The following is a 57,671-nucleotide window of genomic DNA, read 5'->3' as shown; positions in this document are numbered from 1 at the left end:
GATCACATCGGTCACATCATCATAGTTATTCTTCGTACAGACGACCAGAATCGCATTTAATGTATTAAACAGGAAATGGGGGTTCATCTGACTCTGAAGCAGATTCAGCTCAGCTCTTACGCGCTCCATCTCCAGGTTCTTCTTCTGAATCTCCAGCTTGTATACGTTATTAATCAATGAATTGATCCTTGACGTCATACTGTTGAAATTCTGTATCAACCCGCCGATTTCATCTCTTCCCTCTTCAATAGAGATCAGATCAAACTTCTCATTCGTGACCTTCTGCATATGTCTCGATAAGCGTTTGACCCGATAATTGTACGATCTCAGCATAATATAGATGAAAAGCATGGCCGCCAGGGTCACTGCAACTGCCAGCAGGCCCACGAATACACGCATTTCCACTAATGCCTTGTTGATTCTTGTTCCTTCCGGCAGACCAACCAGCTTCCAGCCCTTGACGTACTTTGCTGTCCCGATTGATAAGGTGTGTATATCCTCCTCGCTGTACTGCTCCGGCAATTCAAATATAGGATATTGGTCAGCAATCAGGCCTCTCCGATACCCGCTGCCCGCGGACATAATCACCTCATTGTTCTCGTTCAGCAAATACAAATTTAGATAATCCTTCTCACGCATAATAACGTCATAAATTTTATTAAGTGCAATATCGATGCGCAGCACCTTCTCATAGGTGTTGTATTTATCGTAGTAGTCCATTCGCTCCATCACACTGAGATAGGGCACGGTGGACGCTAAATTGTTAGCTTCTGTCGCTATATAAGCGGCGACATATACCGGATCGGAATTGGCCTTCCACAGGCCATACCAATCGCTCTTCTTCACCGTATCATTGATGTATTGGTAATTACCTCCGGATACAATCGTTGGATTGCCCGTGAAGATCGTGATCCGTTCGATCTGATTATTCACTGGTATGTAACTGGTCACCCGATTTCTCAGCTGTTCATCAAAGGTTTCATAAAAATCCAATTGCCCTTCGTATGTGTGGTCCAGCATTTCATTTAAGGTCTTATCCGTATTTAGCGCATGACTTACAGCCACGCCGCCATCGATATAATCATGGATATCCTTGCGGGCCCGCTCTAGCGAAATATCCAGGTTCTGCTCCTCTCTGGCCCGGATGAAGTCCGACATCCGATCCATAAACATGAGGTTGATGATAATAATAGGCAGCAGCACACCTATAACCAGAATCATTAGAAACTTATAGTTCAGCGGAATATCATTAATGATTCTTCTAAGCCTGAATTTACCGAGCTTCATATGCACACCTCCTGTATCATTGTTGCCTGTTCTCGCTTACACCTCGGTACACGGAGGGCAAAACGCCCGTATATTGCTTGAATTTATTGTTAAAGTAGTCTGCATTGGGATAGCCGACCTGTAGGGCAACCTTGGATATTTTGGTCTGTGTTCGCTTCAGCAGTTTCTTGGCTTCCTCAATTCGCTTCTCATTCAAATATTCATTGAACGGTTTACCCGTGTACTGCTTGAACAGCTGTCCCAAATAAGCGGAGTTCATATGGAATTTAGCGGCCAATTCGCGGAGCTGAAGCTTGTTCCTGAATTCCTGATCCACGTATTGAATGACCTGGAAAATCGTGTTGTGTTCATTTTCTTCCCTCAAGCCCTCCAATTTGGCGGCTCCTAACAGACATAAAGAATGTACGTATCCCTTGAGTGTCCTGATCTCATCCTGTTCATCCTGCCCTTCATAATCGACCTGAACCTGCCGCATGAATTCCGCGGGGTCCCCATTCATTTCCGTTAACAATTTGCATATTTTAAGCTCCAGATCGGATATACATACACGCACCATTTCCATATCCGGCAAGCTATTGAACCAAGGCTCGAAGATACAGGCGACACCGCTCTCGATTTCGCGGAAATTCCCGGATTCCACGGAATCTATAAGCTGTTTGAACTTCATTTTGGGGAAATTAGGCTGCTCTACTCTGTGGATGTCCCGATAATAAAATATGCCCTGCTTCTGCTGATTCCGTCGAATCCTTCTCACTTCAACGCTCTGCAAATAAATTCTGCGGACCGCCTCGATCCCCGTGTCCCGATTACTTACGGCAATGACACCGGACCCGCCCGTTCTGGCTCTTAGATCCGTTAGCATGGCTTGGGTAATCTCATAAAGCTGTCCATCGGATATCAGGTCCGTCAGCACAATAAGCCCGCATCTCCCCGCGCTATCCTGAAAAGGAAAGACAAGGCCCGAAGGGAACAAGCTCATGCTCCAAGGGCCAAAATCAACGAGATCATGAGCCGTCTCCATGATCATGCATAACAGCTGCGGTTCGCCAGTCAGGTTCATAGACAGACGCGCCTGCTCCTCAAGCTCTGAATTGTACTCGCCCAGGATCAGACGGTTGATGACATGATTAACTGCAAAAAGCTGCCTGTTCGCCCCAAGCTTCTTCGCCTCCGTCTCCTCCCGAATTTGCTCGGCGAGCTTCAGCAACAGGGTCTCAATCTCTTCGTCATCAATCGGTTTGAGCAAGTATTCTACAACTCTCTGCTGCATCGCAGTAATTGCATATTGAAAATCATCATACCCGCTTAATACTACAAACTTGGGAGGGTGCGGCAGGAGCCGATTCGACTTCTCAATCAGCTCAAGACCGCTGATCTCAGGCATATTAATATCAGTAATGACCAGCTCCGGCCGATGCTCCTGGATCTGCTGAAAGGCGTCGTTGCTGTTAATTGCTTCTCCACACACCTGAAATCCAAGCCTGTTCCAGTCAACCATTGTTTTTAATCCTTCCAGAACCCAAGGCTCATCGTCTACCAGAAGAACATTCATCATGGCTAATTAACCCCTTTAATCAGTCAAGTATTGAGAGCGCATTCAAATATTAGTATTCTGGAGATAGAAATTCATATCTGTCTAAATGACATTATACATGATGCCTAGGAAAAAAGGAGCAGTAGAGGTTTTATAAGGATATTACCCAATCAACTACAAAAGGAGATCTGAGAAATGTCAAATGCCGGATTGATTGCACAAGTAAGTACAAAGCAGAAGGTCATCGCCTTCACTTTTGATGATGGACCTAATGCTGCCTATACCCCACAGATTCTGGACATCTTCCAGCAAATCGGGGCTAAGGCCACCTTCTTCACGATCGGAGAGCAGATAGAACAACATCCCGATCTACTGCAAGAGATGTTCCGTCAAGGTCATGAGATTGGCAACCATACTTACACCCATCCACACTTAACGGAATTGGATGAGGTCGATTGCCGGAATGAGATCCTCCGAGCTGATAAGCTTATTACAACCATCTTAGGCCTGAAGCCGCAAGTATTCCGCCCCCCGTATTTTGATATCAATCAAGAGGTGTATCGCCTGCTCTCTACGGAACATTACTCAGCTATCGGGGCCGTGAATACCGATTCCCTGGACTGGGAACAACCTGGTGTCCAACATATCGTGGACACAACTAAGGCAGCAGCGCAGCCCGGAAGCATATTATTGTTCCATGACGGCTATGGGGATCGCTCACAGACCGTTGAAGCTGTTCGCCAACTTGTATCTGACTTTACCGCAGACGGTTATAAGCTGGTAACCGTAAGCAAATTGCTGCAGCATACCTCCCATTATAAATAAAGCGTTTCCATATCAAATATATGGAAATTATTGTTTTAAGTTAATATTAAAACTAAAGCTCTTACCGCAATAATTATAGGTCGTTTTACACTTTTTTGAATTTCTAGATAAAAAAGAATCGCTAACGTCTCTCGTTAGCGATTCTTTCTAGGATTGGGTCGATCCAATTATACAAAATGACGTTGGAACCATTTTGCGGCAGCACTCACTTCAGAAGGAGACAACTGATGTCCGAAATGCTCCCAATGCAGTTCAACCGAGGCGCCTGCAGCCGATAGCAATTGGTTCAATTCCTCGGTCTCCTGTGCAGGGGAGATCGGATCATTCTTCCCCGCCCCCATAAAGACCGGAATACCGGATAGTACCGGAAGTTCAATGCCACGGCGTGGTACCATCGGATGGTGCAGAACCGCTCCGCGCAAAGCGGCTTCATAGTGGAATAACAGTGATCCGGCGATGTTAGCTCCATTGGAGTAACCTACGGCCACAATATTATGGCGATCAAATGAATGCTCGGCCGCTGCCTGATCCAAAAAATCATTTAATTCCTTCGTACGAAAGATGAGATCCTCTTCATCGAATATGCCTTCCGCCAAACGGCGGAAGAAGCGCGGCATGCCATTCTCCAGCACATTTCCTCTTACGCTAAGAACTGACGAAGAGGGAGATATGATCTGCGCCAGTGGAAGCAAATCCCGTTCATTCCCCCCGGTACCGTGCAGGAGCAGCAGTACCGGAGCATTGGTATCAGGTCCCTGTTGAAATATATGCCTCATTCTTGATCCTCCTTCAGCACCCGAACTTCAAATTGCTCCAGATTGTTCTCAATCAATTCGCGATGATCTTCATACCAGGGTGGCAGCATAAGCTTCTCGCCCAATTGCTCTAAAGGCTCGTCACGAGTGAAGCCCGGAGGATCTGTAGCGATCTCGAACAGTATGCCGCCCGGCTCCCGGAAGTACAGGGCATTGAAGTATTGACGATCGACAACCGGCGTTGGATGAAGGCCGCTGGCCGATACCTTGGTGCGCCATTCAGCATGCTCTGAGTCATCCTTTGCCCGCCAGGCGATGTGGTGAACCGTACCTGAACCCGCTTTGCCGGCAGGTACCAAACCGATATTCAAATCGATGATGTTACCAATTTCACCAAATCCTTTATAACGGGCATATCCCCCTTCGACACCTATCTTCTCCAGACCTAACACACTCTCTAATACCATTTCTGTATCTTTCGGGACGGTGCTGTAAAGAACTGCGCCGCCGAAGCCCATAATCGCTTTATCCGCAGGGACTCCGCCAAAGCTCCATGTGCTCTTTGGCCCTTGGCGTTCCACTAGCTCCAATTGCAAGCCATCTTTATCCGCGAAGTGCAGCGATTTCTCGGAGAACCTTGTTCTCTCTGTATAGGAAACCTTAAATTTCTTCAACCGCTCTTCCCAGAAATCCATCGATCCTTCCGGAATCGCATAGGTCGTAATTCCAACCTGTCCGTTGCCAACGATGCCGCGACGGGATTCGGGCCACGGAAAGAAAGTAATGGCTGTTCCAGGGCTGCCCACCTCGTCGCCAAAATAGAGATGATATACTTCAGGAGCATCAAAGTTGATGGTCTTCTTCACCAGGCGAAGTCCCAATATGCCGGAATAGAAATCGGTTGTATCCTGCGCGCTTCTTACAAAAGCCGTAATATGATGAATGCCTGCTGTTGCTTTAACCATGTGTACCCACTCCTATGAGCAATTTTGAGTTATTTTTAGTTAATCCGCTTCAACTATTTCAACTTACAGAATCGCATCCAGCGAATATGCTCCTGCACCGATTAGGCTGACTCCCACAACCACTGCAATAATCAACAAATTCATCTCATAACCATTGGCCGTATTCCAGTACCCGTTCTTACCGTGTACACTGATAATCGCGAACAGCATTGTAATGGCAATCAGTCCCGCGCCAACCGGAGTAAGCAGCCCGGCTGCGAACAATAACCCACCTACGAACTCACCTAATCCGGCCATCAAAGCCATCAGAACACCTGGCTTCATACCGAGTGATTCCATCCAGCCTCCGGTCCCTTTTAGGCCATAGCCACCAAACCATCCAAACAACTTTTGCGCGCCATGCGCTATGAACGACAAACCTACTACCAAACGGATAATGAATAAACCTAATGCTATACTCACCTTGAAAACTCCTTTTTATTTAGATTTATTTAGATTGAGAATCTTTATATTAAGATATATGGTTAAAAAAAGGGATCTTACCGTCATTTTCACATGACCTATTTATATCCCTCTTGAGCATGCTTCCCTAACTTCTTCAACAAAGATGCCGTCAATTGCTGCTCTTCTACAGTCAAACCAGCTACCGATTGCTCGATAATATCCACATGATTCGGGAACACCTCTTCAACAAACTTAGCACCTTCATCTGTTATCTCTGCATAAATACAACGGCGATCCTCGGTGGAAGCGTTACGACGAACAAAACCTTTCTGAACAAGCTTATCTACTACATAAGTAATATTGCCGCTGCTCATCAGGACTTTATCGCCAATTCGTTGTATAGGTTGGGCGCCTTTATGATACAATAACTCAAGTACCCCAAATTCGGTGCGCGTTAGACCATGATCACGAATATTGCGGTCGCTTACAGCATTCACCCACTGGCTCGCCCGAGACAACGCAATAAATAAATTCAAGGCAATATCCTTCTTGTTCATATCCTTAACCTCCCTCCAGGTATCTCTATATCTAATATCTTGATATAAAGATAATACAAATGCTTGGATCTGTCAACAGCCGACCCGAACTTTTTTCACCTAGCTGGAAAAATAATAAAACAGGTGCCTCTGATCTGCCCTGGCACCTGCTTCATAACATAGATGGACTCTCATTTTATAGCATGATTTTTATTTGCTGCCCGCTTTCGTTCCCACATGAAGAAACACATTGATCGTAAAAATAATAACGCTTACAACAACTAAAGTAGAGCCAACGCCCATTAATACCTCGACTTGATCATTTCCTTTTAACAATAATGTAAGACAAATCATCATGACCGGAAGGCTAATCGTATGCACCCAGAACTGAATTTTGCTCAGAAGATGATTCCCCGCTTTAGGGAACAGACAATATATCACTCCGGCTAATGCGAATGAGGCCCATCCAAGTAAATTAATATGAACATGCACTCCAGTTAGTGTGTAATCGTGAACCATCGACATGTAAACACCGAGGCCCACGCCAATGACGAAATAAATCAAGGCGACCTTAATATAAGCAATTCCCATGCTTTGCCTCCATTCTTCATAGATTGAGACATTGTATTCTACTTTATTAAGAATAATGTTAAATAAGCCGAAAAAGGCCTTGGATTTATATCGATCTGAGGCTTAGCTTCTTTATGGCGTCGGCGCCTTCCTATTACTCTGTTTTCGCGTATAATATATAACTGTTCCTATCCGTATTCTAGTCCAATATTTATTCATAGAAAGGTTGATCTACTCAGCATGAACTCACCGCAAGTTGTTACTGCAGAAAAGACCGTCGCCAAGGAGCGTTTTCCCATCGCTTTGTTGTCGTTGACCGTCGGCGCTTTCGCAATCGGCATGACCGAATTTGTAATTATGGGCCTGCTGCCAAATGTTGCAGAAGACCTGAACGTATCTATCTCATCTGCAGGACAGCTGATTACAGCCTACGCAATGGGTGTAGCGATCGGTGCCCCAATCCTGACCATGGTAACGCATCGGCTTCCACAGAAGCTGCTGTTATGCCTGCTGATGATTTTATTTATTGTCGGCAACGGCATCTCGGCCTTTGCTCCCAACTATGCCTTCTTGATGACAGCAAGGATTATTACAGCATTAACGCATGGCACATTCTTTGGTGTCGGAGCCGTGATTGCAGCCGGTCTCGTTCACCCGGATAAGAAGGCTGGCGCAGTGTCGATTATGATGGCTGGACTGACCATCGCCAATATTATTGGTGTTCCATTTGGTACCTTTGTCGGCCAGCACATGGGCTGGCGCGCTTCCTTTGGTGCTATCGCTATTGCTGGAGTCATTGCTTTATTAGGAATCCTGTTGTTCATTCCCAAGCTCCAGTCCGAACGGGGCAGTAATATGGGAGCTCAGTTAAAAGCCTTAATACGGCCAAAATTGCTGTACTTCCTCCTGATCTGTGCACTGGGAAATTCCAGCTTGTTCGCCGTATTTACTTATATCGCTCCGATGCTGCAGCAGATCTCCGGCTTCGCCGAGCATAGCGTAACCTGGATTCTCGTGCTGTTCGGATGTGGGGTTACGATCGGCAATATAGTTGGCGGCCGACTGGCCGACTGGAAGCTGATGCCCTCCATCCTCGGCATTTATGTTGTAATCTGCGTGCTACTTACCATCTTTACCTTTACGGTCAAGCAGCCGATCCTCGCCGTGATTACCATCTTCCTGTGGGGGGCAGCGTCCTTCAGCATTATGCCAGGTCTGCAGATTAAGATCATGAGCCTGGCCGAAGCCGCTCCGGCGCTAGCTTCGACCTCAAGCCATTCCGCCGGTAATCTGGGCAATGCCTGCGGTGCTTTTATCGGCGGTCTCGTCATTACTCATCTGGGGCTATCCTCGCTCCCTTGGGTCGGCGCACTGCTCGCTGCTGCGGCCTTGATGCTCGGCTCAATCAGCTATATTCAAGACCGCAAGCATGGCGCAGCCTAGCCTATGACTTCAGCGGAGATCAATAAGGGGAGTTCTGTTGTACATAACAGAACTCCCCTTCTGTGTTATTCCGCTTCCCTTAACCTCGCTACTACAGTGTCCCTTGCCAGTATCCTATAGGCGACTGCTGTAATAACAATAGAGATGACAGCCAGGATCGGGATAGAGGCTGCGATCGGCAGTACATTCATATGAAATACAGTGAAAGCAATATTTTCAGTAATAGTCTTAACTAAACCATACGTTAACAGTATTCCAAGGGTCCCCAGAATTATCGCCGTAAACATGACAACGTACAGCCCTTCATAGATCAGCATCTTCCTTAACTGCCGCTTCGACATCCCGATGCTCTCCAGAATCGCGAATTCATGTCGCCGGGCAATGATTCCGGTAATCATCGTATTCATGAAATTCATCAGCCCAATCAGTCCTATAATGAAGCTAAGTCCATAACCCACCGTCTGAAAAACCGTAATGAACCCGTTCATCTCCGCCTTATAGTCGTCCCGGGATTTCATCAGCAGCCCCGGAACCGAATCGGTGAAGGCGCGGATAGCCGACTCCGCCTGACCCGACTGATTTGCTTCAACATGCAGGGTAGCCGATAGAATCATACTGTCCGGCTCCACTAGCTTAGACTCCCCTACCGGGAGGAAGACTCTAAAACCGGCACTGCTAAAATACTTAACCCCGGCCGCATAAAACCCATCTGATTTTAATACTGCCATTACTTCAAAGCTTTTGCCATCCGCACCCAACTGGATCTTATCCCCGGGTTGATAGTAGCTCCTATCTCCTCCCTCCAGCAGCGCTTCTGTGACCAGTGCATAGTTGCCCGTATTGAACTTGTCCCGGTCAAACTGACCGGCGACAATCTCACTTGGGTTAAGCACACCGTACCAGCCCTCATCCAGCCCATAGATCTGTAAAGGAATTCGTCCGGACGTCAAGAGCGATGAATACATCGGCATTTCACGCTTCTCCGTTGCAGCTAGAGGCTCCAGCAGAGCTCTAATTCCATCGCTGATCAGCAGCGTATCCTCCTGGAAATATACTTTGTCCAGACGCTCTACCCCGCCCAGACGCTCCAAAGCTTGGCTGACCTCCTCTGTCAAGGCATAGGACTCATGATCCGTCACCCATCTATTAGCTTCTGTAGCTTCATCCTTCACGACATAATCTCCGGAAATAAAAGCATTCAAATACTTATTCACATTTAAGGAAGAAATCAGCGTGTAGATCATACTGAACAAAATCAGACCCAAGGATAGGGAAGCCAGCATCAGAAATAGCTTCTTCTTGCTGCGCAGCAGATTGCCCAAAGCCATTTTATATATTTGGGGTCCCTGTCGCGTTCGCTTGAAATTTCGGCTGCTTCCTTCACTAACACCGGCGTATTTAACGGCCTCAACCGGGGAAACCCGCGCCGCTATCCTGCCGGGCTTACTGGCCGAGATTCGCAGCGTAATATAAGAGAATACCGCCGCACCGATGAAGATCCACGGGCTTATTGAATAGGAAATTTCTCCAGCCGCATCCGAGAATGAAGACAACATCGGCATCAAAAGACAACCCAGCCCATACCCTAGAGCAAGACCAAGCGGCAATGCGACGATAAACAATAAATGGGCCCCAGTCACAATAATCCGCTTGAGCTGCCGCGGCGTCGTTCCGATCGTCTTCAGCAGCCCGTAGAATTTAATATCCCTCACTACCGAAATATAGAAAATATTATAGATTAGCAAATAGCCGCTTAACATGATGACTAAAATCAATGCTACATACGGTAAAAGATTCATCGGATCATTAAACAGAGAAACGCTGGAATATGCCCAGTTCACACCTGTAGGAACATCAAGACCCGTATCCGCCAGCACCTTGTCCACCTTCTCCTGAATATTCCAGGAATTGTTGAACATAACGTTCAAGCTGGTCGTGTTGACATAGGTCCCGCTGAGCTTGGTCTGCTTCGGATCAATGAAGGCTACATATTTATCCACAAAATTTTGCGATACGAATGCTAATCCTGCCATCGCAACATGTTGATCCGTCTTATAATAGCCGGATAATTTAAAATCCTTGCCCAGCTTCTGGCCGTTAATATCGATTTCTAATGGAACATCAGCGCCAAGCCGGAGCGGGACGCCAAGCTTCTCAAGCGCCCATGTGTTCATGACGATTCCGTCCTCTTCAACAGGCAACCCGCCCTCGATTAACTGGACGAAGCTATGCTTGGCCATAAGATCATCGATCAAGTTAACTTCGATGGGGGAGGTCTTGAATAGTTCATTGGCCACCCACCCTACGACAAGAGAGGTCCCATATTCCTTAATCGAGGGATGCTGCTTCAATATATCAACCTGTTCCTTGGTCAAATATTTGAAGCTTCCGTGATAATCCCCTCCGGCCGTCTTCATCTGCGTTCGTTCCATCGACTGATTCAAGCTTAAAGTAATCGTGAAGATCGAGGTAATCATCAGCGTGGTCAGCACAATGGCTCCGATAATGATCCCGTTGCGCGATGGGCTGGAACGCAAGCTTCTCTTGGCCAACCCGAATACCGCTCGCCGATTATTCGTTCCGATCATGATCTCACCCCGGCATCGGTCCCATCCGTCCCGGCCATTCTTCCGTCCTCGATCCGTATAATCCGGTCTGCGGTCTGCGCGATCTCTTCGTTATGTGTGATCATCACGATGGTCTGATTAAATCTCTCGCTTAATTGCTTCAAGAGTATCAGTACTTCCTGGCTAGTCCTGCTATCCAGATTTCCCGTAGGTTCATCGGCCAGAACGATTGACGGCTTCGTCGCCAGCGCCCGGGCAATCGCCACCCGCTGCTGCTGTCCCCCGGACAAGCTGGACGGAAGCTGATGTATTTTCTCCTGCAAACCCAGCGTACTAACAAGCAAGTCCAGATATTCCCGGTCCACCGACGCCCCATCCAGTTCGATCGGCAATACGATATTTTCATATACATTCAGGATCGGAATCAAATTATAGCTTTGAAATACAAAGCCAACGGATCTGCGCCGAAATATCGTCAGATTCTCGTCATTCATGGCGAATATATCGTTGCCATCCACAATAACCTTTCCTTCGGTCGCGCGATCAAGGCCGCCCAGCATATGCAAGAGCGTACTCTTGCCACTGCCGCTGGTTCCGACAATCGCTACGAACTCCCCCTTCTCCACGGAGAGTGACACATCATCCAGCGCTTTTACACAAACCTGGCCTTTTCCGTAATATTTCTTCAAATGCTCTATCTGCAAGATCGGCATCTCATCATCCCCTAAACCATAGTCCGTACATAGTCATCCCGCGTACAAACTAAATGTAGCAAACGATTCTGTCATTCCCGTGACGTAAATATAACAGAAGTGACAGATTCACCGCTAACGATTAGCTGTCAGCAGGCAGGAATATAGAGAATGTTGTCCCTTGCTCCAGCTTTGAAGATACCTTGATATATCCGCCTTGTGCGCTTATGATCTCCCGGGTCAGAAACAGCCCAATACCCACGCCTTCAAACCCCGCAGTTCTCTGGCAGCGATAGAAACGTTTGAATATATGATTCAGTTCGCTCTCCATGATCCCCATACCGGAATCGGCGATATCGACCCGCACAAATAACTCATAGGCTGCCACTGTAATCCGGATCCTCCCGCCAGGCTTGCTATATTTCACCGCATTATCGAGGATGTTGAACAACGCCTCTCCCGTCCACTTGCGATCATGGTACGCATTTATGGAAGGGGCGCAGTCGATGGTCACATCAATTTCTTTCTGTTGCGCCCGCTTATAAACTTGCGACATCGCCTCCGTAATCGTCCCGATCACGAACCCATAGTCCGGATGTATGGTTATGATCCCCGTCTCCAATCTGGACATCTTGATCAAAGATTGAATCAACCAGTCCAATTTATGGGCCTGAATGCCGATCTGCTCCACCCACTGCTGCGTTTCGCCCTCGAATCCGGCTTGCTCCGCAAGCAGTTGGCTATAGAGCGTGATGTTGGATAACGGGGTCTTCGTCTGGTGTGAAATATCCGAGATAAGCTGTTTGATCGTATTCTTCTCCGCTGCCATCTCCTGCTCATGAGCAAATGAGAGATCAATATAGCGAATCAGCTTGTTCTCCAGCGATGATATGCTAGTCTCACTGTAGCCTGTGACCCGCCCTTCTCCACGGATCGCCCCTTCAATAATCTCATCCAATGTACCGATGATCCCGCCGAGCTTGCTTCGCAGTCCCCAAATCAACAGCCCACAAAGCACGGTGAAGATACAGATGAATAAAACAGACAGCCAGATGGCATGGGCCGTGAAGCCTGTCATGTACACCATGCATCCGGCATACCCCAATATAAGCAAGCCGGTCACTGCCGAAAAGCTGGAATAGAGTCTGTTAAAATGCCCGGCATTATCACCTCTGTTCATCTTAAGCCCCCGCCTTCTACGGCCCACACATAACCTAAACCATAGACCGTCTTAATATACTCCGGAGCTGAGGGCTCATCTTCCAACTTGGCTCGAAGCCGTTTGATCGTCACCGTCAGCGCATTCTCATCAACAAACTCGGCTTCGCCAGACCATACCTGATCCATTAGCTGTTCGCGGGTAAGAATCTGACCGGGATGACGGACCAGCGTTCGGAGCAGCTTACACTCCGTCCTGCTTAGGGCAAGCGCCTGCCCACGTCTATAAAACTCCAATCTCTCAAAATCAAGCTCCAAATCGCCATAGATCAGCTTCTCACGTTCCAGGGGTTCCAGCCTTCTTAATACCGCCATGACCCTAGCGCGCAGAACCATCAAGCTGAACGGCTTCGTAATATAATCGTCCGCACCCAGCTCTAGCCCGGTTACGATATCGATTTCCAAATCATTTGCTGTCAGAAAAATAATCGGTATGCGGGATTCCCGGCGTATCTGCTCACACAGGTCCAGTCCGCTCCCATCCGGAAGATGGATATCAAGCAATAGGAGATCTACCTTTTCCGCCTTCAGCAGCGTCTGCGCGCCGGCAACATCATAGACCTGCCTAATAGTCACGCCATCCTGGGCCAGCGTCAGCGCAATCCCTTTATTCAAACTCCTGTCATCTTCAACTACAAGTATCGTTGTCATATCAGGGCTCCCGTACATGAATTTGTTAATTCTATTCTACAATACCCTTGCAATGAACAGGTTGTACTTGGATGAAGATGAAGCGTTCCTGATGCTCCTTATGCTGATGCACTTTATGCCGATGTTCTTTATGCTGTTCCTTAAGCTCTTGCTCCCTGCTGAATACTAACTCTCCAATTGTAATTGCAGCTTGCCTGAATGACCTGATGCTCCATAATATAATCGCTGACCAGATCAGCCATATCGATCGTAATCTCCTTGACGACAGGTCTCCCCTGATACATTTCGTAATCTCCGCCCCCACCGGCGCGGTAGCTGTTCATAACGACATCCATCTCCGCTTCATCAGTCAGCGCTGCACCGTTGTAGTTCAGCTTGACTACCCGTTCTCCTGCCGGACGGGAGATATCCAATTCGTATTCAATGCCCTCCCACATATCATAGTTATAATGCTGGGCCTTCGGCTCCAGGAAGGACGGGTTAATCATTAGTTCTCCGTCAGAACCAAGCTGCCAATAGGTAGCCGTTTGCTCCAGCGCTGCGCGAATATCTTTGCCGGTTAACCTCAGGACGGTAAGCGTATTGGGATATATAAAGTTAGCCAGCACGTCCCGGCGCGTAATTCCCCCTTGAAAGCCAAGCGATTGCTCATTAAGCAGCGCGGTATTGGATGCCTCAGCACCGCTGACCTCCATCTGAACGCGGTTGACAAATTCAATAAAAGGGTGATCTTCCAGACGGCAATCCAGCGAGCTTAGTACGCTCATATCGCCATCAACAGCTCCGATCGGCTCATCCAGCCAGGCCTGTGTCTCTTGCTCAAGCTCACGGCATAAATGGAGCACTTCCTGATCGGGCTCTACCAACTCATCCGGTACAAGCAGATCTGCCCGCCGATCCGTAATCTCCCAATCCCCGCTTTCCCCTCTGCGGAAGTTGACGTTGATTCTTCCCAGCGCCTGGCCGAGGCAAGATGGCTGGACAATCGTTACTCCATTTACTTCTCCAAAAAGACTGCGATGTTGATGGCCTGTAATGAGAATATCGATCCCCTCCACCTCGGCACACATCGCATAGGCCTGATTTTCCCCGGTCAGGCGTTCCACGGGCTCGCCGGTCCACAGGTCGCGTTCAAACCCGCCGTGATAAGCTACAATCAACAGATCCGGTCGCTCCTCTCTCCGAATCATCGGTACCCAGAAGCGAACCGTCTCCAGCGCATCCGCGAATTCCAGCCCGGCGATATGCTGAGGGTTCTCCCAATACGGGATATAATGCGTTGTCACCCCCAACACAGCAAGCTTTAATCCGTTCTCCAGAACTTTCGTTATATACGGTTGCCCAAACGCAGGTTTGCCTGCTCCCTTCACCGTAATCCCTGCAGACAGCCATGGGAAATGCGAGTCCTCCACCACCTGGCTGAAAGTGCTTAGTCCATAATTGAATTCATGGTTCCCCGGAACCGCTGCATCATAGCCTAGCCGGTTAAGCACCTCGATCGTCGGGTGGATCCCCTGCTTATTTTTCACAAAATACGTCGATAGAGGTGTCCCTTGAATAAGGTCCCCATTATCAAGCAACAGCAGGTCTGGCTTTGCCTGCCTCTCTCTTTCGATCAACGTTGCCAGCTTTGCTAGCCCCAACTGGCACTCGCCGGTGGAACGGTAATCTGTCGGATAAATATGCCCATGTATATCGCTGGATACTAGAATCTCACAGGCTGCTTCTTGTCGGTGTTCCATCCTCCAACACTCCCTTTTTTGTAATTGTTTAAAAAGTCCGCTTTTGATAAGAACAGCGATCAAGCCAACTCAAGGCTGAACGTCCGCGATTCATAACCAGGTTTTCTGGCGATGCTCACATACCTGCTACAGGCTGCTGCAAGCAAGTGCTTAAGAAGTTATTTTTCAATAACGGGTAGCTCCACTTCTCAGACTCTAGCCTCCCCAAATTGAGGTATTTTTCAAAAACACAGGTGGTGGCGTACGCTTCGGTGCTGAAAATTGGACTTTTTCAACTTCCTTGTTAGTGTTTTTCTTGATTCTATCAAGTGAAATGCAGATTTATATTAAATTTACTTTAATTTACAAACATTTATCATTGCACTGACGATCCGTTAATAAATGAGCATTATATTTAAGCCAGCACCAAAAAAATAGATTCTATGGAGGTCATCTCGCTTGAAAAAATTAGCTATGCTTGCTCTTCCTTTATTCTTATCCATTGCCGTCCTTGGGGGCTGCGGACAGAACTCCGCCTCCGTTAATAATACCGATGGCAAAGCAGCAGCAAACTCCGGTCAAACCAATCAGACCAATCAGGCTGAAGAGAAGAAAGATACAGGTTATGTTCCAACTACCTTGACTGTCCAATTCGTACCTTCGCAAAATGCTGACACCTTGGAAGCAAAGGCCAAGCCGCTTGAGAAGCTGCTCTCCGACAAGATCGGCATTCCTGTCAAAGTCAGCGTATCCACTGACTACAATACAATCATCGAAGCTATGGCTTCCAAGAAAGTTGACGTAGGCTTCCTGCCTCCGACCGCTTATGTGTTGGCCAAAGAGAAAGGTGCAGCAGAGGTTATTCTGCAAGCTCAACGTTTCGGAGTACAAGATGATACAGGCGCTCCAACGACGGATCTGGTTGATTTCTACAAATCAATGATCATCGTGAAGAAAGATTCCAGCATTCAATCTGTTGCCGATCTGAAAGGCAAGAAGATTGCTTATCAGAATGTGACTTCCTCCGCTGGATTTGTATGGCCTGCCGCTAAATTGATGGAAGCCGGACTCGATCCGCTCAAGGACGTAGAAGCGATTACTGTGAAAGGTCATGACCAGGGCGTGCTTGCCGTACTGAACGGCGATGTAGACGCAGCTGCCATCTTCCAGGATGCTCGCAACACGGTAAAAAATGATTACCCTAGCGTCTTTGAAGATACGCGTGTCCTTGCTTATACAGAGCCTATCCCTAACGATACGATCAGCGTTCGTTCGGATATGAGCCCTGAATGGGTAGAGAAGCTGCAAAATGCCTTTATGGAACTTGGTAAAGACGAAGAAGGACATAAGATTATTTCCGAGATTTACACCCATGAAGGATATGTAACATCCGATGATAGTAAATTTGATATCGTTCGCGAATATGGGGAAAAGGTAAAAACGGAGTAGTCCCCAGTCTCTTATGCATGTTCACCATCTCGTAACAACGCCAGCCGGAGTGCTTCCGCACTGCAGCTGGCCTCTTCTATTTCACGATATTGATTTGTAAAAGGGGAAATCGCCAAGTGATTGAATTACGCAATGTAACAAAAACATACCCCAATGGCACCAAGGGACTGAATCAGATCAACCTGAAGGTTGAGAAAGGGGAATTCATCGCCATTGTCGGCTTATCCGGCGCGGGTAAATCCACACTGCTGCGTTCGATCAACCGACTGCATGACATTACAGATGGCGAGATTCTCATCGATGGGAAATCGATCACCACAGCAAAAGGCAAAGAACTGCGAATGATCCGCCGCGATATCGGCATGATCTTCCAAAGCTTCAACCTAGTGAAGCGTACGACTGTGCTGCGTAATGTACTGGCCGGACGAGTGGGCCATCATTCGGTTCTCCGCACCCTGCTGGGCTTATTCCCGAAGGAAGATATCGATCTTGCCTTCGAAGCGCTCGATCGCGTTAATATCGTCCAGAAAGCTTACGCGCGCGCCGACGAGTTGTCTGGCGGACAGCAGCAGCGCGTCGCTATTGCCCGTGTTCTCTCCCAGAAGGCCAAGATCATTCTTGCCGATGAACCGGTGGCTTCACTGGATCCCCTGACGACAAAGCAAGTCATGGACGACCTGAAACGTATCAACATGGATCTCGACATTACGACGATCGTCAATCTGCATTCCATCGATTTGGCGCGTCAGTACGCAACGCGCATTATCGGTCTGCAAGCCGGCGAGGTCGTCTTTGACGGTCCGGTATCAGAAGCGACGGATGAGCGCTTCGCCGAGATTTATGGCCGTCCGTTTCATGAGGAAAATCATTTATTGGGGGAAGCGGTTGTATGAAGGCGCAGACAGAATCGACACAGCTGCTTCGTCCCAAGGCGCCGAGGAAGATCAAACATTACTTCACGGCGACTATCGTGGTTCTCCTACTATGGGGGAGCTCGGTCCAGACTGAGGCAACCTTTGGCGAACTGATACAGGGCATGCCAAATATGCTCGACCTGCTCAAGGAAATGTTCCCACCGAAATGGACCTATCTCGACAATATATGGACCGCGATGCTGGAGACCATCCGCATGGCGCTGCTGGGTACTACGTTTGGGGCAATCCTCGCTATCCCAATCGCGCTGCTGAGTGCCTCCAATATCGCTAAGCATAAATGGATTTACTATCCGGTCCGCTTCATTCTGAATTTGATTCGTACTATTCCCGATCTATTGCTCGCCGCTCTTTTTGTAGCCATATTCGGTTTGGGCGCCCTGCCTGGTATACTCGCCCTGGCGTTCTTCTCACTAGGAGTAATCGCCAAGCTGACCTATGAGGCGCTGGAGACGATCGATCCCGGACCGCTCGAAGCCATGACGTCCGCCGGAGCGCATCCGCTGCAAATCATCAATTTTGGTGTCGTTCCGCAAATCAGGCCCCATTTCATCTCGTTCCTGCTCTATACGTTCGAGATCAATGTCCGTGCTGCAGCCGTGCTGGGCTTAGTCGGCGCTGGCGGTATCGGCCATTATTATGAAGTTACGTTAGGATTTCTGGAGTACGACAAGACCTGCATGATCATTATCGTTACTCTGGCTGTCGTATTGGTCATCGATTATATTAGCTCTAAGCTGCGGGAGAAATTGCTATGACAAAATCATGGAGTGAAATGATACCTAAGCCTAAGAAGAATCGTTATCGTCTGCTGATATATATCGCGCTCATTCTCATCTATGTCTGGGCTTTTGCCGGCATCCCTTATTCCGGTATCAAGGAGACTGCCGGCCAAGTGAGCAAATCGATCCTAGCCGGGCTGTTCTCACCGGATTGGGGCTATGTCTACCTGCCGGATGGAGAGGATTTGCTGCGAGGACTGTTAGATACGCTGGCGATCTCTATTCTGGGCACTTTCATATCTACGATCATCTGTATCCCGTTCGCCTTCTGGTCGGCGGTTAATATGAGCCGTGGCAAGGTTATATCCGGTTCCGGCAAAATACTGCTCAGCCTGATCCGTACCTTCCCGGAAGTGGTTATGGCAATCCTGTTCATCAAAGCGGTGGGCCCCGGATCTTTCGCCGGAGTACTGGCGCTGGGCCTTCATTCCGTAGGTATGCTTGGCAAGCTGTTCGCCGATGAAGTTGAGAATATCGACAACGGTCCGCTGGAGGCGCTGATGGCAGTGGGAGCAAGCCGTTTGCAAATCCTATGGTTCGCAGTCATCCCTCAGGTCCTGCCTGGCTTCTTATCCTATACGCTGTACCGCTTCGAGCTTAATCTTCGTTCCGCGACAATCCTTGGCATTATCGGTGCCGGAGGCATCGGCACACCATTGATCTTCGCTCTAAGCACGCGGAACTGGGATCGTGTAGGCATCATCCTGCTAGGTATTATCGTCATGATCACAACCATCGACCTGATCTCCGGAACACTCCGCAAGAAGCTGGTCTAATTTATTAAGAATCCATGGATGATGATCGTTATCAGCCTTACTCTTTTATACCGGGGTAAGGCTATTCGCTATTTATATTATTTGTAAAAAATCCATAAAAAAAGTGACGCCAATCACTCTTTGCTATTTGAATACTAGGTAACATAATTTAAAACATGTGATTTCATTCACAAAGATATTGGAGGAGCAAAGGATGAAAAGTCATTTGGTGATGATCGGCAATGGTATGGCTGGTGCACGATGCATTGAGGAAATCATAAAGAGAAGTCCCGATCTGTATGACATCACAATGATTGGGGACGAACCTTACCCGAACTACAATAGGATTATGCTCTCCAACGTACTGCAAGGCAAGACCACCTTTGAGGAAATAAACATTAATGATTGGAATTGGTACGAAGCCAATCAAATTCGCCTGGTCTCTAACGAGCATGTTACGCAAATTCGCCGTGAGGAACAACAGGTTATCACGGATAAAGGCACGATGATTTCGTACGATAAGCTCATTATTGCCACCGGCTCAAGCGCCTTTATTCTGCCTGTTCCCGGGCATGAATTGGAAGGCGTTGTTGGCTTCCGAACTATAGATGATACGCAGGCGATGATGGATGCTGCGAAACAATATAAAAAAGCCGTCGTGATCGGCGGCGGCCTGCTTGGATTAGAAGCCGCTCGCGGATTGCTGGATCGAGGCATGGAGGTTCATGTGGTTCATCTCTTGCCCGATCTGATGGAAATGCAGCTTGATCATGCCGCTGCAGCCCTATTGAAGCTCGATCTTGAGCAGCAAGGCATGAAGTTCCTGATGGAGAAAAAGACAACAGAGATTTATGGCGATAGGCGTGTGCAAGGCATACGCTTTGAAGACGGAACGAGCGTTGAATGCGATCTTGTGGTGATGGCTGTAGGAATACGTCCGAATGCGGCAATTGCAAAGGATGCAGGCCTGGAAGTCAATCGCGCTATTTGTGTTAATGATGTTCTGCAAACTTCAGATCCAGCTATTTATGCGGTAGGAGAATGTGCCGAGCATCGAGGGATTGCCTACGGTTTGGTTGCTCCTTTGTATGAGCAAGCCATTGTGCTGGCTGACTATTTGACTGATAACCCCACAACGGGCTACCAGGGAAGTATTCTATCGACACAATTGAAGGTCGCAGGCTGCGATCTGTTCTCTGGAGGCGAGATCCATCCCTCTGAGAATACAAAGGCGATCGTCGTGCAAGACGAATGCTCGGGCACTTATAAAAAAGTGCTCGTGCGCGACAACAAGGTCGTTGGCGTTGTGCTCTACGGTGATGCTTCAGACGGAACCCGCCTGTTCAGCATGTTGAAGAAGCAAGCCGATATCTCGGAGTTTACAAAGGCTTCAGTGCTTCATAAGGCAGGAGATGAGAGCGGGCTGGATGTAGCCTCCATGAGTTCCGATGAAACAGTATGCGGTTGTAACGGGGTAACCAAAGGGACGATTGTAGGAGCGATCCTCGAGCATGGGCTAACGACCTTTAACGAAGTGAAGACAATCACCAAGGCAGGTGGCTCCTGTGGCAAATGCCGCGGCATGGTTGAAGCGATCCTTGCCCATACGTTGGGTGATAAGTTTGACGCCGCAGCTGAAGTAAGCGGAATATGCGGGTGCACTTCGTTATCGAGAGATGAAGTCGTTGCTGCTATCAAAGAAAAGGGGCTGCATACTCCTAGAGAGGTTCGCAATGTGCTCGGCTTCCAGCATGAAGAGGGCTGCTCCAAATGCCGCCCTGCATTGAACTATTACCTGCGTATGATTCGACCTGATCAATATGAGGATGACAAGGCTTCGCGCTTCGTTAATGAACGGATGGAAGGCAATATTCAGAAGGATGGCACCTTCTCCGTCATTCCTCGGATGTATGGCGGGACAACCTCGCCAGACGACCTGATTCGGATCGGGGAAGTCGCCAAGAAATACAATGTCCCTCTCGTCAAAATCACAGGGGCCAGCCGGGTTGGACTCTATGGAGTGAAGAAAGAGGATGTGCCAAAAATATGGGCTGATCTCGAGATGCGTTCCGGCTATGCGTACTCCAAATCACTTCGCAATGTGAAATCTTGTGTGGGCTCTAGGTTCTGCCGCTTTGGCACCCAGGATTCACTCGGACTTGGCATTCGCCTGGAGCAGGAGATTGAAATGGTAGACACGCCTCACAAGATGAAAATGGGTGTATCCGGTTGCCCACGCAACTGTGCGGAGGTGCTGACCAAGGACTTTGGCGTGGTTTGTGTAGAGAATGGCTATCAGCTCTATATCGGCGGCAACGGAGGAACGGAAGTCCGCCAATGCGACAGTCTTACCACGGTAACGACAGAAGATGAAGTGCTCTTGATGGCGAAGGCCTACGTGCAGATATATCGCGAGACAGGCATTTATGGAGAGCGTACAGCACCATGGGTAGAGCGTATCGGTGTGGACACCGTTCGCAGAACACTCGCCGATCAAGAACAGGTCGCCTCGCTTGCGGCAAGATTCGAGCATGCGCGGGATACGTACACCGAGGCCTGGGGCAAAGCTTTGACAGACGATCAGCGCAAGCAGCTCTATACCGTTGAGAAGCGATAAGGAGGAGAACACAGTGAGCATGACGACAGATAAGATAAAAATAATGAAACTTGAGGATTTACCCGTACAGATCGGTAAAGAGGTGCAGCTGAACGGCCAGTCTATCGCGGTATTTCGTTTGTCTAATGGAGAGGTTCGCGCCGTAAGCAATCGCTGTCCTCATAAGAACGGGCCACTCGCTGAAGGAATCGTCTCCGGGGAATTTGTCTTCTGCCCGCTTCATGATTGGAAGATTTCCCTCGTAACTGGGGAGGTTCAAAAACCGGATGACGGCTGTATCCAAACCTACGAGATCGAGATCATCGACGGATTTGTTTATATAGGAGGGGTATAAGTCAGGTGAACGATATCATTCAGCAGATCAACCAGGCCGGGCTTGGCAAAGTCAACCTGCTTAAACAGAGTAAAGGCAAATATTTAGTCTCTTCCATGCTTGCCGGCTTGTTCGTGGGTCTTGGCATCATCCTTATCTTTACGATAGGCGGTCTTTTAACCCCTGCTCAAGTTCCAAGCACAAAGATTGTTATGGGCATCTCTTTTGGAATTGCCTTAAGTCTTGTCATCATGGCCGGAAGTGAACTATTTACGGGGAACAACTTTGTGATGACGGTGAGTACACTTGAAAAAAAGACATCCTGGCTCGAGACTTTGAAAATATGGCTTTATAGCTACGTTGGCAATTTTGCAGGTTCATTTCTGGTTGCCGCCATCTTTGTCCTGACAGGTCTTGCGACTGGCGGTGTGGCTGAATTTATTAATTCGGTGGCAAGTGTGAAGATGCATGCCCCTTTTATGGAGCTGTTCATGCGAGGAATTCTCTGTAATATTCTTGTTTGTCTGGCGGTATGGTGCTCCATGAAAATGAAAGAAGAAACCGCGAAGCTGATCATGATCTTCTGGTGTTTGTTTGCGTTCATTACCTCTGGCTTTGAGCATAGTGTTGCGAATATGACGCTCCTATCCATCTCGCTGCTGGTCCCCCATCCGGAAACGGTAACACTGGCAGGGCTTGCCGCTAACTTGATTCCCGTATCTCTGGGCAACATGGCAGGAGGAATCCTGTTTGTAGGGGTACCTTATTGGTATATCGGCAAGGCTAAGCGAATTTAATGTAAATGGACGATTCATTATGTTGTTAGTCAAGCTGTAACCATCCATGAAGCTTGGTCAAAGTCCCCCAACTACAAAATGACCCGAACGAAAGCACTGGTTAGAAGTGTCTCAACTCGGGTCATTTTTTAGTTCGTATACATCATACTCCGCTTGGGTCCGCGACCAACGGAAGACCCTTGCACTAGCGTTACATAAATCCGTTCATGCTCAACAGCCTCTCCGGATATAATCTTGATGAGCTGTTCGGCAGCGAGCGCGCCCCATTTACGCTTGGAGTAATCAATCGTGGCCAATCGCGGCTGCATATATCGGCTAAGCTCAATGTGATCAAAGCCGATCAAGTGCACATGCTCGCCGATGGTGAAATCCGTATCGGCCAGACGGTTGCACAGTCCGATCGCCATCTCATCATTCAGGCAAAAGACGGCAACCGGCTCGGTGTACTCCTGAATAATTCGGTCAGCCGCCCTCTCGCCACCGCTCTTCTTGAAATCTCCGGGCAGCTCAATCCATTCCACATCATCGGCCCGACTCGCAACCAGATTAACTGCCTTCATCCGTTGAATCGAGTCGAACGAATCGTCCGGGCCGGTTACGACATAAATCTTCTTATGCCCTTGTTCAACGAGGTATTCTGTGGCCAGAGTCGCCCCCGCTTTATTATCCAGCAGCACCTGATTAATGTTCGGATGCTCCAGCTCCCGGTCCAATACGACGATCTTGTGGTTGCGCTGTGCGTGCTTAAGCAGCTCCTCGCTGGAGAAGGTATGATCAAGAATGACTGCACCATCAATCATCCGTTCCGGAAGCATACGATGAGATTGCTCACCGCTGCATACGATCAGGTCATAGCCCTGCGAATTGCATACCTCCTTCATCCCATCAAGCAGTTCTCCATACACATCCCCCCTGAAGTCGGTCAGGAACACGCCGAGTATCCGCGACTCCTTCTTCTTCAACGTTCTTGCTGCTGCGTTGGGGATATAATTCAATTCGTTGGCGACATGAAGAATTCTGGACCGTGTCTCATCCGTCACTTTGCTGCTGCCATTAAGTGCATAGGATACTGTCGAGATGGAGACGCCAGCCTTTTTGGCAATATCTTTAATGCTTGTCAATTTACCCTCGCTCCTTCATCTTCTCAACCAAAGACATAAGGCTGAACTCATGGTCGTATGATTGAAGCCAAGCTCACTCCTGGAGTTGATGAAATTCTATATCGCAAGAAAACCTGCCTTTGAACCGCGGTCAACTCATCCTTAAATGAATTCGATCGGTTTTCTTATCAAAAGTAGACTTTTTGAACAACCTCTATAAAGATCGCCAAAAACTTACATGAAAATGTCGATAATATTATCCTCTTGATTCATCGCCTGTTCGAAGTCGGATTTGGATAACCGTATTCCGCCTTGACGATAAGGATTCGTCAGTCTCTCTGTATCTATATGTTTGCCGTTGAGAGCCACGGCGTTCACCGGTCCGCCGGTTATGTGATAGATGAAAGTAATCTTCATTCCGGCATATTGGAAATCGAAGTGCAATCCATCCAGCCCGGTCGGCAATACCGGGTCAAGCACAAGATCCCCCTGCTCCTGGCGAATTCCAAGCGCATTGGAAATCAGCTGATTCATATAGATCCCTGGGCCGCTGGAGTAGATTCTCCACCCACCTTTAACCTGAACCTCGCCGCTGCGCAGCTGTTCAAAGTCCGTCTGAGCAGCATATCTCGTATTGAACTTCCCGTCCGAACTGCTGAAGTAGGCATTGCTCTGGCGGATTTCTGCATTTGGAACCACATCCTGGATGCCTACAGGATTAATAGCCTGCAGTCCATGCCATACGTCCTCCGCATGTCCCAGCTTAGCCATAGCTTCTACAAAGCGGATATGAGCATGGACATATTGAAGTCCGACCTCACGGCCAAAGTTGGCCGCTTGCTCCGCCCGTTTGAAATGCGTGCTGACTCCACCGGCATACTGAGCGGGACGATTCATCAAGCGCACGCCGTCCGGGAAGTACAGCCTTTCCTTAATGAGCTGATAATGTGACGCCGCGCGCTGCGGGTCAAGCAGCTCGGCAATCATGCTGCGAGTCATTGGAAGCAGACGATATTGGATGCCTGTCTCCGTATCCGAAGGATGCAGCATCAGCTTCACGGATTCGGGATTTTCCAGGTAGAGGAAGCCCGGGATCACATCCGTCTGCAGCATATAATGATAATAATCTTGTCTGATCCGGTGGGTCATCTCCGCAAGCTCAGCAGCCAAATTGGGCTGAACAGACGTCAATGCCTTGGACAATTGATTCAGAGACTGGTATGTCAGAGCAACGGTCCAGCTGCTGACCATGTACTTCTTCAGCTGTGCATTTGCTGGCTGCAGCGTATCATCCCAATCCCCGTCCCCATATGAGGATAAATGCGTATCATGCAGGAAATGGCTGCGGATATAATCGAGTTCCCGATTCATATGATCCAGGATCGTATAGGTTTGATCAGTAAAGCGGAAGCTTCCCTTCACTGTATAGGGAACAGACTGCTCCAGAATGCCATAGTCCTGTGTAGCCGCTAAATAATCGCCAAGCACCTTCAACGGCCAGACAATAATATCGCCGTGACTCTCCTCCTGCTGTATCTGAGCATAACGGTCAAACATGAACCACTGCGGCCAGTTCCCGTCATCTTCAAATTGATGGCTGTATACCGTCAACAGAATATCGCGTACCTGTTCGAACTTCTGTGTGGCCATGAAATATTCCGTTGGACCTTGGCATACATCGCGTGTTCCCCAAGCTGCGCCCCCGTATTGCTCCAGTCCATGAGGCACAGAATAGTGGACCAGCATATTGTGCGTATACCACCAGGCCAGTGCATTGAACTTGAACAAATCATCCCGATCCTGCCCGTCCGCATCTCTAAGACGGAACCCGTTCATGACTTGATTCAGGAAGCTGCGGTAAGCCTCGATCTCTGCCTCTGCATTCGATATCGCGTCCATAGCGATCTCTTCACCTTCAAGCAGCCCTTGTATGGTAAGGCTCCATTCGCTTGTAGATGCCAGCTTCATATTCACCAGCGAGGCTGAGCCGGAAGGAACCCTGTCTATTAGCATAGCCTCATCGCCAATTTTGACGTCAGTTCCATGCACCTGCATCCGGTATTTCAGGTTCGGGTAAGCCTGGGCACGAATCTCATCCTGGCCGCCATAGAACGTCAGAACTCCCTGCTCCTTAGTCATACGAACCGAAGCCCCATATTCATTAACATCCATCGTAATTTGGTTAGTCACCAGGAATTTGTACTTCTTCCCATTCTGCGACTTCACATGCAACCGAACGACCGGCAATTCCGCAGCTGTATAATTGGTAATCACCAGCACATCATCGGATAACTTATAATGCCAACGTACATAATTGAAGCCGATCTCGAACATGGATGGCATTGTCAACAGACGATATTCGCCTCCGAGCTCTACATAGATCCGCTGTCCGGCTGCCTTCGGAACGTTCAACGCGTTGCGGGCGTTGCTCATCATTTTATTGATGTTCGTATTGCCCACAACAAGATGAGAATTGAAAATACCGTACATGTATGAGGTCGTTGTAACCACCTTAGCTCCCAGCTCTACATTGTTGCCGTTCATCAGGATATGCCCATGCGGACGTTCAACAAGCAGTTCTTTCTCCTTCAGGATCACATGCTCATAAGCTTCGGTGAAGAAAGCGAGCAGCTGTCCATCCTTGCGTTCTTCTTGATGTCTCAAGGAGCTTGGGAACATGGCATTTACTTCTTCTTCCGTCATAGCAAGAGTTTGAACGGGTTGACCGAATTCCGGCTTGAAACGCATAGGTTGTAAACGTCTCAGTTCGCTACTTCCCGCTTCCGAATTGTAAGCCTGCCATGCCTTGACAACTTCTTCTTTATATTCCAACTCCGTCACAGCGGCCGCATGATCTACCTTGAAAAGACCATAGAACACAAAGCGCGCTTCGCCATCTAGCGAGACCAACTCCGACTGGAGCGCTGTATATGCGAATTCATATTGATAGATCTCATTAGCCAATCCAGGTTCGCTCAAGCAGGATGGCACATTGGTCTCTTTATAAGAGAGCCCGAAAAATTGAAATCCATCCGTAGAGAACCCCGTTGCACGGGTTAGCGAGCCCTGCTGTAAATAAGGGAAGCCTCCGCTTTGCGGCATATTTTGCCTGGAGCAGACGACATAGCCATAGTCCTTATCTTCGAATACGGAATGATCTATATATTGCGATAAATATGCTTCATTACTACGTACAGCTCCGATATCAGCATTGCCGATATCCTGCCCATAAATCACGTCTACAGTAACGCCCTTGCCCTTAACCGTTACATCCCAGAACCAGATGCCCTGAGCCGACAATGCGAAGATGACGCGGTATTCTACCCCGGCGGCAGCTCCTTCCCACACAATACGATCCCTGCCAACGTTTACTGTACTTCCCGAGTGAATACCCAGCAACGGGTAAAAGGAAATACCTGATTGACTATGAACGCGCAAGTAGATATTGTTCAGGGACCCTTCCACAGGACTAGTCACAAGCTGATTGATCATGGTTGAACCACTAACAGCCTGATGCAAATCTCCGCTCTCCCAAAAAGTAAAGCTCAGATCTCCGGCCTGAATGTTATATTTCGAATCTGTAATGGTGGCTGCCATATCTCTATATTCCTCCTATCCTTCATGAAAAGAAACCCGGCTGCATCCTATCCTGCATGCCGGGTTCCATTGACTCGGACTGCGGACATTCGCCTCAGCCTGAATCGGATTGAAGCGGTATCCTATTTATTCAAATTGTTCAGCTCTTCCAGAACCGGTTGAACCAAAGATTGCTTGCTTTCAACCCATTTCTTCCAGTTAGCCTCCAAATCACCCGGCTGCAAAATCAAGTTGGCATATTCATTTTGATATTCGAACGACGCCTGGCTCTTCGCCTTGGAGTCATACAATTGCACATCCCAATCGTAGACCGCCAGCTTGCCGCCTTCTACGCCCAGCTTCGCCTTATCTTGATAAAGCTTCACAGCTCTATCCCGATATTCCTTCTTGATAGCTGGATTAATAATGCTGAAGTCATCGCCAAGAACATACAAGCCTTCAAAACGAGCTGGATATTTATCTTCCAGAGAAGTTCCTTCCGGCAGCAAGCTCACAAGTTCGTTGTTATCATCATATTTCCAGTCCGTGCCTTCGAAGCCCATATTCAGCAGCAATTGGCCTTCCTTACTTGTCGAGTAATCAATCAGATCCATGATACGCTCGAATTTCTCCTTGCTGATATCCGGGGAGAAGATCAACGAGGACCAGAAGTTAGGCTGTTCCAGGTTGCGGTACTTGCCGTCATCCCCAAGCACGATAGCTGTATGAACAAGCTCGTCGCTGTCTACACCGAGGTTCTTCTTCATTTGCGTATCCATGTCTTTTCTGTAAGACGCCAGGCCGCCCAGACTTGTCATAGCCGCTACACCCTTCACTCTGAAGTTATCGCTGCCTTCGTTGTTCTTCCAAGTGTAGAATTCCGGATTCAAGAGGCCTTCCTTATAAGCTTGTTGCATTAATTTAAGACCTGTCAGCGTCTCTGGGTCAGCAGGACCCCAATGGAATTTGCTGTCCTCACCTTTGTAGAATGCAGACTCCACACGAGAGTGCTCACTGTTCGCCATAATGATATTTGTCAGCGCGTCATCCGCGTTGTAGGAGATCGGAACGAGCTTCGAGCCCACCTTGCCGGGGTCCTTCTCCTTGACCAATCTGGCATATTCCATCAATTCGCTAGTTGTATAAGCATCCTTCAGCTCAAAGCCAACGGCCTCTGCCCAATCCTTACGAAGTGCAATAACACCGATTTGGTTCGTTAGCGGATCCGCAGGTTTATTCTCGAAGTACACTGGTTTTGGCAGGATGTAAGTACCGCCTGTCAATTCTTCCAGCTTGTCTCCAAGTCCAGTCAGCTTGTATGCTGCCGCAACATTCGGCCAGCGTTCCTTCCAATCATCCGGGAATTTATATAGAAGGCCTTGATCTACATAGTTCATGAAATCGCCGTGTACATAATTCCAGCTAGCTACATCCGGAAGGTCACCGGAGTTGATCCAGAGGCGCAGCTTCTCAGCCCAGGAATCCCATTGTACATAGTTGTAATCCCACTCGATATTGAACTTGTCCGTCCAGAATTTGTGGAACTCATTATTCATCTGTCCGTCCTTCACTTCGGTCAACTGTGCGGTGGAGATTTTCAACTTATCTTTGTATCCACCGTTCTCATCCTTGGCATTGCCTGCACCATTAGACGCATTATCCTGCTTCGAGGAGCATGCCGTCAGCATCATCGTTAGTACAAGTACGACGGCCAGAAGAGGTTTTACTGACAACTTTTTGTTCGTTTTCATACTTTACCCCCGTGTTAATAAGATTTTGGTTACAAGTCTCGCTCCGGAAGTTCCGTTTTCAGCACCGAGAAGGCTGAATCAAGCCAGGGCTCGAAGAGCGGAGCTACGTGCGCTTCCGAAGAAAACAACTTCGTAAGCACTTGTTTGCAGTAAGTACGCAGCACCTGAGATGTTTCTGCAGCAAACACGACTTACAAGCATCTGCCTGGGCCCCGCTGAATTCTAGATTTCGATGCCAAATTCGCTTCCTGATTCACTTCGTGATCAAAAGCAGACTAAAAATCTATTGGTTATCAGGTCTTGATTGCCCCTGTTAACACCCCTTTGGCAAAGTGTTTCTGCAGCATCGGGAAGAAGCACATAATCGGCAGCATCGATACAAAGACCGAGGCCATCTTCATGCCTGTGGAGAAGCCTGATTTGGACAAGGCATCTACACTGGAAGCGTTGGATACATTCGTGGTGGATTCTACAATGATGGTTCGCAGTACGTTCTGCAGCGGGAGCTGCTCCGCCTTGCGCAGGAAGATCATCGCATCATACCATCCGTTCCAGAAGGCAACGCCGTAGAACAAAGTAATTGTCGCCATAATCGGAGCGGCAAGCGGCAGCACAATGGAGAAGAGGATCTTCCATTCCCCAGCGCCATCAAGTCTCGCCGATTCCATTAGCGATTCCGGCAGACCCTGGAAGTAGTTCATCATCAGTATCATATTGAAGGCGCTGAAGCTTCCTACCAAGATGACGGACCAGAGCGATCCGGTCAGGTGGAGCGACTTCATAACCAGGTATAGCGGAACAATCCCACCGTTAAATATCATCGTAAACAGGACGATGAAGAAAATGCCTTTCTTGCCCGGAAACTTATTTCGGCTTAGGCCATAGGCCATCGTGCTTGTCAGGAACAAGCTGAGCGGCAAGCCAACGAGCAAGATCTTGAACGTGTTCAGGAAGCCCCCGAGAAGTCTTCCATCTTGGAATAGCGCCCGATAAGCATCCAGCGTAGGGTGCTTCGGCCACATCAACATCGGATTATCCGCATATTCCTTCTGGGTCGCGAACGAGATCATAATCACGTTCCAGAACGGAATGATGATCATCAAGGACAATACCGTCAACAGAACCAGCAGAAAATAATCCAGAAGCGTCATTTTTCCGGCCCGAAATTTATGTCGTTTCGCAGCTTTCGTACTCATCTATCACTACACTCCTTTCCTAACGGAATAACCCGTCTCCGCCCATCATTTTTGCAACCCGGTCCGCAGACAGCAGCAGAATCATGTTGACCAGTGACCGGAACAAGCTGACCGCCGTTGAGAATGAGAAGTCCGTCGAAGACTGGAACGTAATCCGGTAAATATACACATCCAGCACTTGAGATACGTTCTGCGTCGCTGCGTTCGCCAGGTTGAAGATCTGATCAAAGCCGGCTGACATCAGACCACCCACATTCAGAATGAACATGACCGTAACGGTTGGCAGAATGTTCGGAAGCGTAATCTTGAATATTTGTTGCATTCGTGAGGCGCCGTCGATCTGCGCTGATTCATATTGATCCTGATCGATCCCGGAGATCGCGGCCAGAAAGATGATCGCTCCCCATCCTGTTGACTTCCAGATATCGGTTAGGATCAGCATCGGCAGGAACATTCTCTCCGAGCCGAGGAAATTGATCGTCGACAGCCCAAGCATCGAGAGCGCGCTGTTCAGCAGACCGTCATAAGACAGAACATTGATAACAATCCCGGATACGATAATCCATGACAAGAATTGCGGGAAAGTAAATACGGTCTGAAACGCTTTCTTCATCTTGCCCATCCGCAGCTCATTCAGTAGAAGAGCAAGCAAAATCGGGAACGGGAATGAAATCAAGAACTTGATGATGTTGACGTACAACGTTCTCCATATCGCATCAATAAAAGTAGGATCACGGAAGACATATTTAAAGTTCTCCCAGCCTACCCACGGGCTTCCCCAGATCCCCATGTTTGCTTTGTAATGCTTGAAGGCTAGCGACAGGCCGCCCATCGGCATATACGCAAATATAAATAACCAGATCAAGCCGGGCAGGAGCAGCGTATAGGTCATCCGGTGCTTCCAGATTTCCATGAACCAGGACCGTGGTTTAGAAGAAGTATTTATTTTTTTGTCTGGCCCTATGGCAGCAGGTTTCAAATTGCATCCCCTCACTCTACTTATTTCTTTTCATCAAACAGGAATTCAAACGCGGTCTTAAGATGCTTCTCCCAGAAGAGCCAGTCATGAGTTCCCGGGCCTTCCACATACTTGAAGTCAAACGGCGTGGACCGCATATGATCGGCGAACTCACGGTTCATCCCGATGAAGGGGTCCTCCGTTCCGCAGCAGCAGAGTAAAGCCGGAAGCTTCACACCATCTTTAATCCGTTGAGCAGCAAGAGCATATAAGTCCTGCTCCGGTCTGACGAGAAGCTCGGTTCCAAAGACAGCCTGCATCTCCCGGGCCATCCCCGGCTCCATCTTCGGATCGCGAAGACGCTGCTGCATGTCGGTTACCCCGGAGAGCGATACCGCTTTAGCATATCGATCCGGGTAAGTCAGGGCGGCCTTAAGCGCTCCATACCCGCCCATGGACAGACCTGCGACAAAGGTATGCTCCGGATCCTCATTTAGGTTAAACAGACGGGAGCAAAATGCCGGCAGCTCTTGCGTGATGTAATAGAAGTAATCCAGCCCATACTCCATATCGGTGTAATAGCTGCGATTTACCTCCGGCATGATAACCGTGCAGCCATATTGGGCTGCATACAGCTCAACGGTCGTCAGGCGATGCCAGGTGCTCGCATTGTCACCTGCGCCATGCAGCAGATACAAGGTATAGTCTGAGAGAGCTCCACTATCAACGGGGGAGATCACATGGATACTAGTTGTCATTCGCAATGTCGGCGATCCTGTATCAATCGTGATGTGCGCCATATGTAACCCCTTTCATTAACACATGATTTAAGCGGCTCCTTTACAAGCAGCCACAATGATCTATTCACGTAACCCAGTGCTATTGGACTACAAGATCGAAACGGAAACGAAACGTTTCTCACTTCACATGAAATATTAAGAAAATAGCTGAAATCCTTATACTCTCCTATACCATTAGGGTACAAGCCTATGATACTCATGTTGACCAGACCTGAATACAGGAAATTTAAGGATGATGTAAGCGATTAACTCGAATCGTTTCGATAACATCATATTCCTGTTCTTAAATCGTGTCAACCCTATTTTTCATAAAACATTTTTGAGCCTCCTATGGTGGAGAAATCGCCATAAATCGATGTCCTATCCTATGTTCGCAGCCCTGATCGGTTCTGAATCACGCCTCGGCTTTGACTCCCGCTGCCGCGGTTGACACCCTGCTGAAAATGTAATAAATTCTTTTTTGATAGCGTTTATATGAAACGTTTCTATTTTATTAAACAAGAAAGAAGGCTCCCTAAACATGACTCTGTCACTCACAGGTTTTGTCGATCGTGTTACTGAGCAAGGATTAAACGTATTGTCCACACGTGTACTTCAGCATGGAGAGTTAGCTGCACAGTGGGATCTGACTATAGATGAGCGACGTGTTCAGCACTCTATCAGCAAATCCTTCACTTGTATGGCGGCGGGGCTGGCAATCGCTGAAGGGAAGCTGTCTTTACATACGAAGTTGAAACAATTTTTCCCGCAATATGTCGTTGAAGACGCGAATATAGAACCCGCCATGCGGCCTGGTGATCTCACTCTGTATGATCTGCTCCGCATGACCTCCGGACATGACAATCCTCCGCTTACCGCACCGGAGCGGGCTAGTCTTGAGGAGAAGGATTGGGTGAAATACTATCTGTCCCTGCCTCTGGACAGGGCTCCAGGGGAGCGGTTTACTTACAGCAGCGGAGATACCTTTATCATCTCGGCGCTCATCCAAGCTGCTACTGGACAGACCGTTCAGGATTATCTGACCCCTCGCTTGTTCGAGCCGTTGGGAATTCATAATGTATTCTGGGAGACCTCCCCGCTAGGCATTACGCTCGGATGCGCTGGATTGGTCATTAGTAATGAGGAGCTTAGCCGCTTTGGGCAATTTTTATTGCAGAGGGGCATGTGGGAGGGCAAGCAATTGGTGCCTGCGGAGTGGATTGACTTTGCAACCCGCAAACAGATCGACAACGAAGGCAGTGTGGATTGGAGCCAGGGCTACGGATGCCAATTCTGGATGTGTACCCATGACGCCTATCGTGGCGATGGTGCCTATGGTCAGTTCTGCATCATCCTGTCCGATAAGGACGCTGTCATTGCCATCAACAGTCAGGAAGAGCATATGCAAGAGATTCTGGATATCGTATGGACTGAAATCCTCCCGCAATTATAAGAGGAGTCCGCTTGGGGACAAGAAGTATAAGATAACAGCACTTTGCTGAATAACTTCACACCGAAAACTGCCATAATATGCGTGTTAAGGACTGTACTGGCGTCTACAAAATCATGCGAGTCCCATCGCGATATTATGGAGGGTATGAGGTTATGCTGAAGGATCTGAATAGCGATTATGACTGCTCTCAATCGGGAGATGATCTTCATCAACTGATACAAGAGCTTGAATCCCTGCGCGGACAAGGTGCTGCGAGTAAGGATATTCAAGAACAGATTCATCGTCTTGAGAACCAGATCTCATTTATCAGGAACAAATGTGATATTCCATGACACATCATTAAGTACCTCGGGAGCTCCCGAGGTACTTTGTATATTTCCCCAGGCTCCCCTGGCTTGAATGTATATATTTGACCATCAAAGCGCACTTTTCAACTAGCTCGATCGCTAGAACTGTGATATTCTCTCTCTTATTCATACATCATTTATCATTTATGGATAGGGAGGGCATTTTGATCACGTCATCAAAAGCTTCAAAGCGCAATTACATATTTCAGGTGTTAACCGTATTTATCGGTTTTCTTGTATTCGGTTTCTCCGAGAACGTTAAAGGCCCGGCCATTCCGCGAATTCAGACTAATTTCGGTCTCGATGAGATGCAGATTGGAACGCTCCTGTCGCTGAATTCCCTCGGCTACTTGCTTGCCTGTTCATTTACCGCCATCCTGGTCCGTAAATGGGGCATCAAATGCGTAACATTAATTGCCTTTGGCTCAATGGTTGCCTCGGGAATTTTTATATTTCTGTCCCAAAGCTATCCTGCATTAACCGGCTCCTACTTCTTTATGTACCTCGGCAACGGGATGCTGGAGATCGCACTAGCCGTGTTGGGCGCACAAATCTTTGTCAAAAATACCGGTACGATGATGAACCTATCGCATTTCTTCTACGGATTGAGTTCAACGGTCGCCCCAATGCTGGCATCCGGCTTGATGACGGTCACTTTGTTCGGGCATATTCTGGACTGGAGAGGCATGTATCTGGTCGTGTTGTCCTTATGTTTTATCCCGATGATCCCGGCCTTGCTCGGACGATTTCCGGATCGAAATGATTCGGATGATGAACGCACGCCGTTCAAGGCTTTTCTGCGCGACCCGGTCATGTGGCTGATCGTCATCATCCTGTCCTTCGGCGTGGTATCCGAATTGGCCGTCGGCGGATGGCTCGTTAATTTTCTGGAGAAGGCCTATCACTGGGACACGACCGCAGCTGCCGGGATGCTGTCCGGCTTCTTCCTATGCTTTACCTTGGCGCGGCTATTCGTAGGTCCCATTGTAGACCGGATCGGCTTCACACTATCCTTAATTATTCTTGCAGCCTTCACAGGAGTATGCACCTTCGCGGCCATTCTGATCGGTGAGCCGGGAGCGGTTCTGTTTGCGATTGCCGGAATCGGTATTGCCCCGGTATATCCGACCCTCATGGCGCTGATCGCCAAGCGGTACCGCGGCAACAGCGACACCGCTATTACATTTATCGTCACGCTGATGGGCGTCGGCAGTGTCATTGGCAACTATCTGATCGGTGCGATTACCGACGGGATCAAACGGCTGTTCATGACCAGCCAAGGCCCGGAGCTCGGCTTGCTGCGCGGACTGCAGGCGGGATACAGCTTTATTGCTTTGTGTGCGATCATCTGCTCATTGGCCAGCCTCGTTCTTTATCACCACTTGAAGCGAAGAAACGAGTTGCTGTAACCATAGCTATCGAGATCGCTGATAGGCGGAAATGGCATGTGAACATAGAAAATAGCTGCATTTCTGCAGCTATTTTTTTCTTTTGAGCTCGCTTTGCATTTTGATCTATCTACTTTGTAATTTACAAACGCCTACTTGAGTGCTTGCTTGACCTGTTGTCCTGGCTCCAGTCTTACTTCCTCGCCATAAAGTTTAATCGCAATGGCCTCTCCTTCGACGAGTTCAAGCACTACATGATCTCTGCCAATCGATACCCCGATGAGGCGACCACGGAAATTAAGGCGGAAAGCATACTTCTGCCAATCCTGCGGAATCGCTGGCGCGAGTGAAAGACCGCTTTCCTTCAAACGCATACCGGCAAAGCCGTATACAATCGACATCCATGTGCCGCCCATATTTGCCATATGCAGGCCGTCCTTCGTATTGCCATGCGTATTGTCCAGATCCAGGCGCGCGGTTTCGATGAAGTACTCATACGCCTTCTCCACATTGCCGATTTTTGCAGCCATAATACTGAAGATACACGAGGACAAGGAAGAATCATGCGTTGTGATTCCTTCATAGTAGTCGTATGAACGCTTGATAGTCTCTTCGCTCTGTTCATCCTCAAGCAGGAAGTGAGCCAGCACCGTATCTGCCTGTTTACACACTTGATAGCGGTAAATGGTCAACGGATGATAGTGCAGCAACAACGGATACTTCTCCTTTGGCGTGTTGTCGAAGTCCCATACCGCCTTGCGGAGGAAGGTATCATCCTGCGGATTTATGCCCAATGCTTCATCATATGGCAGCAGCATTGCATTAGCGGCTTTCTCCCACGCCACAATCTCCTCTTCGGTAATTCCGAGGCGGACACAAAGCGTCTTAAAGCCGGCCGCATTATAATCCTTCAGAATCGCACAGCTCTTGGCTGCCCACTTCAGGTTATGCTTGGCCATTACATTTGTATAATAATTGTTGTTCACGCAGCAGGTGTATTCGTCCGGTCCGGTCACCTCGTCGATATGGAAGGCGCCGTTATAGTAATGGCCAATCTCGGCCCATAGACGGGCTGTCTCAATCAATACCTCTGCGCCATAGGATAGAAGGAAACCTTTGTCCTGCTCCGCAACATAATACTGGATATAGCTGTAGGCGATATCCGCACTAATATGATATTGCGCCGTCCCCGACGGGAAGAACGAGGAGCACTCCGTGCCCGCAATCGTGCGCCATGGGAATAAAGCACCCTGCTTATGCCCCATCTCACGTGCTCTGGCTCTGGCCTGACCGAGTGCAGAATAACGGTACAGCAGAAGCTGGCGGGCAATCTCCGGTTGGGTCATCAGGAATACCGGGAACATGTAAATTTCCGTATCCCAGAAGTAATGGCCCTCATAACCTTCACCGCTTAGGCCTTTGGCGGAAATATTGCTGTGCTCATCCCGGCCCGCTGATTGCAGCAGCTGGAACAGGTTGAAGCGAATTCCTTCCTGCAGCTGCGCATCATTCTCGATCACCACATCAGCGGATTTCCAATAATCCTGCAAATATGCCGTCTGTTCAGCCAGCAGTTGCTCGAAGGATAGATCCTTCAGGCCTTCCTGCAGCTGGGTCCCTTGCTCAACTATCGCTTCGCCATGACGAAGGCTGTCTGTGTACAGGTTGTACTTCGTCAGAGTTGCCGCTTCATCCAAAGTGAAGGAAGCTGTATAGGTCACTTGGCCCTCATCAGCCTGCAATTGAACATCCGCCTTGGCGCTCAGAGCATGACGGGTCACGCAAGCCGCGCGCAGCTTGGATACAAACGTCTCATCCACGACATAGCCCATATCGCCTTGAACGCCGGTATCGATAACCTTCATCCTTTCGGCATGTCCGGCACCAACACGGGGATCATTGGCATTGGTATAATTCGTCACTTTCCCGTTCACGGTCGAGACGATTCTCACCATGCCGTTGTAATTTACCGGTTCGATGTGTAATTGAATTGCGAACAATTCCCGGTGTGTAAAGGATACGAGACGGCGGAAAGTCAGCTTAAGCTCTTTGCCACCAGGCGATCTCCATTGCACCATTCTCTCCGCATAACCTTTATCCATATGAAGACTGCGTTCATGGGCCGTAATCGTGCCTTGATCAAGACGGAATGGCTCCTCTTCATCACCCAGATAGATCAGAATCGTCTGAGCATCGATATTGTTGACAAGCTTCTGTTGTGTATCAGGAAAGGCGAACAGTTTCTCGCCGTAAGGAATTTCGATGACATCGTGAAAAGCATTCAGATAAGTCCCGCGAATCGTGGACATGTCCTCTCCATAACCTTCTTCAAAGTTGCCGCGCACTCCCAAGTAACCGTTACCAAGTGCAAAAATACTTTCCATGTTGAGCAAAACTTGCTGTGACAGTTCAGCGTTTGATATTTTCCAGGTCATGATCTGCCTTCCTCCCTAACAGGTTATGCTTGAATTTTAGTGCAAAAAGAGGTTATGTTATACTAAAATATCAAGTTTTTTATCAATATTTTTAGGTGGTGGGAAATAATGAACAAACCCTCTCGTCCGGAAAATCCTTCGTACTATGTATCGTCCCGGATGCAGTATTTGCGCGACAATTTCATCCATCCCCCCTTCGATTATGAGCATGAGCTACTGGAGGCCATCGGCTTTGGCGATGAGCACAGAGCTATGGAGATGCTGCACCAAATCAATGAGCTGGAGGCCGCGGTACTTGCCACCTACCCGCTTCGCTCCAAGAAGAACGCCCTGATCGCTTCCTGCACTTTATTTACTCGCGCGATTATTAAGGGCGGTGTTGACCCGGAGGTCGCCTTCCATTTAAGCGATACGGTGATATTGGAAATCGAGAAGATTGGGGAGGTCGAGCGGCTCATTCATTTCGAATATGAAATGCTGGTGCAGTTCGTGGCGATGATCCGCTCTGAGAGAGCTGAGCTGCCTTATTCGCATATCGTGAATCTGGCGATTCGCTATATCCGTGAGCATATCTTCGAGGAACTGACCCTGCAGAAGATTGCCGATGTTCTTAGGGTCCATCCCAGCTATTTGTCAGACCGCTTCAAGCGGGAAACTGGCTCACCGCTCACCACGTTCATTAACCAACGGAAAATCGAAGAATCCAAGCACCTGCTGATCCATACGAATCAATCGATCTCTGAAATTGCCTTTACATTCAAATTTTGCAATCAGAGTTATTATACGCAGTTATTCAAAAATTTCACCGGCATAACCCCAAGAAAATTTCGGACCAGCAGCGCAGAAAGATTTTAATTAGTATAGAAGAAATGGAAATGAGTGCAGTGGAATTAGGTGCCGAGGAGATAGAGATGAGTGCAGTGAGCCTGATTAGCGCAGAGAAATAGATATAAGTACAGTAGGGTTTATGTGGCTGAGATGAAGTAAATGTAGCGCTGCGGGACTTGTGGGGCTCTGATGAAGTAGATATAGTACTGCGGGACTTGTGGGGCTCAGATGAAATAGATAAGCATAAGCAAGGAAAGTCTAATTAGCTCAGAAGAGTTAAGCGCAACGTATACAATGGAGCATAATGAGGCGTAATGGAGTGCGGATGGACGATCGACCTTTCCTGCGAATCTCTAACGAAACTACGAATTGTTATTTCCGTTAAAATGAAGGGATTTAAAATCTAACGAAACACCATATCGTTATTTAGGGGAAATACTGATTATTTGCCCCTTATTTGCACAAATAGCGATACCCTGTTTCGTTAAAATTTCCAGCGGCCCTTTTTAGCGCAAATAGCGATACCCTGTTTCTTTATAATTCCGGGGAGTCAGGAATAGCAGAAAAGCAGCCCTTCCTCTTTAGGAATGAGCTGCTTTTTGTTCGGTTTTGGACTCAATTGTAGACCAGGCTTTAGGCCTGCCGCCTCATCTGCTTGCTTCTGAGCTGTCCGCAGGCGGCATCAATGTCGCTGCCATGCTCCATACGAACGCTGCAGCTGATACCTTGCTTCTTCAGCTCGTCATAGAACTCAAGCACGGCATCCTTGTCACTACGCTGATACTGGCTGTGCTCATCGACCGGATTGTAGGGAATCAAGTTCACATTAACATAGGACCTGCGACTGTCCAATAGCTCAGCCAATTCTACAGCCTGCTCCCGGCCATCGTTTACATCTCGAAGCAAAATATACTCGATTGTGATCCTCTGATTCGTGCGTTGCAGATAATAATCAATCGCCTCCATCAGCTTCTCGATTGGAATACCGCGATTAATCTTCATGATCCGGGTCCGCAGCTCATTGTTCGGGGCATGCAAAGAGATTGCCAGATTGACACGGAGGTTGAGATCGGCAAATTCCTTAATTTTATCCGCCAGACCGCTGGTTGAAACCGTAATATGTCTCGGGCCAATCGCCAGTCCCTTATGATCGGTCATCACCTTCAAGAAATTAACGACATTGTTGAAATTATCGAACGGCTCGCCAATCCCCATAACTACAATATGGCTAACCAAATCTCCGTGCTGCACCTCATCCAGATAGAGTTGAACCTTCATAATCTGTTCGACAATCTCGCCCGTGGACAAGTCCCGGCTTTTCTTCAGCAATCCACTCGCACAGAAGCTGCAGCCGATATTGCAGCCCACCTGGGTTGTTACACAGACGGACAGGCCGAATTTATGTCTCATCAGCACCGTCTCGATCAGATTGCCGTCCTGTAACTTGAACAGAAATTTAACCGTGCCGTCCTTGGACTCCTGCCGAGTATGCTCGGTCATTGTCTGCATCGTCATATGGTCGTTTAGCATTTCTACACACGAGGCCGAAACATCCGCCATTTGCGAAATGCTCTTAACACGTTTGCGATATAAGTTGTCCCAGACGAACTGAGCTCTTGATCTCTTCTCGCCATGTTCCTCGAGCCAATCTCCAAGTTGTTCTAATGTAAATCCATAAATGGAAGTATTGTTCATTCCAGTTCCTCTTTTCAAAACCGTAAAATAGCCTCTCGTCTGTCACTCCGAAAAGGATGTAATCTGTACTATTGTCCCAAATTTTTAGTTTTAATACAAGAGCTAGACACCGCTTGCCAACACTTGCTTCCCCCCATCTTCCATAGTGATTCTTCACAACGTATATTCCGCTCGAATCCACGCCTTTTTTGGCAGAAAAGAGTTGACTATTCAATCTATTAGATTTATTTTTATTAGTAGATAGATTCATATTTTTTCCAATTCTATTAATTTATTAATCGATCAAGGCAAACCCTTCGAAAGACGGGGACGCAAAGCTATAGGGGCTTCGTGAGGATGAATCCTTCACATGCCAGCCAGTTGCCGATATAGAAGCTGTAGAGCGCGATCCTCGCTCGAACCGTCCTTCTTACTCGGTAAGAAGGATTTTTTGTTTTTGAAAAGTGGGTGTTTCAAGTTCCATAAGTTCAAAAAGGTCGGTTTTCAGGCAAAGTGCAAGACTTCCGATGAGCGTTTTTTCAAAATGCTTTCATTAAATGTGCTGGAGATTTTGAAGCGGAGCTATACGTGTTCGGAGAAAAATATCTTCGTAGGTGTTGGCTTGTGGTTTAAACGTTGAGCATCTGAGATGTTCCCATAGAAAAATATGACTTCGCAAATATATGCTTATGCTCGGCGGACTCGGCGAATTACTCAAAGCTCGCTGCTGAATCCATTTCCCGCTTCACTTCATGCTCGAAAGCGGACTTTTTGAACTACCTCGCGATTTTCATATTGCTCAGGGCAAACCCTTCGAAAGACGGGGGCGCAAAGCTACAGGGGCTACAGCGGATCTGCCGCCAAGCCAGCCAGCTGCCGATATGGAAGCGGATGAATACTTCATTCATTTCTTCCGACTCGGTGAATTATGCAAATTTTAAGAGATGAATGGAGGGATTATTATGAAGCTGGTCCGACGCATCCCGATCCTACTTCTTGCCTGTCTACTCATCGTTATGAGCTTCTCTGCCCCATTAAGCTATGCTCAAGGCGACACCAGCCTGCTTAAGGATATTGTTATATTGCCCCAGGGCAATTACGATAAGCTGGAAGCCGATAAAATGATGAATCATCTGGTACTGATCCCCGCTCCGCTATTGCAGGGTCTTAAGGATAAGCAAGTTCATATTAAGCTCGTTACCGGAAAAATTACCGATGAACCTGAATTTTCGCAATACAAGGGAGTCACCCCACGGGGATGGGAGAATACCGGCCTCACTTGGGACGACATTCCTGGCGTAAGCTCCAATATCGTTATTGCCAGAATCGGATACAGCGACAAAGGCAAAGGCCATAACGGGCAAAACCTGGAGCTGCACGAGACGTTCCACGCCATAGATCGCCTTGTACTGGGCAATATCAGCTCTTCCGCAAGTTTCACGGATATATGGAAAAAGGAAGCTGACATCGACTATAAGGGGGACGGCTATGTATCAGCGTACGCTACCGAATATTTTGCGGAAACCGCGACGCTGTATCTATATAGTGAGCAGACACAAGCCAGGCTTAAGCAGGACATGCCCTTAACCTATCAATTTATGAAGGACTTATTCTCCAAATATCAATAACCATGCCAAAGAGGCTCCCCAGCGGGAGCCTCTTCTTACGTTAATTCACTCATTTATTAGGGTTCAACTCTATGCGGTTTAAGCTGCTCCCAAGTCTCATAGCCGTCCGTATCCCGCGAATAATCATGGTTGTTCGTCGCTTCAATAACATCCTCGTAATACCAGCTCGAAGCCGGATTATCCGGCCACTTCTTGGCATTCTTATGGATTCCGGACTCCTTCACTTTACGATTCAATACACTATTGATGAAGGACATGGCCTCCGCTCTAGTAATATATTGGTTCGGTCTGAAGGTACCGTCCGTATATCCTTTAATCCAGCCTTTGTTGCCTGCCGAGAGGATGTATTTCTCTGCCCAATGTCCGCTAATATCCGTGAACAGTCCGCTCTCCCGCTCATCCAGCTTATCGAATCGGGCTGCAATCGCAGCAAATTCAGCTCTGGTAATGGCCTGACCCGGTCTGAAGGAGCCGTCCGGGTAACCCGTAATAATTCCGGCATTGGCCATCGTCGAGATATGCTTGTTAGACCAGCGTGTATCCTTCACATCGATATAGGAATTCGTTGTAGAGTAATAGTTCGCCCGGCTCTCGCCCTCCATCAGACGATAGAAGATCGCCGCCACTTCTTCGCGGCTGATATTGTTCTGCGGCTTCACCATACCGTCCGGATAGCCCTGGATATAATCGAAGTGATTCTCGGTGTCGAGCTTAGGCGGTACCGGTGGTAATGGAGGCACGGGTGGTGCTGGTGGCGGCGAAGGTGTTGTGTAGGAGCTGGACCCGCCTGGATTAGAACCGTTACCATCCGTAGAGTTTTTGGTATAGTAGAAAATATACTCTTGAGCATCGCCGTCTCCGATGTTATACGTATCGCTGTACTTAATCGGGGTATAACCAGATATGCTTACCGCCTTTAAGGTGAGTGTATCTCCTATCTTGCCCTTCTCTGTCGTCGGATTGGCAAGCTGACGATTGCTTCCCTTCTCAAGGTACTTCACGGTAACCGTGCGTTCAGCAGGCTCTGGGTCTACTTGTTTGTTATAGTAGAAAGTATACTCTTGCTCCAGATCCGCGTTAAACGTGTAAGCGGCGCTTTCTAGCTCGGGTACATACACCGCATCCGTTACAGTCGGAGCCTTGGGCAACAGAGTGATCTCCTTGCCTTCGCTGCCAAATACCGTATCCGCATCGGCTACTGGTGTTCCAGTCGCCCGATCAAGGTAATAAATCATAAGCTTCAAGTTCTCTTCAGGATCACTCTTTTTGTAATAAACCTCGTAGTCCTGAATTTCTGCATTTGTGATTGTATAGCTATGGTTAAGCTGAACCGGAACATACACCGCATCCGTTACCGTAATGTTCTCAGCCGTCCAAGTTAATGTATCTCCAACCTTGCCTGATTTGACCTCTGGGTCCTGCAATACAGCGTCCGTGCCTTCTTCAAGAAAGTGGATCGTTACTGCACGTTCCTCAATAGGTTGTTCATCTTGTGTATAGTAGAAAATGTACTCATTGGTTCCTGCCTGGAACGTATAAGTATCTTCCGTTTTCTCTGGAGTATAACCCGGAATGGTGGCCGCTGTTAATTTCACTGCTTCCCCTGTTTTTCCTGGTACGGAAGTGGATGGCGCTAACTCATTGCCGCTTCCCTTCTCCAGATACTTCACAGTTACGCTTTGCTCATCCGCTGTATAGTAGAAAATGTACTCATTGGTTCCTGCTTGGAACGTATAAGTGTCTTCCGTTTTCTCTGGAGTATAACCCGGAACGGTGGCCGCTGTTAAATTCACTGCTTCCCCTGTTTTTCCTGGTACGGAAGTGGATGGCGCTAACTCATTGCCGCTTCCCTTCTCCAGATACTTCACAGTTACGCTCTGCTCATCCGCTGTGTAATAGAAAATGTACTCATTGGTTCCTGCCTGGAACGTATAAGTGTCTTCCGTTTTCTCTGGAGTATAACCCGGAACGGTGGCCGCTGTTAATTTCACTGCTTCCCCTGTTTTTCCTGGTACGGAAGTGGATGGCGCTAACTCATTGCCGCTTCCCTTCTCCAGATACTTCACAGTTACGCTTTGCTCATCCGCTGTATAGTAGAAAATGTACTCATTGGTTCCTGCTTGGAACGTATAAGTGTCTTCCGTTTTCTCTGGAGTATAACCCGGAACGGTGACCGCTGTTAATTTCACTGCTTCCCCTGTTTTTCCTGGTACGGAAGTGGATGGCGCTAACTCATTGCCGCTTCCCTTCTCCAGATACTTCACAGTTACGCTTTGCTCATCCGCTGTGTAATAGAAAATATACTCATTATCATCCTTATTTTCTACCAAATAACTAAAGGTTGTCGGTTGCTCTGGTGTATAGCCTGGAATTTGCTTCGCTTCGAGATCAATATGCTCGCCGACGACAGCTTTTGGAATCACATCCGGATCGACGATCTCCGTGTTCGAATCGCGATCCACATATTTTACTGTCACCTGCTTCTCGATCACCTTCGCGTAACCGAACAGTACGATGTTCTCTGCGGTGGCTTTTACAGTCACGCTAGTCGGATTAACTCCAGCCTTGAGGCTATACCCGTCTACTTGTTTAGCCGGTACGGAAACCGGCTCACCTCCAACCGGGAATGTATCCTTGCCGCCTGCGGAATAGTGCTCAGAATACAACTGCTGCGCCAAGGCCGGACTCGCAACAACGTTGCCTGCTGCATCTACCGGCTTCCCATCCAGATTGACGGTGTAACCCTTAATGAGGATCTTCACCAGGCCAATTTTCACCTTAGGAACCTCAAATTCCTTCACAACATGCGTAGTACCATATACATTCGTGTAATCTATCGTCGTCTTTCCGTTTGTTGGATATAACGTATCTGTTACCGGGTTAGAAGATGGATCAATCACAACAACATAAGTTAATGTCGCCGGTTTGCCTTCAGAGACAGTGCCGATATTCCACTGGAATGTCTCTGTCGCCGGGTTCCAGACTACCTCTCCTTGGGAAGCAACGTAATCCGTACCGTTCAGCGCACCCGGCTGCAGATTGAACTTCTCCCCCATCGGATCTGTTACAACTGCATCTCTAGCTGCAAATTTAATATCGCTGGAGATGTCGGCGAAAACCTTCTGCAGATCATCACTGCTCGCAGAATAGTAGCCTCGGTTCTGACTGTTATTGAGTACATACTGAGCATTATTGTTGTTGCCTACTTCCAGGCCGATACTATAAATATCGATTCCTTGATTAAGAAGTAACTTAGCGTGGGAGATCGTCGGGAGCCCGTTGTCATTAACGCCGTATGAGCCGATGTTATAACTTGAGAACCAGGATAACCCGAAATCCTGTCCATTGCCTTTTACAGAGCTGAAATCAAATTTAGTAATGGCGAAATTATATTTGTTATTAGGCCAGTTGTATTTTTCGGCAGTCGTCCCCTTATAGCTAAAGGTAGGCTCGCCGTCGCTCAGCAGCACGATATACTTCTTATCCGCATGACTTTTCCCCAACAAATCTTCTGCTGCCTTTAGCCCTGCCTGAATATTTGTACCGTCCGATGCCTTGATCTTATCGATTTCCTTCTTGAAAGAATCTCTTCCAGAAGCATCTGTAAAATCAGACACCTGAGATGCCTTCCCCTCACTGAATGCGACCGCCGCCAAACGAATACCTGAATCATTCGTTAGCAGAGAATCTGCGAAGCTCTTGGCCGCTTCCTTGGCTTTCGTCAGACGTTGGCCGGTATTCATACTGCCCGATTTGTCGATGACGAGCACAATGTCTGTGCTGGTCTTCAACTGCTTGCCTTCCACGGTCAGTGTTACCTGCCATTCTCCAAAGTTGCCGGTAGGCGTCGCCGTCTTGTTTAAATGGATTGATCCCGGATTGGGCCAATTGGGATCATTGTTGCTACCATCGGCCCCCAACGCCATAGAGGGCATCCCTAATACAAGGGAGATCATACACAACCACGTAACAATTAATCGAATTCCGCTTTTCATAGCTCCTCCTCATTTTGTTATCTTCACTCCCAGGCTACTTTTCTGCATTAACCCCCCCCTCTTTTCAGGCACTAATACTTATCTTACGAAGGCTATCCACTGGGAATGCCTTCGCAACCAGGAAGAAAACAAAAAAAACCGGCTGCATCAACAATAAGCATTGTGAATGCAGCCGGACTGTCATTAGCCGGATCAGGTATTCTGATCAGAACCATTAGACTCCAAAGCTTTGCGACCTAACCTTTCGATTAGTGTGCCTAGATATGAAATATAAAAGAGGCCCTTGTTCTCTGGATGAAGAACAACGACCTCGGTGTGACATTAATATATTTCACATCTGGAACTGGAGTCAATCGCTAAAAAAGGTAAAAAAATACTAGTTTTGTCGAACGCGAATCACTAATTTTGTCTAATCACGGCTCCAAATCTTAGCGATCAGACGAAGCAACTCAAGATACAGCCAGACAAGCGTTACCATCAGACCAAAAGCTCCGTACCATTCCATGTACTTTGGAGCCCCATTTTGTGCACCGTTCTCGATAAAGTCAAAGTCCAGCACCAGATTCAGTGCCGCAATGATTACAATGACCACGGAAATTCCGATACCGATTGGCGTACTGTCATGCAAATAAGGAATTTGAATCCCGAACCACCGCAATACAATGCTCAGCAGGTAGAGCAGTGCGACGCCACCCGTTGCCGCAAATACACCGAGTTTGAAATTCTCTGTCGCTTTAATAATTCTTGTCTTGTACGCAAGCAGCAGAGCGAGGAAAACACCCATTGTCAGCAAGGCCGCCTGTAAAGTAATGCCGTAGTATAAAGTCTCGTATGTAGCTGAAATGGCTCCGAGGAAAAAGCCTTCACAAAGAGCGTAAATCGGTACTAAATAAGGAGAAATCGCTGGTTTAAAAGCAAGGATTATCGCAATAATAAGCCCGGCAACAGCCCCGCCGATAGCGAAAGGGACTACGTTCTTCCCGTCGAAGAACATCATCCACGTACTGAAGGCGCTGGCCAGCAAAATAATGAGCGTAATAAACGCCTTATTCACTGTGCCTCCAATTGTCATCCGATCTAAATCGCTAAATTGACCGGCTCTTTCAAAAGTCTTGTCATTTAGAGTAGGGTTACCGCTACGACCTATCAAGAATCAATCACCTCATCCATGAATTTGCTTATAGAAACGCACTTATATATTACCATAATACTCAAACTAGTCCCACAAAATCCCTACAATTTTGAAAAAAATAGCAGACACAAGCAAACCCTTTACCGGACTCCACTGATTCAAGCTAGGACGCTCTCGCCCCTGTTGCTCCATGGCTTTTCATCATCTTCTGCATGCCTTTTGTTGCCTTCACAGTGCCATCAGGCATCACCCAGAGCACCTCGACTCCATCCAGCGTCTTCACAAGAGCAGCGCTCTGTTCATATGGCAGCAGGAATACAACCGTCGACAAAAAATCAGCCAGACCGGAATCTTCGGTCATGACTGTTACCGCCCGATAATAATTTCCCGGCAGCAAGGTTTTCGGATCGATCAAATGGTGGTAGTTAACGCCATTCACCGTGTAATAACGCTGATAATCCCCGCTGCTGACGACAGAAGCGTCGCGGATAAATATCGTATCCAGCAGATTATCCTCTTCCATCGCGATGAATTTATTCGGATTCTGGATACCGACGCCCCAGCGCTGACGCACCCCATCCAGCGGTTTGCCTACGGAACGGATATTCCCACCGGCGCTGATCATGAAGGAGTTCATCCCCTGCGCTTTCATTTCCTGAGCCACCAATTCGGTTGCGAAGCCCTTAGCCACAGCACCGACATCCAGAGACATTTTCGCATCTGCCAAATAGACAGTGCTATTCGCCTCATCAATAATAACCTTACTGAAATCAATATGCTGCGCAGCCTGCTTCAGCTTCTCCATCGGCGGCAGCTTCGCCTGATCCGGGTTGGCAATCCCCGCTTCCCGATAGTCATGCCACAACTCCAGAACCGCCCCCATCGCAATATTGGTCTCCCCAACCTGGTCATACCACTGCTTGGAGAACTGAATCAAGTCGATGATCTCCTGGCTTACCTTAACAGGTTCACTCCCGGCCCGATCATTTATCGTCTTCACATTGTTCAGGCCTTCATAATTGTTGTAAATATCATATAACCGATGCAGCTCCAGGAACCGCTTATGGATTTGCTCCACGTATTGCTGGAATTGCTCCTCATTCTCTGTGTACGCAACAACCTGGGTCATCGTGTCAAAAGCATCGAAGAAACTGTCACTGTATTTGGGATATACTACTTCCAGTTGATCCGCCTTGGCTGTGCAGCCGGTCAATAACAAGGCCGCAAGCATAATCCCTACCCACCATTTTGTCTTTGCCACCACTCTGTACATAAATTCACCTCTTTAAGCGCCTCGTTGCCGAACTTCTCCAGTCATATCTCGGTTTTAAGCAAAACTCCCCCATAAGCATGGGGGAGTCCATATGGTTCGATGACTCATCAGGAACCTTATTATTTAGCGCTATCGAAGGATTCTACCAAGCCTGCGATATAGTCCTGAACACTGATCGTTACCGAAGAAGTCAGATCCGCTTCATCCGGCACTGCGGGATGAGCATCATCTTTTTGCTTCGTCTTCATGCCTTTGATCTCATCCACAGACTTGCCTACCATCCAATCGCCAAGCGCTCTCGCTTGCTCATACCATTCCTTGCCGATCGAGGAAGCCTTCTTCATGCCGTACTCATCATCAAGCTCTACCTTCGTCTTGATCTCCGCATTCTTATCAGATGTCACTTTACCGTTCTTGTCAAAGTTCACTTTGGTCTGTGCATTATCGATAATCGTACCCGCTACCTTGCCATCCTTATCGAAGGCTGTAGCTACCATGACCGTGTTCACCTCAGCTGCCGGAAGCACTTCTTGACCATCGCTCGTGGACAGCCCCTTGGACTTAGCCAGGGAAATGTTATGTCCAAGGCCAAATTTCTCGGCGCCGCCCTTCACATCAATCGCAGTATCGTATGCTTCAGCTACGGCCGCAATGAAATCAGATACGTTCATCGTTACAGTGGAAGCCAAATCCGCTTCATCCGGAACAGCCGGGTGATGATCGTCTTTTGCTTTGGTCTTCATAGCTTTAATCTCGTCAACACTCTTGCCTACCATCCAATCGCCAAGCGCTTTCGCTTGTTCGTACCACTCTTTGCCGATGGAGGATGCCTTTTTCATGCCATAATCTTCGCCAAGCTCTACCTTGGTCTTATTGTCGGCATTCAGATCAGTAGTCACTTGCAGATCTTTATCGTAGTCTACCTTCGATTGTGCATTATCGATCTCCACCTTAACTACCTTGCCGTCTTTATCAAATGCTGCTGCAACAATCGTTGTGTCCACTTGTGCAGTAGCCAGTGTATCGCCTTCCATATCCTTCGAGCTGCCAATAGATGTAATATGACCCAGACCAATCTTGGCAATTTGCCCTGAAGCTGCAGTATCTGCGTTATTTGTTGCTCCATTGTTCGTGGAAGCATTGTCGGTTGATTCATTAGATGCAGATTGGCCCGAATTAGCAGAATTTGAATTTGAGTTCTTGGAACCGCAGCCAGCCAGCATGGAGATAGCAACCATAGATACTAACAATGCATACATCATTTTCCTCATTTTCATGAAAGCCCCCTAAGATAGACATTTTTAAATTAAGTGAAATATTTCACTATATAGGTGAATTCTATCACAAACTTTTTTGGTATACAATACCTCTATTTCCTATTTGAAAAGTGAAAGCTCTGTGAACAACAAAAAACGACTATCTTCTGGATAGCCGTTGGATTGCAAGTATTTTAAATGGCCTGTTACAACAAAAACATAGCGACAATTGTAGTCACCCCAAGCCCGATCAAGACAGGCTTCAAATTGCGCCGTGCCAGCTCAAACGGGCTTACTCCGCAAATCGCTGCAGCCGGAATTAAGGCCCACGGAATCAGTGTCCCGCCTCCAACCCAGATCGCTGCAACTTGCCCTAATGCGGTCAAGGTGGCAGCCCCTGTATGGGTCGCTGCGGCAAATAATTGCGCCACGGAACCCGCCAGTGAGATTCCAGAGAATCCAGATCCATCCAGACCGGTAATGGCTCCGATGATCGTCAGCGTAATTGCACCTACAGCTCCGTTCAAAGGGACCACTCCTGCCAGCGCTACCCCGAGATCATTTACAATACCGTGGGAAGCCTCAGGCAACACCTGACCGAATAATTCCGTAAACGCCGAGTCGCCCAGATAGAAGAACGCTGCGATCGGGATCACCGGTCCAAATACCTTAAAGCCGAATACAAAGCCATCGATCAGATATGACGTTACCTTCTCCAATCCACGGTTGCGATGAGCCAGCAAAGTCACAACGATCAGGATGAATACAGCCGTACCGCCAACCAATGCTGTCGCATCTCCGCCCTGCAAATGGAGCAGGAACATTGCGAGAACGTCGATCAAGAACAGCAGTGGTATCGCAATCGCCAGTCCTTTCTTCACACCGGGAGAAACCACAGCTTGCTCCTCCTCTTCCTCCGCTGATACGCTAGGGGTCAGATTCTTGCCCGTCACCAGCCCGTCTCGCCACGTCCCACGCTTGAGATCTCTACGCATCATCCAGAATGCTGTAACGGTTGTGACCAGCCCCATCACGATAACAAGCGGGACACTCGCCTCCATCACGCTGGATACCGGCAGTCCGGCCGCGTCCGCCGTCAGCTTAGGCGCACCTTGAATAATATAGTCGCCTGACAGAGCAATACCGTGACCGAACAGATTCATGGCCATAGCGGCTCCAAGTGCTGGCAGACCGACCCGAACAGCTACCGGCAGCAGCACCGCACCGATGAGAGCGACCGCCGGAGAGGGCCAGAAGAACCAAGAGGTCACCATCATAATTAGACCGATCCCCCAGAAGGCTACCGCAGGCGTACGAATAAACCGGGTTAAAGGCGCTATCATCGTCTCATTAATCCCCGTCCGCATTAGCACCTGGCTCATCGCTACGATGATCGAGATAATCATGATCGTTCCAAGCAGTTCTCTCGTTGCGTATACAAATGAATTAAAGACTCCCGTTACTGAGCCGCTGAGAGTCTCTGTGGCGATTAAGCCTAATACAAAGATGCCCGCTACGCAGATCATCGTCGTATCACGGCGTCTGATCAACAGCGTCATAATGAATACAATAAAAGCCAGATACACATAATGGATTGCCGTTAAATGAATTCCCATTCCAGGCACACCCTTTCCCCCGATAAAAAGTGGTGCTATATGCTATGCATAAGCCTGGGCTTGTGTTCAGGCGGCTTGGGAACTCACTCTTTGGAACCCGTTATATGGAATGGCTGTCCATCATCATAAAATCAAGACAGGCGATAAGTGGCAAACGGTTCACTGTAGCGGCTTGTCCGGCTCAAATGGTCCAGTTTCTCTATGAGCTCCGGGTTTAGCTCAATCTCCAGACTGCGGAGATTTTCCCTAAGCTGCTCCTGACGGGTGGCGCCTACAATAGCCGTGCTTACAACGGGCTGGTCCATCAGCCAGGCTAGAGAAAGACCGCTAGCTGTATATCCGTATTCAACTGCCAGCTGGTTCACTTGATCGGCAAGTGTCAACGTTCGCTCATTAATGAAGCGATTGAAGCTTGGGTCTTTATCCGCACGGGAATCTGCCGGGACTTTGTCCGATAAGCTGTATTTCCCGCTAAGAATCCCGCCTGCAAGCGGGAAATATGGAATAATGCCAACGCCCTGATCCAGACATAGCGGTACCATCTCCTGCTCCGGAGTTCGATCAGCTAAGGAATAGCTCACCTGCAGGGATACGAAGCGGTTCAGCCCCTTCAGCTCACTGAGGCCAAGCGCCTTCATCAGCTCCCATGCGGCATAGTTGGAAGCCCCGATATAGCGAACCTTACCCGCACGCACCATATCGTCCAAAGTGCGCAGCGTCTCCTCAAGCGGCGTGTTCGGATCAAAAGTATGAATCTGATACAGATCGATATAATCGGTATTAAGGCGCTTCAGGCTGCCTTCCAGCTCCTGCTGCAAATGATACCGCGAGGAGCCGCGCTGATTCGGCCCTTCCCCTCTCACCAATCCGGCCTTCGTAGCCAGAACGACCCGCTGTCTTTTGCCGACCAGAGCTTGTCCAATAATCCGCTCCGACTTGGTTCCAGCGTAGATATTCGCCGTATCTATAAAGTTAATCCCGCTGTCCAGCGCCTCCTCCATAATGCGAATTGAGGTGGATTCGTCGGCCCTTTTACCAAACGAATTCGTCCCCAGCCCCATCGCTGATACTTCCAGCCCGCTATTTCCGAGTCTACGATACTTCATACTACGTCAGCTCCTTTGCCCTAGATTTAGCACTAATTAGCACTATAATATGATATGGCGATTTCGTCCGCCCTTATCCCCAGCATAACATATCCGATATATAGTTCCAGGCATGGCGAGCACCCGATCATATAAGGGTTCTTCCCCTTCATTTATAACCCTTCAACTTTTAAATAATTATTGACATCCATCACTCAGAACTATATGATTTATATCAATCCGCGAATGATAATCATTATCATTTAAAACAGTTAAAGGGAGTTTAATAAGATGAAAAAAATTTTCCTACCTATAATACTGCTCTGCGTTCTGCTGGTCAGCGCCTGTGGCAACCAACCTAGTCAAAGTGGCGCAGGAGAAAATGCAAATAAAACCGCTAACCAGACAGAGAACAGTTCCAAGGATACGATCACCTATCAATCGGAGGATGGCCCCATCGAAGTTCCAGCGAATCCGCAGCGCGTGATCGTGCTATCGTCTTATACCGGTGATGTGCTGGCCCTGGGTGTCAATCTGGTAGGGGTCGATTCCTGGTCCAAAATGAATCCAAACTTCAAGGATAAATTGGAGAACGCTGCCGAGGTGTCGGATGAGAATCTGGAGAAGATTATTGAGGTTAATCCGGACCTGATCATCGGCCTGTCCAACACTAAAAATCTGGATAAGCTGAAGGAGATTGCTCCCACAGTTACCTACACCTATGGCAAGCTGGACTACTTAACACAGATCCTGGAGATCGGCAAATTGCTTAACAAAGAGAAGGAAGCTGAGTCCTGGGTCAACGACTTCAAGCAGCGTGCGGAAAAAGCAGGCGACGAGATCAGAGTGAAGATCGGCGAGGATGCAACGGTCTCTGTATTCGAGAATTTTGACAAGCAAATTTATGTTTTTGGGGACAATTGGGCACGGGGCACAGAAATTCTGTACCAAGCCATGAAGCTGAAAATGCCGGAAAAAGTGAAGGAAGCCGCATTGAAAGACGGATATTACGCGTTATCGCTGGAAGTCTTGCCGGAATATGCCGGGGACTATATCATATTAAGTAAAAATAGCGAGACCGATAATTCCTTCTTGGACACGGATACGTACAAGAACATCCCGGCAGTCAAGAACAACCGTGTCTTCGTAGCCGATGCGCAAAACTTCTATTTCAACGATGCGCTCACCCTGGATTATCAGCTCGACTTCTTTATTAAGCATTTCCTTGGAAAATAAGCCAATTTATAAGAAAATGAGAGACTAACCACATGATCAGATCAAATTCTCGTTCCATATCATTTCTATTTAAATTGATAGCTGGATGCATATTATTAGTACTCATATTTGCTGTTGCTATGGCATTCGGAGCGGCCAACACACCGCTTCGGGATGTATGGCTGGCCTTGACTTCCCACGCAAGTGGGGAGTCTATTTCCATCATCCGTGAAATCCGTCTGCCACGGGAGATCGGAGCTATGGTTGTAGGCGCTGCCTTGGCGATATCCGGTGCGATGATGCAGGGCATTACAAGGAACCCGCTGGCCGATCCCGGTTTGCTTGGCCTGACGTCAGGGGCCAACGCCGCATTGGCCATCACATTGGCCTTTATTCCGGCGGCAAATTACTTCGGGATTATGATTGCCTGCTTCATCGGCGCCGCTCTGGGCGCTACGTTTGTGCTGGGCATCGGAGCCATCAAGAAAGGCGGTCTGTCGCCGCTGCGCCTCGTCCTAGCCGGCTCGGCCGTATCAGCTTTCCTATATGCAATCGCTGAAGGCGTGGGCATCTATTTCAAAATCTCCAAGGATGTCTCCATGTGGACCTCCGGTGGGGTGATCGGCACAACCTGGGGGCAGCTGCAGGTCATCGTCCCTTTCATTATCGTCGGCATTATTCTGTCCCTGCTCTTCTCCAAGCAGCTCACCGTGATGAGCCTTAGCGAAGAAGTTGCTGTTGGCTTGGGGCAACGCACAGCGCTAATCAAGGTGCTAATGATTGTTCTTATTATCATTCTCGCCGGTGCCTCGGTGGCACTGGTAGGGAACCTGGCTTTTATCGGATTGATGGTACCGCATTTGATCCGCGGCATTGTCGGAACCGATTACCGTTACATATTGCCGATGTCCGGTATAGGCGGCGCGGCGTTTATGCTGATCGCGGATACGCTCGGCCGCACGATCAACGCTCCCTATGAAACACCGGTAGCAGCGATCGTCGCCATGATAGGCCTGCCATTCTTCTTGTATATCGTACGCAAAGGGGGTAAAGGCTTATCATGAACCACCACATCGCAGTCAGAAGGCAGCGCCGGATCGTTGGCATCCTGGTTCTGCTCATTATCGCAACCATTGTTATCGGCATGGGGATGGGTTATTCCTCCTTGTCTTATAATCGGCTCCTGCCTACCTTATTCGGACAAGGAACGTTCAAGGAAGAATTCGTCTTATTCTCTGTACGTCTGCCGCGTATTGTCATTACCATGCTTTCCGGAATGGCACTGGCGCTGTCAGGAGCTATTTTGCAGAGCGTATCGCGCAATGATCTGGCAGACCCCGGAATCCTCGGCATTAACTCCGGAGCCGGCGTTGCCATTGCGGTCTTCTTCTTGTTCTTCCCGATTGATGCAGGCTCATTTATCTATTTACTGCCTGTGGTCGCCTTTTGCGGGGCTGTAATTACAGCCGTTTTGATCTATATCTTCTCTTATAGCCGGACGGAAGGACTCCAGCCGACCCGTCTTGTATTAACGGGGGTTGGGTTCGCCATGGCGCTATCCGGGATTATGATCGTACTGATCTCCTCGGCGGAACGTTCCAAGGTTGATTTTATCGCCAAATGGATCGCTGGGAATGTATGGGGCACCGACTGGCCCTTCATCTTAGCGATGCTGCCGTGGCTGATCATTCTCGTTCCGTTCGCCTTCTATAAGGCGAATCGCATGAACCTGCTGACGTTGGATGAGCACGTCACAATCGGTGTCGGGGTAGCCGTGGAGAGAGAAAGGCTTGGCCTGCTGCTGGCAGCTGTTGCCCTGGCCGCCTCGGCGGTCTCTGTAACCGGAGGTATCTCCTTCGTCGGCCTGATGGCGCCACATATCGCCAAAGCTCTTGTTGGGCCAAGGCATCAGCTATTCCTGCCTGTCGCCGTATTAACCGGAGGATGGATGCTGCTGCTGGCGGACACGATTGGCCGTAATCTCGCTGATCCGAGCGGCATTCCCGTCGGGATTGTCATCTCCTTCATCGGTGCACCTTACTTCGTATATCTGCTTTTAAAGAAATAAATCACGACACAGTCTATAATATAAAGCCTCATCACCCACACAAGTGGAGGATGAGGCTTTCCACTTATCGGCAGCAAAAAACCTGCAGGTTCCTAGGCCCTGCAGGCTGAACAGATAACGATTAGCGTTCTGAAAGTCTCTATTGCTGATTCAGTTTAGCAAGTCTACTCTTCTCATCAGCCAGCATCTCTTCGGCCATTTCGACCCCTTGGGGCCCTAGTGAACGGTTCACCTGCTGAATGGATTGCTCAGCATGATCAAAGCTGTTCTGCGCTTGTTCTACAGTTTGTTCATTGGGATGGCTTAGCGCTTGAGATACGGCATTGTGCAGCTTGTTAACGGAATTTTGCGCACGAGCTACAGTGCTGTCTGCTTGCAGACTGGAATCGTAACGTTTCATGAATGAGATACTCTCCCTTCTGAAATGTCTCTGTTCCCCATTAGCATGTTGTATCTCCATGCTTCTTATACCTCCCCTGCCCGGCCTATGGCGTCCGAAATTCAGCCTGACAGCTTCTATCTGAATCTGAATATATCCCGATGTGCCCTCGTAGGCTTGCAGAACAATGGGAAAATCAAAGAGATCGCAAGCGCTGCAATGACCATAATCGTGCCTGCCATCCCCAATGTCATCAAATAGTAGACAAGATAGCAGATCGGCGTTAGCAGCACGAACCCAGGTACAGCAAACAAAGTGGATAGCCAGTTCCTGGCCTCTTCCTCCATAAAGAAGAACAAATTAAGACCCATAAGGCTGAAAACCAGCGGCCACGTGAAGACATAGCTGCCTCCCGGTAGAGAAATACTCGTTCCTATACATAACAGGAGCCATAACGCCAACACACCTAACCATATATTTTCCGAGCGGATAAACCGGGAACCTGCTCTAACAATTAAAATAGCCAGCAACAGGGTAACCAGCAGCGATCCTGCCAAATAGTACACACTGACCTTTGGGTCCATTAAAATTCTCTCGTATCCTTCCTCTGAGATTCCGGAACGGAGCAATCGCCATAGCAAGGTATTAATGCCATATACGGCGACCATGGTAAGCAGACTGATGCCTAATCCGCCAAATAATCCCTTCCAGTGAATTCGCCGGGTATATAGGCCATGCCATAAGGTTGCCATGAACAGCAGCACGGCGAAGCCAGTGAACCAGGGGATCCAGGACTTCGAATAACTGATCATACTCCAGCCGATGGTATTAAAATAGACCCGATCCTGCTGTTGTACCTGATTCAGATCAAGATTACCAAAATGCCGGGCCAAACTTAACATATATTCGCCTTGGTGCTGCAAGCTGGACGGATCCAGATTAGCGGCTGTATCCAGCTCAGTGTGATAAGCGTTCAAACCGACCCCGAACGCAAAGTTCAAGCCAGGCATCCCGCCGTCCTTGAATATCGTTAAATCTGTATCATTCGGCATCAACTTATACAAGTTATAGATGAGCGAATAGGCTACCGGACTCGGAGCAGCTTGAGTAAACTCCCGAATGATCCAGCCGTTCTGATCGCTGGTCTCGAACATAAATGAAGGGCCTTTGTTGCCGCGCGCCTCGAAATTTAATACCAGGCCTATATCACGGGCCCATGAATGCTCGCTCACGAATGCCTTGGCTCCTAGCATCCCGTTCTCTTCACCATCTGTCATAAGCAGAATCAGATCATTCTTCAGAGGGCCAAATGCCTGGAGCGCTCTTGCTGTCTCAAGCATAGCGGCAACTCCTGAACCATCATCTGCCGCTCCTGGTGCTGTCGCAACGGAGTCATAATGAGCTGCCAGCATGAGCGGCTTGCTCGAATCGGTTCCAGGAATGCGGACGACGATATTCTCGAGCTTGCCTGAATATCGCTTGGACACGCCTGGTGCAACATCTGCCTCCTGAATTTCCGGATGCAGACCAAGGTTTTCCAGCTCCGCGATAATATAATCACGCACCTGAGCATGTGCAGAGGAACCCGAAGGGTGTGGTTCTCTGGCAATCATCTCTACCTTCTCCATCGCCCGTGCAGAGGAGAAAGATTCAGGCGGAGCATCGATCCCGGCCGGACGCGGGGAT

At 48.4% G+C, this 57,671-nt stretch carries 45 protein-coding genes and 3 riboswitches (1 of these 48 running past the window's edge); of the genes, 17 read left to right on the top strand and 28 right to left on the bottom strand.

Annotated features, from left to right (window positions below; translation table 11 throughout):
• Nucleotides 1-1,287, bottom strand: partial view of a sensor histidine kinase gene (locus BN1360_RS04995; protein ID WP_068778794.1) — the 5' portion only. The gene continues 522 nt to the left of window position 1, outside the view; the window shows 1,287 of its 1,809 coding nt (coding positions 1-1,287); the start codon lies at nucleotides 1,285-1,287; its stop codon lies beyond the left edge, outside the window.
• A 16-nt stretch (nucleotides 1,288-1,303) separates the two neighbouring features.
• Complete coding sequence (locus tag BN1360_RS04990) at nucleotides 1,304-2,842, bottom strand: response regulator transcription factor (RefSeq protein WP_068778793.1); 1,539 nt, start codon at nucleotides 2,840-2,842, stop codon at nucleotides 1,304-1,306.
• A gap of 174 nt (nucleotides 2,843-3,016) precedes the next feature.
• Between BN1360_RS04990 and BN1360_RS04985 the strand changes: the two genes are divergently transcribed.
• Complete coding sequence (locus BN1360_RS04985) at nucleotides 3,017-3,646, top strand: polysaccharide deacetylase family protein (RefSeq protein WP_068778792.1); 630 nt, start codon at nucleotides 3,017-3,019, stop codon at nucleotides 3,644-3,646.
• Between the two features lie 167 nt (nucleotides 3,647-3,813).
• On the opposite strand, the gene BN1360_RS04980 is transcribed toward BN1360_RS04985, so the two are convergent.
• The 5 genes from BN1360_RS04980 to BN1360_RS04960 form a co-directional block, all read right to left on the bottom strand.
• Nucleotides 3,814-4,422 (bottom strand): alpha/beta hydrolase, encoded by a 609-nt coding sequence (locus BN1360_RS04980; RefSeq protein ID WP_068778791.1) that lies wholly within the window; start codon nucleotides 4,420-4,422, stop codon nucleotides 3,814-3,816.
• Entirely contained in the window at nucleotides 4,419-5,366 is a 948-nt protein-coding gene (locus BN1360_RS04975; RefSeq protein ID WP_068778790.1) for a ring-cleaving dioxygenase, read from the bottom strand. Before BN1360_RS04975 ends, BN1360_RS04980 begins: the two co-directional genes overlap by 4 nt.
• A 63-nt stretch (nucleotides 5,367-5,429) precedes the next feature.
• Nucleotides 5,430-5,828, bottom strand: a complete 399-nt coding sequence (locus BN1360_RS04970; protein ID WP_068778789.1) for a DoxX family protein — start codon at nucleotides 5,826-5,828, stop codon at nucleotides 5,430-5,432.
• A 98-nt stretch (nucleotides 5,829-5,926) separates the two neighbouring features.
• On the bottom strand, nucleotides 5,927-6,367 hold the full coding sequence (locus tag BN1360_RS04965; protein WP_068778788.1) for a MarR family winged helix-turn-helix transcriptional regulator: 441 nt from the start codon (nucleotides 6,365-6,367) through the stop codon (nucleotides 5,927-5,929).
• Nucleotides 6,368-6,556: 189 nt separating this feature from the next.
• The gene (locus tag BN1360_RS04960; protein ID WP_068778787.1) at nucleotides 6,557-6,937 is read right to left on the bottom strand and encodes a cytochrome-c oxidase; all 381 of its coding nucleotides are present in this window, start codon (nucleotides 6,935-6,937) and stop codon (nucleotides 6,557-6,559) included.
• A 219-nt stretch (nucleotides 6,938-7,156) separates the two neighbouring features.
• Between BN1360_RS04960 and BN1360_RS04955 the strand changes: the two genes are divergently transcribed.
• A complete protein-coding gene (locus BN1360_RS04955) occupies nucleotides 7,157-8,359 on the top strand; it encodes an MFS transporter (RefSeq protein WP_068778786.1) in 1,203 nt (400 codons plus the stop codon).
• 65 nt (nucleotides 8,360-8,424) lie between these two features.
• Here BN1360_RS04955 and BN1360_RS04950 read toward each other — a convergent pair whose 3' ends face one another.
• The 5 genes from BN1360_RS04950 to BN1360_RS04930 form a co-directional block, all read right to left on the bottom strand.
• On the bottom strand, nucleotides 8,425-10,947 hold the full coding sequence (locus BN1360_RS04950) for an ABC transporter permease (protein WP_068778785.1): 2,523 nt from the start codon (nucleotides 10,945-10,947) through the stop codon (nucleotides 8,425-8,427).
• Nucleotides 10,944-11,639: an ABC transporter ATP-binding protein gene (locus BN1360_RS04945; RefSeq protein ID WP_068778784.1), complete on the bottom strand. Its 696-nt coding sequence runs from the start codon at nucleotides 11,637-11,639 to the stop codon at nucleotides 10,944-10,946. The genes BN1360_RS04950 and BN1360_RS04945 overlap by 4 nt, the downstream gene beginning before the upstream one ends.
• A 121-nt stretch (nucleotides 11,640-11,760) precedes the next feature.
• Nucleotides 11,761-12,798 carry a sensor histidine kinase gene (locus BN1360_RS04940; protein ID WP_068778783.1) on the bottom strand — a complete coding sequence of 346 codons (1,038 nt, stop codon included), beginning with the start codon at nucleotides 12,796-12,798 and terminating at the stop codon, nucleotides 11,761-11,763.
• On the bottom strand, nucleotides 12,795-13,487 hold the full coding sequence (locus tag BN1360_RS04935) for a response regulator transcription factor (protein ID WP_068778782.1): 693 nt from the start codon (nucleotides 13,485-13,487) through the stop codon (nucleotides 12,795-12,797). Before BN1360_RS04935 ends, BN1360_RS04940 begins: the two co-directional genes overlap by 4 nt.
• Nucleotides 13,488-13,627: 140 nt before the next feature.
• Nucleotides 13,628-15,229 (bottom strand): bifunctional metallophosphatase/5'-nucleotidase, encoded by a 1,602-nt coding sequence (locus BN1360_RS04930; protein WP_068778781.1) that lies wholly within the window; start codon nucleotides 15,227-15,229, stop codon nucleotides 13,628-13,630.
• Between the two features lie 453 nt (nucleotides 15,230-15,682).
• Here BN1360_RS04930 and BN1360_RS04925 point away from each other — a divergent pair, with 453 nt between their 5' ends.
• The 7 genes from BN1360_RS04925 to BN1360_RS04895 all read left to right on the top strand — a co-directional run bounded on the left by BN1360_RS04925 (nucleotide 15,683) and on the right by BN1360_RS04895 (nucleotide 22,853).
• Nucleotides 15,683-16,657 (top strand): phosphate/phosphite/phosphonate ABC transporter substrate-binding protein, encoded by a 975-nt coding sequence (locus BN1360_RS04925; RefSeq protein ID WP_068778897.1) that lies wholly within the window; start codon nucleotides 15,683-15,685, stop codon nucleotides 16,655-16,657.
• Between the two features lie 116 nt (nucleotides 16,658-16,773).
• Complete coding sequence (phnC, locus tag BN1360_RS04920; protein ID WP_068778780.1) at nucleotides 16,774-17,550, top strand: phosphonate ABC transporter ATP-binding protein; 777 nt, start codon at nucleotides 16,774-16,776, stop codon at nucleotides 17,548-17,550.
• On the top strand, nucleotides 17,547-18,347 hold the full coding sequence (phnE, locus tag BN1360_RS04915; RefSeq protein WP_068778779.1) for a phosphonate ABC transporter, permease protein PhnE: 801 nt from the start codon (nucleotides 17,547-17,549) through the stop codon (nucleotides 18,345-18,347). The genes phnC and phnE (BN1360_RS04915) overlap by 4 nt, the downstream gene beginning before the upstream one ends.
• Entirely contained in the window at nucleotides 18,344-19,147 is an 804-nt protein-coding gene (gene phnE / locus BN1360_RS04910; RefSeq protein ID WP_068778778.1) for a phosphonate ABC transporter, permease protein PhnE, read from the top strand. Before phnE (BN1360_RS04915) ends, phnE (BN1360_RS04910) begins: the two co-directional genes overlap by 4 nt.
• A 193-nt stretch (nucleotides 19,148-19,340) precedes the next feature.
• Nucleotides 19,341-21,743 carry a nitrite reductase large subunit NirB gene (nirB, locus tag BN1360_RS04905; RefSeq protein WP_068778777.1) on the top strand — a complete coding sequence of 801 codons (2,403 nt, stop codon included), beginning with the start codon at nucleotides 19,341-19,343 and terminating at the stop codon, nucleotides 21,741-21,743.
• A 13-nt stretch (nucleotides 21,744-21,756) separates the two neighbouring features.
• Nucleotides 21,757-22,077: a nitrite reductase small subunit NirD gene (gene nirD / locus BN1360_RS04900; RefSeq protein WP_148466514.1), complete on the top strand. Its 321-nt coding sequence runs from the start codon at nucleotides 21,757-21,759 to the stop codon at nucleotides 22,075-22,077.
• A 5-nt stretch (nucleotides 22,078-22,082) separates the two neighbouring features.
• Nucleotides 22,083-22,853, top strand: a complete 771-nt coding sequence (locus BN1360_RS04895; RefSeq protein ID WP_068778776.1) for a formate/nitrite transporter family protein — start codon at nucleotides 22,083-22,085, stop codon at nucleotides 22,851-22,853.
• A gap of 128 nt (nucleotides 22,854-22,981) precedes the next feature.
• Here the strand turns inward: BN1360_RS04895 and BN1360_RS04890 are convergent, their stop codons facing one another.
• The 6 genes from BN1360_RS04890 to BN1360_RS04865 all read right to left on the bottom strand — a co-directional run bounded on the left by BN1360_RS04890 (nucleotide 22,982) and on the right by BN1360_RS04865 (nucleotide 32,234).
• Nucleotides 22,982-23,974, bottom strand: coding sequence for a LacI family DNA-binding transcriptional regulator (locus BN1360_RS04890; RefSeq protein ID WP_068778775.1), 993 nt, complete (start codon nucleotides 23,972-23,974; stop codon nucleotides 22,982-22,984).
• A 213-nt stretch (nucleotides 23,975-24,187) separates the two neighbouring features.
• Nucleotides 24,188-27,550, bottom strand: coding sequence for a GH36-type glycosyl hydrolase domain-containing protein (locus BN1360_RS04885; RefSeq protein WP_068778774.1), 3,363 nt, complete (start codon nucleotides 27,548-27,550; stop codon nucleotides 24,188-24,190).
• Between the two features lie 122 nt (nucleotides 27,551-27,672).
• Complete coding sequence (locus tag BN1360_RS04880) at nucleotides 27,673-29,280, bottom strand: extracellular solute-binding protein (RefSeq protein ID WP_068778773.1); 1,608 nt, start codon at nucleotides 29,278-29,280, stop codon at nucleotides 27,673-27,675.
• A gap of 293 nt (nucleotides 29,281-29,573) precedes the next feature.
• Nucleotides 29,574-30,476: a carbohydrate ABC transporter permease gene (locus BN1360_RS04875; protein WP_068778772.1), complete on the bottom strand. Its 903-nt coding sequence runs from the start codon at nucleotides 30,474-30,476 to the stop codon at nucleotides 29,574-29,576.
• Between the two features lie 19 nt (nucleotides 30,477-30,495).
• Nucleotides 30,496-31,455: an ABC transporter permease gene (locus BN1360_RS04870; protein WP_068778771.1), complete on the bottom strand. Its 960-nt coding sequence runs from the start codon at nucleotides 31,453-31,455 to the stop codon at nucleotides 30,496-30,498.
• A 20-nt stretch (nucleotides 31,456-31,475) separates the two neighbouring features.
• Complete coding sequence (locus BN1360_RS04865) at nucleotides 31,476-32,234, bottom strand: alpha/beta hydrolase (protein ID WP_068778770.1); 759 nt, start codon at nucleotides 32,232-32,234, stop codon at nucleotides 31,476-31,478.
• A 520-nt stretch (nucleotides 32,235-32,754) separates the two neighbouring features.
• On the opposite strand from BN1360_RS04865, the gene BN1360_RS04860 reads away from it, so the two are divergent.
• The 3 genes from BN1360_RS04860 (at nucleotide 32,755) to BN1360_RS04850 (ending at nucleotide 35,422) form a co-directional block, all read left to right on the top strand.
• Nucleotides 32,755-33,666 (top strand): serine hydrolase domain-containing protein, encoded by a 912-nt coding sequence (locus tag BN1360_RS04860; protein WP_068778769.1) that lies wholly within the window; start codon nucleotides 32,755-32,757, stop codon nucleotides 33,664-33,666.
• A gap of 152 nt (nucleotides 33,667-33,818) precedes the next feature.
• Complete coding sequence (locus tag BN1360_RS04855) at nucleotides 33,819-33,998, top strand: hypothetical protein (protein WP_068778768.1); 180 nt, start codon at nucleotides 33,819-33,821, stop codon at nucleotides 33,996-33,998.
• 179 nt (nucleotides 33,999-34,177) lie between these two features.
• Entirely contained in the window at nucleotides 34,178-35,422 is a 1,245-nt protein-coding gene (locus BN1360_RS04850) for an MFS transporter (RefSeq protein ID WP_229520818.1), read from the top strand.
• Nucleotides 35,423-35,553: 131 nt separating this feature from the next.
• On the opposite strand, the gene BN1360_RS04845 is transcribed toward BN1360_RS04850, so the two are convergent.
• A complete protein-coding gene (locus BN1360_RS04845; RefSeq protein WP_068778766.1) occupies nucleotides 35,554-37,836 on the bottom strand; it encodes a glycoside hydrolase family 65 protein in 2,283 nt (760 codons plus the stop codon).
• Nucleotides 37,837-37,944: 108 nt separating this feature from the next.
• On the opposite strand from BN1360_RS04845, the gene BN1360_RS04840 reads away from it, so the two are divergent.
• A complete protein-coding gene (locus BN1360_RS04840; RefSeq protein WP_068778765.1) occupies nucleotides 37,945-38,691 on the top strand; it encodes a helix-turn-helix domain-containing protein in 747 nt (248 codons plus the stop codon).
• Between the two features lie 606 nt (nucleotides 38,692-39,297).
• Here BN1360_RS04840 and rlmN read toward each other — a convergent pair.
• A complete protein-coding gene (gene rlmN, locus BN1360_RS04835; RefSeq protein WP_068778764.1) occupies nucleotides 39,298-40,359 on the bottom strand; it encodes a dual-specificity RNA methyltransferase RlmN in 1,062 nt (353 codons plus the stop codon).
• A 276-nt stretch (nucleotides 40,360-40,635) separates the two neighbouring features.
• Nucleotides 40,636-40,727: riboswitch (cyclic di-GMP riboswitch) on the top strand.
• 404 nt (nucleotides 40,728-41,131) lie between these two features.
• A riboswitch (cyclic di-GMP riboswitch) is annotated at nucleotides 41,132-41,219 on the top strand.
• Between the two features lie 81 nt (nucleotides 41,220-41,300).
• Here rlmN and BN1360_RS04830 point away from each other — a divergent pair.
• On the top strand, nucleotides 41,301-41,966 hold the full coding sequence (locus BN1360_RS04830; protein ID WP_068778763.1) for an anthrax toxin lethal factor-related metalloendopeptidase: 666 nt from the start codon (nucleotides 41,301-41,303) through the stop codon (nucleotides 41,964-41,966).
• A gap of 56 nt (nucleotides 41,967-42,022) precedes the next feature.
• Here BN1360_RS04830 and BN1360_RS04825 read toward each other — a convergent pair whose 3' ends face one another.
• The 6 genes from BN1360_RS04825 to BN1360_RS04800 all read right to left on the bottom strand — a co-directional run bounded on the left by BN1360_RS04825 (nucleotide 42,023) and on the right by BN1360_RS04800 (nucleotide 52,344).
• The gene (locus tag BN1360_RS04825; protein ID WP_068778762.1) at nucleotides 42,023-45,961 is read right to left on the bottom strand and encodes a MucBP domain-containing protein; all 3,939 of its coding nucleotides are present in this window, start codon (nucleotides 45,959-45,961) and stop codon (nucleotides 42,023-42,025) included.
• 164 nt (nucleotides 45,962-46,125) lie between these two features.
• Nucleotides 46,126-46,229: riboswitch (cyclic di-GMP riboswitch) on the bottom strand.
• Nucleotides 46,230-46,370: 141 nt separating this feature from the next.
• Nucleotides 46,371-47,111 (bottom strand): Bax inhibitor-1/YccA family protein, encoded by a 741-nt coding sequence (locus BN1360_RS04820; RefSeq protein ID WP_068778761.1) that lies wholly within the window; start codon nucleotides 47,109-47,111, stop codon nucleotides 46,371-46,373.
• 145 nt (nucleotides 47,112-47,256) lie between these two features.
• Nucleotides 47,257-48,366: an FAD:protein FMN transferase gene (locus BN1360_RS04815; RefSeq protein ID WP_068778760.1), complete on the bottom strand. Its 1,110-nt coding sequence runs from the start codon at nucleotides 48,364-48,366 to the stop codon at nucleotides 47,257-47,259.
• A gap of 119 nt (nucleotides 48,367-48,485) precedes the next feature.
• On the bottom strand, nucleotides 48,486-49,643 hold the full coding sequence (locus BN1360_RS04810) for a hypothetical protein (protein WP_068778759.1): 1,158 nt from the start codon (nucleotides 49,641-49,643) through the stop codon (nucleotides 48,486-48,488).
• Nucleotides 49,644-49,828: 185 nt separating this feature from the next.
• Nucleotides 49,829-51,238, bottom strand: coding sequence for a hypothetical protein (locus tag BN1360_RS04805; RefSeq protein WP_068778758.1), 1,410 nt, complete (start codon nucleotides 51,236-51,238; stop codon nucleotides 49,829-49,831).
• A gap of 131 nt (nucleotides 51,239-51,369) precedes the next feature.
• Nucleotides 51,370-52,344, bottom strand: coding sequence for an aldo/keto reductase (locus BN1360_RS04800; protein ID WP_068778757.1), 975 nt, complete (start codon nucleotides 52,342-52,344; stop codon nucleotides 51,370-51,372).
• Nucleotides 52,345-52,614: 270 nt separating this feature from the next.
• On the opposite strand from BN1360_RS04800, the gene BN1360_RS04795 reads away from it, so the two are divergent.
• Genes BN1360_RS04795 through BN1360_RS04785 form a run of 3 tightly spaced genes read left to right on the top strand, consistent with a single transcriptional unit; the run spans nucleotide 52,615 to nucleotide 55,606 of the window.
• The gene (locus tag BN1360_RS04795) at nucleotides 52,615-53,559 is read left to right on the top strand and encodes an iron-hydroxamate ABC transporter substrate-binding protein (RefSeq protein WP_068778756.1); all 945 of its coding nucleotides are present in this window, start codon (nucleotides 52,615-52,617) and stop codon (nucleotides 53,557-53,559) included.
• Between the two features lie 32 nt (nucleotides 53,560-53,591).
• A complete protein-coding gene (locus tag BN1360_RS04790) occupies nucleotides 53,592-54,602 on the top strand; it encodes a FecCD family ABC transporter permease (protein ID WP_068778755.1) in 1,011 nt (336 codons plus the stop codon).
• Complete coding sequence (locus BN1360_RS04785; protein WP_068778754.1) at nucleotides 54,599-55,606, top strand: FecCD family ABC transporter permease; 1,008 nt, start codon at nucleotides 54,599-54,601, stop codon at nucleotides 55,604-55,606. Before BN1360_RS04790 ends, BN1360_RS04785 begins: the two co-directional genes overlap by 4 nt.
• A 139-nt stretch (nucleotides 55,607-55,745) precedes the next feature.
• On the opposite strand, the gene BN1360_RS04780 is transcribed toward BN1360_RS04785, so the two are convergent.
• The gene (locus tag BN1360_RS04780) at nucleotides 55,746-56,006 is read right to left on the bottom strand and encodes a hypothetical protein (protein ID WP_068778895.1); all 261 of its coding nucleotides are present in this window, start codon (nucleotides 56,004-56,006) and stop codon (nucleotides 55,746-55,748) included.
• A 116-nt stretch (nucleotides 56,007-56,122) separates the two neighbouring features.
• Nucleotides 56,123-57,671, bottom strand: a 1,549-nt coding sequence (locus BN1360_RS04775) for a M20/M25/M40 family metallo-hydrolase (RefSeq protein WP_068778753.1), incomplete at its 5' end; no start/stop codon positions are given.

Origin of the sequence: Paenibacillus sp. GM2 (genome assembly GCF_900069005.2) — a bacterium.
Classification (GTDB): Bacteria; Bacillota; Bacilli; order Paenibacillales; family Paenibacillaceae; genus Fontibacillus.
The sequence above is the reverse complement of the archived record's forward strand: the minus strand, read 5'-3'. Positions and strand labels throughout refer to the sequence as shown.

Coding starts and splice junctions, on each gene's coding strand:
- BN1360_RS04990 (WP_068778793.1), bottom strand. CDS start 2,842: ATGATGAATGTTCTTCTGGTAGACGATGAGCCTTGGGTTCTGGAAGGA.
- BN1360_RS04985 (WP_068778792.1), top strand. CDS start 3,017: ATGTCAAATGCCGGATTGATTGCACAAGTAAGTACAAAGCAGAAGGTC.
- BN1360_RS04980 (WP_068778791.1), bottom strand. CDS start 4,422: ATGAGGCATATATTTCAACAGGGACCTGATACCAATGCTCCGGTACTG.
- BN1360_RS04975 (WP_068778790.1), bottom strand. CDS start 5,366: ATGGTTAAAGCAACAGCAGGCATTCATCATATTACGGCTTTTGTAAGA.
- BN1360_RS04965 (WP_068778788.1), bottom strand. CDS start 6,367: ATGAACAAGAAGGATATTGCCTTGAATTTATTTATTGCGTTGTCTCGG.
- BN1360_RS04960 (WP_068778787.1), bottom strand. CDS start 6,937: ATGGGAATTGCTTATATTAAGGTCGCCTTGATTTATTTCGTCATTGGC.
- BN1360_RS04955 (WP_068778786.1), top strand. CDS start 7,157: ATGAACTCACCGCAAGTTGTTACTGCAGAAAAGACCGTCGCCAAGGAG.
- BN1360_RS04950 (WP_068778785.1), bottom strand. CDS start 10,947: ATGATCGGAACGAATAATCGGCGAGCGGTATTCGGGTTGGCCAAGAGA.
- BN1360_RS04945 (WP_068778784.1), bottom strand. CDS start 11,639: ATGCCGATCTTGCAGATAGAGCATTTGAAGAAATATTACGGAAAAGGC.
- BN1360_RS04940 (WP_068778783.1), bottom strand. CDS start 12,798: ATGAACAGAGGTGATAATGCCGGGCATTTTAACAGACTCTATTCCAGC.
- BN1360_RS04935 (WP_068778782.1), bottom strand. CDS start 13,487: ATGACAACGATACTTGTAGTTGAAGATGACAGGAGTTTGAATAAAGGG.
- BN1360_RS04930 (WP_068778781.1), bottom strand. CDS start 15,229: ATGGAACACCGACAAGAAGCAGCCTGTGAGATTCTAGTATCCAGCGAT.
- BN1360_RS04925 (WP_068778897.1), top strand. CDS start 15,683: ATGCTTGCTCTTCCTTTATTCTTATCCATTGCCGTCCTTGGGGGCTGC.
- phnE (WP_068778779.1), top strand. CDS start 17,547: ATGAAGGCGCAGACAGAATCGACACAGCTGCTTCGTCCCAAGGCGCCG.
- phnE (WP_068778778.1), top strand. CDS start 18,344: ATGACAAAATCATGGAGTGAAATGATACCTAAGCCTAAGAAGAATCGT.
- nirB (WP_068778777.1), top strand. CDS start 19,341: ATGAAAAGTCATTTGGTGATGATCGGCAATGGTATGGCTGGTGCACGA.
- BN1360_RS04885 (WP_068778774.1), bottom strand. CDS start 27,550: ATGGCAGCCACCATTACAGATTCGAAATATAACATTCAGGCCGGAGAT.
- BN1360_RS04880 (WP_068778773.1), bottom strand. CDS start 29,280: ATGAAAACGAACAAAAAGTTGTCAGTAAAACCTCTTCTGGCCGTCGTA.
- BN1360_RS04875 (WP_068778772.1), bottom strand. CDS start 30,476: ATGAGTACGAAAGCTGCGAAACGACATAAATTTCGGGCCGGAAAAATG.
- BN1360_RS04865 (WP_068778770.1), bottom strand. CDS start 32,234: ATGGCGCACATCACGATTGATACAGGATCGCCGACATTGCGAATGACA.
- BN1360_RS04860 (WP_068778769.1), top strand. CDS start 32,755: ATGACTCTGTCACTCACAGGTTTTGTCGATCGTGTTACTGAGCAAGGA.
- BN1360_RS04855 (WP_068778768.1), top strand. CDS start 33,819: ATGCTGAAGGATCTGAATAGCGATTATGACTGCTCTCAATCGGGAGAT.
- BN1360_RS04845 (WP_068778766.1), bottom strand. CDS start 37,836: ATGACCTGGAAAATATCAAACGCTGAACTGTCACAGCAAGTTTTGCTC.
- BN1360_RS04840 (WP_068778765.1), top strand. CDS start 37,945: ATGAACAAACCCTCTCGTCCGGAAAATCCTTCGTACTATGTATCGTCC.
- rlmN (WP_068778764.1), bottom strand. CDS start 40,359: ATGAACAATACTTCCATTTATGGATTTACATTAGAACAACTTGGAGAT.
- BN1360_RS04830 (WP_068778763.1), top strand. CDS start 41,301: ATGAAGCTGGTCCGACGCATCCCGATCCTACTTCTTGCCTGTCTACTC.
- BN1360_RS04825 (WP_068778762.1), bottom strand. CDS start 45,961: ATGAAAAGCGGAATTCGATTAATTGTTACGTGGTTGTGTATGATCTCC.
- BN1360_RS04815 (WP_068778760.1), bottom strand. CDS start 48,366: ATGTACAGAGTGGTGGCAAAGACAAAATGGTGGGTAGGGATTATGCTT.
- BN1360_RS04810 (WP_068778759.1), bottom strand. CDS start 49,643: ATGAAAATGAGGAAAATGATGTATGCATTGTTAGTATCTATGGTTGCT.
- BN1360_RS04805 (WP_068778758.1), bottom strand. CDS start 51,238: ATGGGAATTCATTTAACGGCAATCCATTATGTGTATCTGGCTTTTATT.
- BN1360_RS04800 (WP_068778757.1), bottom strand. CDS start 52,344: ATGAAGTATCGTAGACTCGGAAATAGCGGGCTGGAAGTATCAGCGATG.
- BN1360_RS04795 (WP_068778756.1), top strand. CDS start 52,615: ATGAAAAAAATTTTCCTACCTATAATACTGCTCTGCGTTCTGCTGGTC.
- BN1360_RS04790 (WP_068778755.1), top strand. CDS start 53,592: ATGATCAGATCAAATTCTCGTTCCATATCATTTCTATTTAAATTGATA.
- BN1360_RS04785 (WP_068778754.1), top strand. CDS start 54,599: ATGAACCACCACATCGCAGTCAGAAGGCAGCGCCGGATCGTTGGCATC.
- BN1360_RS04780 (WP_068778895.1), bottom strand. CDS start 56,006: ATGAAACGTTACGATTCCAGTCTGCAAGCAGACAGCACTGTAGCTCGT.